The organism is Blastococcus sp. MG754426 (genome assembly GCF_021699055.1).
GTDB lineage: Bacteria > Actinomycetota > Actinomycetes > Mycobacteriales > Geodermatophilaceae > Blastococcus.
The window spans coordinates 1-57,671 of record NZ_SSXC01000040.1; the positions used below are offsets into that span (position 1 = coordinate 1).

Consider the following 57,671-nt stretch of genomic DNA (forward strand, 5'->3'; position numbering starts at 1 on the left):
TTCCTGCTTGGCTACACGCCTACAACCACCACCGGCCCCACACCGGCATCGGCGGCCACCCACCCATCAGCCGCTTGACCAACCTCCCCGGTCAGTACACCTAGCTCGAGGGCAGGTGGCGCGCCGCGCCCGCGAGCGCGCGCAGGGTGAGCCGGCCGTCGGCCAGCCCGAGCCGCACCACGTCGTCGAACACCTGCTGCCGCGCGCCCGCCGAGCGCAGCACCGCCTCCATGAGCGCCGGCCGGCGGCTGAGCCGGGACGCCGCCGCGGTGTGCCGCAGGTGCCCGCCCAGCCGGCGCCCCAGCGCCCGCCGGTAGGCCGCCCCGGCTCCCGCGCCCGCACCGGCGGCCGCGCCGGCCAGCGCGCCGGACAGCACCGCGTAGAAGATGCCCTCCCCGGTGAGCGGGTTGACCAGCGCCGCCGCGTCCCCGGCCAGCAGCACCCGGCCGTCGGGCTGCCGCGGCCGCCCGGTGCTCAGCGGCAGCCGGTGCGCGCGCAGGCCGTCGGGCGCGACGCCGGGCAGCAGCCGGCGCAGCCCCTCCTCCAGGCCCGCCCGGCTGGCCCCGCCGGACACCAGCTCGCCGTAGCCCACGTTCGCCCGCCCGTCGCCGAGCGGGAAGGACCACGCGTAGGCCGGCCAGCGCTGCTCGGTCGTGACGAGGACCTGCACCCCGGCCTGGCCCGGCAGCTCGGGGGCGTAACCGCGCAGTGCCACGGCCAGCTCCGTCGGCGCGTTGCGCCGCACCTCCAGGGCCCGGCGGACCACCGACTCCGCGCCGTCGGCCCCGATCAGCACCCCGGCGGTGACGGACCCGTCCACCTCCACGCCGTCCGGGTGCACCCGCACCTGCCGCACCTGGTGCCGGCGCAGCACCGCCCCGGCGTCCCGGGCGGCCGTGACGAGCCGGACGTCGAGGACCACCCGCGGGACGACGTGCGAGGGGCGTTCGGTGTCCCGCTCGACGGTGGTCCCGCGCGGCGAGGTCAGCCGCAGCCGGGGGACGGCGGGGAAGCCGGCGGTGAGGGCGGCCGCGTCCACCCCCAGCGCGGCGAGCACGTCCAGCGCCTCGGCGGCGATGCCGTCCCCGCACACCTTGTCGCGGGGGAAGTCCGCGCGGTCGAGCACCAGGACGCGGGCGGCGGGATCGGCCCGCCGGGCGGCCAGGGCGGCAGCGGCGCCGGCCGGCCCCCCGCCGACGACGACGACGTCCCAGTGCTCCACCCGGCCGACGCTAGGGGAGGCCCCGGGGTCAGCGCGCGACCGGGCGGGGGACGCCGTCCCAGTTCTGCGCGAGCAGCCGCCGCCAGCTGTCCAGGTCGTGGTCGGCGGGCTCGGTGGTGGCGACGAAGTCCAGCAGCACGTCGCAGAAGCGGTCGGGCTCGTCGAGGTGCGGCCAGTGGCCGGCGTCCTCGAAGACCTCGACCCGGGCCGAGGGCACCGCGGTGCGCACCGTCTCGGCGTGCTGGGCCGGGACGATCGGGTCGCGGCCGCCCCAGATGACCAGCATGGGCACCGAGTCGGCCAGGTACAGCCGGTCCAGCGCGGTCACCGCCTGCCCCCGGACGTCCACCACCCCGCGCAGGGTGCGCAGGAACGCCCGCCGCGCCTCGGCGTCCTGGAGGGCCAGCAGGGCGTCGACGGCCTCGGCGAGGTCGCCGACCCGGCGCCACCCCGCCGCGCGGCCCAGCGCCTCGACCACCCGCAGGCCGCCGCGCAGCGGGCCCGAGACCTCGGCGAGCGCGCCGACCACGAGCTCGGCCCCGGGCAGGGTGGCCGCCCGCAGGCCCGCCGAGAGCTCCGGCCCCAGCCCGCCGCTGCCCACGAGCGCCAGGCGCTGGCAGCGCTCGGGGAACTGGTAGGCGAACTGCAGGGCGATGCCGCCGCCGAGCGAGTGCCCGACCACGGTGGCGCGCTCGACGTCGAGCACCGAGAGCAGGTCGCGCATGCCGTTGGCGTAGGCCGCGATGGAGTAGTCGCCCCGCGGCTTGTCCGAGTCGCCGTGCCCGAGCAGGTCGGGCGCGATGACGGTGTGCTCCTCGGCGAGGCGGTCGATCACCCCGGCCCAGGTCTGGCAGTTGTTCCCGATGCCGTGGAGCAGCAGCAGCGGCGGGCCCTCGCCGGCGAGGAGGAAGGCCCGCTTGTGCCCGTGGACGATCCGGGACCGGCGGACCAGGCGGGGTGCCACGGGCCCAGTGCACCACGGGCGGTGTTGCCTGCGGGTTACGGCTGCCGCGGTCAGGCCGACGAGGGCGCCGTCCACTTCCGCGGCGGGTGCACGTAGCCCTCGACGAACCGCAGCAGGCCGGCGGCGTCGTCCACCACGCCGAGCGCGTCCAGCCGGGCCGCGTCGAGGTAGCCGTCGTCGACCATGCGGCGGAGCTGGGCCAGCAGCGGCTGCCAGAACCCGTCGACGTCGAGCAGCGCCGCGGGCTTGGCGTGCAGCCCGAGCATCCCCCACGTCCAGGCCTCGAAGAGCTCCTCGAGGGTGCCCGCGGCGCCGGGGAGTGCGACGAAGGCGTCGGCGAGGTCGGCCATCAGCGCCTTGCGCTCGTGCATGGAGGCGACGACCTCGAGGCGGGGCAGCCCGGGGTGCGCGAGCTCGTCGTCGACGAGGTGCTGCGGGATGACCCCGACCACCTCGCCGCCGGCGGCGAGGGCGGCGTCGGCGACGACGCCCATCATCCCGACGCGGCCGCCGCCGTAGACGATGCCCACGCCGGCCCGCGCGAGCCCGGTGGCGAAGGCCGCGACGGCCTCCGCGTGGGCCGGCGGGCCGGCGTGCGACCCGGTGAAGACGGCGATGCGCACCGGCTACTTGCCGCCGTAGTAGCGGAAGACGGGCTCGGCGATGCAGACCGGCTTGTCCCCGCCCTCCCGCTCGATCACGGCGCCGAGCGTGACCTGCAGGCCGCCGGCGACCTCCTCCACCGACCTCAGGGTCGCGGTCAGCCGCACCCGCGAGCCCACGGGCACCGGGGAGGGGAAGCGCACCTTGTTCAGGCCGTAGTTGACGCCCATCACCGTGTCGGTCACGGCGAGGACCTGCGAGGAGAGCGAGGCCAGCAGCGAGAGCGTGAGGTAGCCGTGCGCGATCGGGCCGCCGAAGGGGCTCTCCGCCTTGGCGCGCTCCACGTCGACGTGGATCCACTGGTGGTCGCCGGTCGCGTCGGCGAAGAGGTTCACGTGCTCCTGGGTGACCTCGTACCAGTCGCTGCTGCCGAGCTCGGTGCCGGTCAGCCCCGGCAGCTCGGCCATGGTCGTCGTGGTGCTCATCGGTGTGCGCTCCTCCGTCGGACGTGGGTGCCTCCAGGCAACGTAGTCCTGGCGGACGTAGCGCTCTGCCCACCCCGGGTGGGCAGAGCGCGAGCTCCGCCGGGCACCCGGTCCCGCGCCGGTCCGACCGGCCTCGCGTCACCCGGGCGCGGGCGCGCGGAACCGGGTTCACTGGCCGTCGTGCTCACCTCGACCGACGGCTGGACCGCCTGCGACCAGGGGCACCGCCACTGGGGGCGGGCCGGTGCCGCCGGCCTGCTGATCCACCGCGACGGCCCCGACGGCGTCGAGCTGCTCCTGCAGCACCGGGCCTGGTGGTCCCACCACGGGGGCACGTGGGGCACCCCGGGGGGTGCGCTGCACGCGGGGGAGGCCCCGGCCGCCGGCGCCCTGCGGGAGGTGGGCGAGGAGCTGGGGCTCACCGCGGCCGACGTCGTCCTGGGCGCGCAGTCGGTGGACGACCACGGGGGCTGGGCCTACACGACGGTGCTGGCCCGGCCGGTGCGCCCGTTCGAGGCGGTCGACCTCCGGCTGGACGGCGAGAGCGACGGCGTGGCGTGGGTGCCGCTGGCCGGGCTGTCCGCGGTGGCGCTGCACCCGGGGCTGGCCGCCTCGCTGGACCGGCTGCGGCCGCTGCTCGAGGACGGCGCTGCTCCGCCTCCGGCCGCGGGTTAGGTTCGGCGCATGAGCGCCCGCGACGACGTCTCCGAGATCTTCGACAGCTCCGCGTGGGCGCCGGTCGAGGGCTTCGACTTCTCCGACATCACCTACCACCGCGCCGTGGACGCCGGCGTCGTCCGCATCGCCTTCGACCGCCCCGAGGTGCGCAACGCCTTCCGGCCGCAGACCGTCGACGAGCTGATCACCGCCCTGGAGCACGCCCGGCTGTCCACCGACGTCGGCTGCGTGATCCTCACCGGCAACGGCCCGAGCCCGAAGGACGGCGGCTGGGCGTTCTGCTCCGGCGGTGACCAGCGGGTGCGCGGGAGGTACGGCTACGAGCACGACAAGGGGCGCTCGAGCGGCCGGCTGCACGTGCTGGAGGCGCAGCGGCTGATCCGCTTCATGCCGAAGGTGGTCATCTGCGTCGTCCCCGGCTGGGCGGCCGGGGGCGGGCACAGCCTGCACGTGGTCAGCGACCTCACGCTGGCCAGCGCCGAGCACGCCCGGTTCAAGCAGACCGACGCCGACGTCGGCAGCTTCGACGGCGGTTTCGGCTCGGCGTACCTGGCGCGGCAGGTCGGCCAGAAGTTCGCGCGCGAGATCTTCTTCCTCGGCGAGGAGTACACCGCCGCCGACGCCCACGCCATGGGCATGGTCAACCGCGTCGTCCCCCACGCCGAGCTGGAGGCGACCGCCCTGGACTGGGGCCGCAGGATCGTGGCCAAGTCGCCGACCGCCCAGCGGATGCTCAAGTACTCGTTCAACCTGATCGACGACGGCCTGGTCGGCCAGCAGCTCTTCGCCGGGGAGACCACCCGGCTGGCCTACATGGCCGAGGAGGCCGTCGAGGGCCGGGACGCCTTCCTCGAGAAGCGCGACCCCGACTTCACCCGATTCCCCTGGCACGTCTGAACGAGGAGGACCGCATGATCGTCGAGATCGTCACGGGCGCCGACGAGCGCCCCGAGGCCCGGGTGGTCGACGTCGAGGACCTGGGCCGCCTGCACCTGGCCCTGGGCGTCGTCACCGACGAGGAGGCGGGCGAGGCGCTGGAGCGGTCCGGCCTCGGGCGGCTGAGGGACGCGGAGACCGCGTTCCTGGACGTGGCCGCGCTGCGGGCCGCCGCGGAGCCCCGCGCGACGGCCGGGGACTGGAACACGCGGTGGGACGGGATGATCGCCGGCGCCCGCGCGCACGGCTGGCTGTCCGAGGACGGCGCGCAGCTGCAGGTGCACGTCGAGAGCGCCGCGGGCGCCTGACCAGGACCGGAAGGGGTGGCAAGGCCCGTTGCGCAGCAAGTTATCCGCACCTCGGATGATCGAGATCGTTGTGGTGACCCCGTCGGAGGCGCAGGATGTGCCGGTGCGCAAGACTCGTCGCCCCGAGGTCCGGTCGTGAGCGGGACGCCCGGCCGTCCGCTGAGCGCGGAGCTGTCCGAGCAACTGCTCGCCGTGGCCGTGGACATCCTGGCCGACGAGGGCTGGGGCCGGCTCAACAGCGACCGCATCGCCGCGCGCGCCCGCGCGGGCAAGGCCGGCATCTACCGCCGGTGGCCGTCGATGTCCGCCCTGGCCCGCGCCGCGGTGAGCCGGTTCGACCTCGTGGTGGTGCCCGAGGACGCCGGATCGCTGCGCGCCGACCTGCTGGGCCTGATCAGCGACCGCTGGACCCGGCCGCTGGACCGGGAGGAGCGCGCCGTCGCCAGCCTCGTCGGGGCGGCCCGGCACGACGAGGAGCTGCGGGCCGGGCTCGACGAGGCGCTCGTCCAGCCGCTGGCCGCCGCCGTCCAGACCCTGGGCGAGCGCGCCCAGCAGCGCGGCGAGCCGGTGCGGCTGGAGCGGCTGCGGCTGCTCGCCTCGGTGCTCGAGGCCTTCTGGTGGCAGCGCTACCGGATGGCCGAGCCGCTGACCGCCACCCAGGTCGAGTTCGTCGCCGACGAGGTGCTGCTGCCGCTGCTGCGGCCGGTCGGCGAGACCGTCGGGGTCTGAGGCGGTCCCGGCTCAGCAGGCCAGCCGCGCGGGCGGCTGACCGGCGGCAGCGCGGAGCCGGCGCAGCAGGTGCTCGGCGCTCTCCGCGAGCCCGTCGAGCACCTGCTCGGTCTGGCGTGCCAGCTCGTCGCCGATCACTGCGGGGTCCACGCCGGAGGTGACCGCCGGGCGCTGCCGCAGCAGCAGCGCCCGGATCGCCGAGAGCCAGGTGGCGGCGGTGAGCGCCGCCGTCGTGCCCGGGTCCTCCAGCACCAGGCCGTCGTGCGCCGGCTGGGCCCAGGCCTCGGCCAGGGCCTCGGCGAGCAGCCGCTCGCACTCGCCCACCAGGTGGCGCTCGTGCGCGCGCAGGGACTCCGACCCGGCGACGAGCCGCACGTGGTGCCGGTGGTCCGGGTCCTGCAGCGCCTCGATGCGGTCGCGGACGAAGGCGCCCAGGTAGCCGATCAGCGCCGACAGGGGGCACTGCGCCGGGGTCCGGTGGCGCACCGCGTCGGCGGGGCCGTGCACCCAGGGGGTGCGGCCGTCGAAGAAGAGCTCCTCCTTGGTGGAGAAGTGGTTGAACACCGTCTGGACGGCGACGTCGGCCGTGCGGGCGACGTCGGCGATGGTGACCGCGTCGTACCCGCGCTCGGCGAACAGCCCGTGGGCCACCGCCCGCACGTGGGCCCGCGTCTGCGCCTTCTTCCGCGCGCGGCGGTCGGTCTGCTCACTCACGGTGCCAGCTTAGGTACGGAACGTTCTCCTTGCTCGGACGAGCGACCGGGATGTCCGCGGGGGTGCGCGCGGCGCGCCCGGGCCCACCAGGCACGATGGCCGCGCGGGTGGACCCGGCCGGAGGCCCGGGCGCCCGGGACGACGACTGCGAGGAGGAACCGCCCGGTGCGGACGAGAGCTGCGGTGCTGCGCGAGGCCGGGACGGAGTACGAGGTCGTCGACCTGGAGGTGCTCGACCCCGGGCCCGGCGAGGTGCTGGTCGAGATGGCCTACGCCGGCCTGTGCCACTCCGACGAGCACCTGCGGCACGCCAACCCCGGCGGGCGCTACCCGATCGTCGGCGGCCACGAGGGCTCCGGTGTGGTGCAGGCCGTGGGCGCCGGCGTCACCGGTGTCGCGCCTGGCGACCACGTCGTCACCAGCTTCCTGCCGGCCTGCGGGCACTGCCGGTTCTGCGCGTCCGGCCGCTCCAACCTGTGCGACAAGGGCGCGACGATCGCCACCGGCCAGCTGCCCACCGGCACCTTCCCCTACCGCCTCGACGGCGAGCCGCTGGGCGGGTTCTGCATGATCGGCGCCTTCGCGCGGCACACGCTGCTCAGCGAGTTCTCCTGCGTGAGGATCGACCCTTGGCTGCCGCTGGACACCGCCGCGCTGGTCGCCTGCAGCGTGCCCACGGGGTGGGGGTCGGCGGTCTACTCCGGTGGTGTCCGGCCCGGGGACACGGTGGTCGTCGTCGGCCTCGGCGGGGTGGGCGTGAACGCGGTGCAGGGCGCGGTGCACGCCGGCGCCATGCACGTCATCGGCGTCGACCCGGTGGCGATGAAGCGGGAGTTCGCCGAGTCGCTGGGGGCCACCCGCACGGTCGCCGACGCGGGTGAGGCGGTGGCGCTGGCCCGCGAGCTCTCCCGCGGCACCGGCGCCGACGTCGTCGTCGTGACGGTGGGGAAGATGACCGGTGAGGTCTTCAAGGCGGCCTCGGCCTGCCTGGGCAAGGGCGGCACCCTGGTGCTGACCGCGCTCGCCGACCGGCCCGAGGAGGGGCGGGCGACGCTGAACGGGCAGATCACCACGGTGTTCGAGCACCGCGTGCAGGGCTCGATGTTCGGCTCGTGCAACCCGTTCACCGACATCCCGCGGCTGCTCCGGCTGCACGAGGAGGGGCGGCTGGAGCTCGACCGGCTGATCACCCGTCGCTACGCGCTCGACGAGGTGAACCAGGGGTACCGCGACCAGGCCGCCGGCGAGACCGTGCGGGGGCTCCTGGAGCACGCCCCCGGCGATTAGTGCACTAACCGCCGGGTCGGCTGGGCACTCGTCGGCGCATGAGTGAGCCCCGCATCGCCGTCCTCGACGTCGACGGCACCCTCGTCGACACCAACTACCAGCACGCCCTCGCCTGGTACCGGGCCTTCCGGTCGCTGGGCGAGACGTTCCCGGTCTGGCGGATCCACCGGCTGATCGGCATGGGCGGTGACCGGTTGCCGGCCGCGCTCGGCGGGGACGACGTCGAGGCGCGCATCGGTGAGCAGGCGCGCGACCGCTGGGTGGAGGAGTTCGACCGGGTCATCGACGAGGTGGCGCCGCTGCCCGGGGCGCGGGACCTGCTCAGCGCCTTCGGTGAGCGCGGGCACCGGGTGGTGCTGGCCAGCTCGGGCAAGGCCAAGCACGTGGACCACTTCCTCGACCTGCTGGACGCCCGGGACCTCGCGGAGGCGTGGACGACCAGCGAGGACGTCGAGTCCAGCAAGCCGGCGCCCGACCTGCTGCAGGTGGCGCTGCGGAAGCTGGGGGAGCCGGTGGACGCGGCCAGCGTCGTCGTGGGCGACTCGGTGTTCGACGTCGAGGCGGCGGCGAACGCCGGGATGCCCGCGCTGGTGGTGCGCTCCGGCGGGTTCGGCGATGACGAACTGCGCGGGACAGGCGCCGTCGACGTCTTCGACACCCCGGGCGACCTCGCCGCGGCGCTGGACCGGCTGGACCTCTCCGCCGAACGCGCCTGACCCCCGCCGACCCGGCCTGACCTCGCCGACCTGGCCTGACCACTCGGCGGGACCGACGCCCAGCGCTCGTCGCCGAGGGCAGGAGGGTTCCGGCGGGAGTAGCGCTCTGCCCCGCGGGTGTGGGCAGAGCGCTACTGGGTCGGGGTGGGGTCTCGGAGCCGGAGCCGGACCCGGGCTCGAACGGGCGGGCTAGGCCGCGGGGGTCGTGCCCCGCCCGAGCCGGCGCAGCGCCGCGTGGCCCGACCGCCCGAGCCCGCCGCCGTCCCGCGCCTCCGCACCTCCCGTCGGCGAGGTGGGGCGGGGGACGCCGCCGAGGGCAGGTGGGTGTTCGGCGGGAGTAGCCCTCTGCCCCGCGGGTGTGGGCAGAGCGCTACTGGGCCGGGGCGGGCAGGAGCAGGAGCAGGAGCAGGAGCAGGAGCCGCAGCCGGAGCCGGACCCGGGCTCGAACGGGCGGGCTACGCCGCGGGGGTCGTGCCCCGCCCGAGCCGGCGCAGCGCCTCGTCGGGCCGGTCGGTGATGATCGCGTCGACCCGCAGCCCGATCAGGAGGTCGATGTCGGCGGGCTTGTTCGCCGTCCACACGTGCACCTCCTTGCCCGCGGCGTGCGCCTCCGCCACGAACCCCGGATCCGCCCGCACGAGCCCCACCCCGGGCCCGACCGCGCTCATCGAGCTCGCCAGCAGCTCGGTCCGCACCGCACGCAGCCGCTTCCCGATGAGCTGCACGGTCGGGACACCCGGGGCCAGCGCCTGGACGCGGCGCACCGCGAGCTGGGAGAAGCTCATCACCCGGAACGCCGGCTTCCCGCCCCACTGCGCCGGCCGGTCACCCTGCAGCAACCCGTAGCGCCGCAGCGAGCGCACCAGCTCCTGCTCCACCCGGCTCGCGTGGCGCGTGGGGTGCTTGGTCTCGATGGCCAGCCGGACGCTCCCGGGGGTGGCGGTCACGTACTCGAGCAACCGGTCGAGGGTGAGGACCCGCCCGTTCTCGACGTCGGGCTCGTCCGAGACGGCGGTGATCGTGTCGTCCGCCCATCGATCCAGGCGGCCGCGCCGGGCGCCGAACCGGAACTGCTCCAGCTCGGCCAGGTGCAGGGCGGAGACGACGCCGCGGCCGTTCGAGGTGCTCCGGACGCGGCGGTCGTGGACGCAGACCAGCACGCCGTCGCGCGTCATCCGGACGTCGCACTCCACGGCGTCGGCGCCCACGAGGGCCGCGTTCCGGTACGCGGCCAGCGTGTGCTCGGGCGCCTCCGCGGTCGCCCCGCGGTGGGCGACGACCTCGGGGCCGGTCACCGGCGCGGACGGGGGGAGCGGTCGTGCGGCACGGGGCGATCTTCCTCGCCTCGGGCAGGGCAGGCGACCGAACGCGCCGCGCGCGGCCGGCGGCGGCGGGGGAGGGCCGACGAGCGCGGCGGGTCAGACGGCGAGGCGGGCGCGGTACTCGGCGACGGTGATCATCGGCGGCCGCTCGTCGACGCCGACGGCGCTGCTGCGCGGCACGAACCCCTGCCCGTCGTGCCGGAACTGGGTGAGCAACCCGCTGACCCCGCGCCCACCCGCCGCCCGGGACAGCACCGTGGCGACGACCTGCCCGGCCATCTCCCCGAGCGCCTCGACGTCCTGCGAGGTGTGCCGGCGGGTGCCGAGGTCGACCTGGGCCAGCGAGGAGAGCCCGCCCAGCCGCAGCAGGTCGACGAGCAGGCCGACCTCCACCCCGTAGGCCGAGACGAACGGCACCTGCTCCAGCACCGAACGACGACCGGCGTACTCCCCGCCGAGCGGCTGCACGATGCCGGCCAGCTCCGGCCACAGCGCGTTGAGCAGCGGCCGTGCCGTCAGCTCGGTCACCCGCCCCCCGCCCGCGGGCACCACCGTGTCCCCGACCTCCAGCGGCCGGGTGTAGCAGCCCTTGACGTAGGCCACCTGCGGATCGGTCAGCAGCGGCGTGAGCAGCCCGGGCACGTAGTGGGCGACGTCGCCGAGCAGGTCGGCGTCGAGGAAGACCACGAGGTCACCGGTGGTGGCCGCCAGCGACTTCCACAGCGCCTCGCCCTTGCCCCGGCGGGTGCCCGCGCCGGGCAGCACGTCGGTGGTGGCCACGACCGAGGCGCCGGCGGCCCGGGCGACGGCGGCGGTGGCGTCGGTGCTGTCGGAGTCGACGACGACGAGCTCGTCGACCAGCGGCACGCCGCGCACCCAGTGCGCGTGCAGGTCGGCAACCAGCCCGCCGACCGTCGCCTCCTCGTCGCGGGCGGGGAGGACGACGCTGACCCGGTGCCCGCCGCGGCGCTTCGCGCGGAGCAGCGCGTCGACGTCGACCTCGTCGAGGGACCGGGCGGTCGACGTGCGATCGGCGAACCAGGCGCGGGCGTCGGGTCTCACGCACCCCACTGTCCGGCAGGCCGGGACCGCGCACCAGACGAGCGCCCTGCTGTTCACCGGCCCGTCACGGGATCGTTCCCGGCGCCCTCGCCCCCGACGTGCGACGACGTCAGACGGTGACGGCGCGGGACCCGTCGAGAAACGGCCCCGGGGCGTCCGCGATCACGGCGTCCCGGCGGCCGGGGCGGCGAGCCCGACGGCGACGGCGGTGCGCCAGCCACCGTCGGCGAGCCGCCCGGCCTCCAGCGGGCGGGCGAGGGCGTACCCCTGCAGGTAGCGGTGGCCCATCTCGCGCAGCAGCGCGAGCTGCCCGGGGGTGGTCACGCCCTCGACGACGACGGGCAGGCCGAGGCTGGTGCCCAGCTGGAGCACCCCGCGGCACAGCGCCCGCCGCTGCGGGTCGTGCTCGACGTCGGCCAGGAAGTGCTGGTCCATCTTCAGCAGGTCGACCGGCATCCCGGCGAGGTAGGCCAGCGACGACCAGCCGGTGCCGAAGTCGTCCACGGCGATGCGGACGCCCAGCCCGCGCAGGGTCTCCAGCTCCCCGGTGACGTGGCTGTCCAGCAGCATCGACTCGGTCAGCTCGACGACGAGCCGCGCGGCGGGCAGGCCGCTGGCAGCGAGCGCGGCGACGACGTCGGCCACCAGCTCACCGCTGTGCACGTGGCGGGCCGAGACGTTGACGGCGACGGCGAGCTCCTCACCGGGCAGCCCGGCGACGGTGGCGCACGCCTCGCGCAGCACCCAGCGGCCCAGCTCGGTGATCAGCGGGGACTCCTCGGCCAGCGGCACGAACTCCTGCGGGGAGACGTCGCCGAGCTCGGGGTGCCGCCAGCGCAGCAGCGCCTCGACGGAGACGGCGCGGTCCAGGACGACGTCGACCACGGGCTGGAAGACCAGCCGCAGCTCGCCGCGGGCCAGGGCGCCGGCGAGGTCGGTGCTCAGCGCGCTGCGCCGCCCCTCGGCGGAGCGCAGGGCGTCGTCGGCGCGGTGCACCGAGCCCGGACCGGCTCCGCGGGCGCTGCGCAGGGCCAGGTCGGCGCGGTGCAGGGCCTCGCCGGGATCGACGTCGGCGCCCAGGCCGGTGACGCCGGCGACGGCGGTGAGCCGGCCGGCCGGGGTGGCCAGCCGGCCGAGGGTGGCGACGAGCCGGGCCGCGACCACCTCGGCGTCCGCGACGGAGCCGTCGACGAGCACGACGAAGTCGCCGTCGGTCCCGCGGGCGAGCCAGTCCTCGCCGCGCAGCTCGCGGGCCAGCCGGGAGGTGATCGCCCGCAGAACGGTGGTCCCGGCGGGGGTCGCGCCGTCGACCGAGAGCAGCACCAGCGCGGTGGCGCGCGCCGGGCCCTGCCGCTGGACGGCGGCCAGCCGGTGCACCAGGGCGCTGCGGTTGGGCAGCCCGGTGACCGGGTCGGTGAGCGCGAGCTCGAGCAGCTCGGCGTCGGGGCCGGCGCGGTCGGCGGTGAGGTCGGCGCAGAACAGCACGAGCGCACCGACCTCGGGGTCGGCGCGCAGGTCGCGCACGGTGGCCTGGACCAGCCGCCACCCGCCGTCGCCGGTGCGGACACGGGCGGTGCGGACGGCGAGCTCGCCCTGGTCGCCGGCCCGGGACCGCAGCGCGGGGAACAGCACCCGGCGGTCCTCCGGGTGGACGGCGTGGGCCAGCCGCAGGCCGGTGAGCTCGGCCGGCTCGCGGCCCAGGAGGGCGGCGATCGCGGGGGAGGCGTAGGTGACGCGCAGCGAGTCGTCGAGCAGCACCACGGGGTCGGTGCTGCTCCGCACCAGGGCGGTGAACTGCGCGCGGCCGGTGCGCAGCGCCGCCGCGAGCCGGGCCTGGCGGCGCCACAGGACCCACAGCGCCGGGCCGAGGACGGCGGCGCCGCCCAGGCACAGGAGCCGGGCGGGCGCGGGCGCGGACCAGGCGCCGAGGACGACGGCGACCAGCGCGAGGACGGCAGCCCAGCCCGCGCGCCCGTGCGCCGGCGCGGCAGGCCCGGGGGCGACGGCGGTGGTCACGCCGTCGTCATCGGGACCCGGCGCCCCGCGCTGCAGCCGCGGTGCCCGCGCGGTCACCCCATCGAGGTGCGCCGGCGCCGGGTCGCGGGCGGCCGGGCCCTGCCCCACGATTCCGTGCATGACCCCCGGTCACCCGCCCGGCCCGCACGTGGGGACCGCGGACCGGCGGCGGGTGGCGCTGCTGCTCGAGACCGCCGACGTCCTGGCCGAGCGCGCCGCCCGCACCGCCGACACCGCCCAGGCCCAGGTCCTGCTGCGCCGGTCGGCCCAGCGCCGGGCGCAGGCCGAGCGGCTGGCCTCGGACGGCTCGCCGCGGGGCCGCCCGGGGGCCGCGGGAACCGGCGCGTCGAACTGACCCCCGCGGCGCGGCGGCGCGGCGTACGGTCCGCGCCGTGGTGGGCGGACTTCCTCCGGCGCCGCGCTGGGCGTGGGCGGTCATGGTGCTCGGGGTGGCCGCGGTCGCCCTCCTGGCCTACCTGCTGGCCAACCGCCCGCCCCCGCCGGGGTTCACCGCGCCGGCGGCGGCCGGGCTGGACGCCCTGGAGACCACCCCGGCGGCCGCCCCGCTGCGGGTGCTCGTCGTCGGGGACGGCGCCACCGTGGCGCCCGAGGGCGTCGTCGCGTGGCCGCAGCTGGTCGCCGACGGCATCTCCGGCGAGGGGGCCCGCCCGGTCGAGCTGACCGTCGCCGCGGCCGACGGCAGCGGCTACCTCGTGACCCCGCCCGACGGCCAGACCTTCCGCCAGCTCGCCGAGGGCGCCGGCGGGGACTGGGACGTCGTCGTCCTCTCCGGCTCCCACGACGACAACGCCGCCTTCGACGACCTCCAGGCGGCCGCCCAGGAGACGATCGAGGCGGTGCGGGCCGCGTCTCCGGAGGCCGCGGTGCTGGCGGTCGGGCCGGCGTGGCCGGAGACCCCGGCGCCGGGCTACGTGCAGACCGACCGGGACGCCGTCGCCGCGGCCGCGGAGGCGACCGGGACCACCTTCGCCGACCCGCTGGCGGAGGAGTGGCTGACCGCGCCCGGTCTGGTCGGGGACGACGGCGAGACCCCCACGGCGGAGGGGCACCAGGCGCTGGCCGAGCGGATCCGGCCGCTGGTCGAGCCGCTGGTGACCGCGGGTGGCTGAGCCGCGGGCGGGCGCCGTCCGCGGGAGCGACCACCCGGCGCCCGGACCGGTCTACCGTGGCCGGGTGCTCCGCTGGTCCTGCGCCCTCGCCGCCGGGGCGGTCGTCTCCGGGTTCGCCGCCCTCCTGGTCACCGGGGAGTACCGCAACGAGGGGCCGGTGCTGCTCACGCTCGTCGGCAACCACGGGGTGCACGCCGGCGACCTGTTCGTCCTCGCGGGGTGGGCGGTCGCCGTGCTCGCGCTGGTGGTCCTGGCTGCGGCCCCCGGCCGGACGACGGAGGACCGCTCCGGCGGCTGACGCGGTCCTGCGCATTTCTTGCGGATCGCTGCGCACGACCCTGCGGTTGCCCGCGCAGGGTGGCTCCTGCCGCGGGATGGAACCGCCACCCCGGTACGAGCAGGGGAGGCAGGCACGTGCCCAGCGCGAGCAGCACCACCACCGTGGCCCGGCAGGGCGTCGCCGCGAAGGTCGTGGGCACGGTCGCCGTGCTGGCCGCGGCCGGCGCGGTCGCGGGTCTGGGGACCCTCGGCGGGTTCACCGCCAGCGACAGCGTGGACACCGAGGTGCGGACGGGGGCGCTCTCGATCCGCCTGGACGCCGCCGCGGGCACCACCAGCGTCCCGTTCTCCGGCGGGGCCATGATGCCCGGCGACGTCGAGCAGGTCGCCTTCGACCTGCGCAACGACGGTGACGTGCCGCTGGCCTCGGTCGGCTTCGCCTCGGTGGCGCGGGTCTCCAGCCTGCTGGACACCGACCGGGTCGACGGGCTGCAGATGGACGTCGAGTCCTGCTCACGGCCGTGGACGAAGGCGGGCGCGTCGTGGACCTGCGGCGGCACGGTGACCGGCTTCTACGCCGGGCCGATCGTCATGGACGAGGCGCTGGAGGGCGCCGCGAGCCTGCGCCCGGGCGGGGTGGACCACCTGCTGGCCACCGTCTCCTTCCCGTCGACGGCCGGCGACGCGCTCCGGCAGCAGACCAGCACGTTCACGTTCACCTTCTCCGCCGTGCAGCGGGACGGCGCCGCCCGCTGACCTGCGACCGCGCGGGCGGGTACCGGGCCCACGGGGGGCCCGGTCCCCGCCCGCGCCGTCGTGCCGGGCACCGCGGGGTTGCGGACGGCGCCGATCCGGCGAGCGGGCCTGTCGGCGCGCCGCCCGGCGTGCCGGATGGCAGAGTGACGCGTGTGAAGACCTGGCTCGACAGCTGGCCGGTGTACCGCCAGCTCACCGGCTCCGACCCGCTGGGCCGTGGCAAGGCCGCGCGCAGCAAGGCCACCGAGGCCACCGTGTCGCGCACCGCCACCGCCGACCGGGTCGTGAAGAGCGTCTGCCCGTACTGCGCCGTCGGCTGCGCGCAGAACGTCTACGTCAAGGACGAGAAGGTCGTCCAGATCGAGGGCGACCCCGACTCGCCGATCAACCGCGGCCGGCTGTGCCCCAAGGGCTCGGCGAGCAAGCAGCTGGTGACGAGCCCCACGCGGGTGACCACGGTCAAGTACCGCCGTCCGTTCGGGACGGAGTGGGAGGACCTCGACCTGGACACGGCGATGGAGATGATCGCCGACCGCGTCCTGGAAGCCCGGCGCAAGGGCTGGCAGGACGAGAACGAGGGCAAGCGGGTCAACCGCACCATGGGAGTAGCGAGCCTCGGAGGGGCGACCCTCGACAACGAGGAGAACTACCTCATGAAGAAGCTCTACAGCGCGATGGGCGCCATCCAGATCGAGAACCAGGCCCGCATATAGCACTCCGCGACGGTGCCCGGTCTGGGTGCCTCGTTCGGTCGTGGCGGCGCCACGAACTTCCTGGAAGACCTCGCGAACTCCGACTGCATCGTCATCGAGGGTTCCAACATGGCCGAGTGCCACCCGGTGGGCTTCCAGTGGGTGGGTGAGGCCAAGGCCCGCGGCGCGAAGATCATCCACATCGACCCGCGGTTCACCCGCACCAGCGCGATCGCCGACCTGCACGTGCCGCTGCGCATCGGCACCGACATCGCGTTCCTGGGCGGGCTGATCAACCACGTCCTCAGCAACGAGCTGTACTTCAAGGAGTACGTCGTCGCCTACACCAACGCCGCGGCGCTGGTGGGCGAGGAGTTCGTCGACTCCGAGGACCTCGACGGCCTGTTCTCCGGCTTCGACGCCGAGAACCGGGTGTACGACGAGGACACCTGGCAGTACGAGTTCGAGGAGCCGCCGCACTCGGGCTCCGACGACCCGGCCGAGGCCGCCGAGCAGGACCGGCTGGAGGACGACCCCGCCGTCAAGAAGTCCGACCGCGCGCAGGCGGCCGGCAGCGGCGGCCCGCCGATCCCGGCCAAGCCCAAGCGCGACGAGACGCTGCAGCACCCGCGCACGGTGTTCCAGGTGCTCAAGCGGCACTTCGCCCGCTACACCCCCGAGATGGTGTCGGAGGTCTGCGGCATCGAGCCGGCGGTGTTCCACCAGGTCGCCGAGTGGGTCACCAGCAACAGCAACCGTGACCGGACCACGGCGTGGGTGTACTCGGTGGGCTGGACGCAGCACAGCGTCGGTGCGCAGTACATCCGCACCTGCTCGATCCTGCAGACGCTGCTCGGCAACATCGGCCGCCCCGGCGGCGGGATCATGGCGCTGCGCGGGCACGCCAGCATCCAGGGCTCCACCGACGTCCCGACGCTGTTCAACCTGCTGCCCGGCTACCTGCCGATGCCGCACGCCCACCAGCACCACACGCTGGAGGAGTACGTCGCCGACGCCGCCGGCAAGGGCGGGTTCTGGGGCAACAAGCCCGCGTACATGACCAGCCTGCTCAAGGCGTGGTGGGGCGACGCCGCGACGCCGGAGAACGACTTCGCGTTCGACTACCTGCCGAAGATCGACGGCGACCACAGCTCGTACCGGACGATCGCCGACATGATCAAGGGGAAGGTCTCCGGGTACTTCCTCGTCGGCGAGAACCCCGGCGTCGGGCACCCGAACAGCCGGATGAACCGGTTCGGGCTGGCCAACCTGGACTGGCTGGTCGTCCGCGACCTGCAGATGATCGAGTCGGCGACCTTCTGGAAGGAGGGCCCGGAGCACGAGACCGGCGAGCTGTCGCCGGACACCATCGGCACCGAGGTCTTCTTCATGCCGGCCGCCACGCACGTGGAGAAGGAAGGCACCTTCACCCAGACGCAGCGGCTGCTGCAGTGGCGGCACAAGGCGGTCGAGCCGCCGAACGACGCCCGCAGCGACCTGTGGTTCTACTTCCACCTCGGCCGGATCCTGCGCGAGCGGCTGAAGGACTCCACCGACCCGCGGGACCGCCCGCTGCTCGACCTCACCTGGGACTACCTGCCCGAGGGCGAGCACGACGAGCCGAGCGCGGACCTGGTGCTGCGCGAGATCAACGGCTACGGCCCCGGCGGTCGGCTGCTGAACTCCTACCTCGAGATGGAGGACGACGGCTCGACGTCCGGGGGCTGCTGGATCTACAGCGGCGTCTACGCCGACGGGGTCAACCAGTCCGCGCGGCGGAAGCCGGCCAGGGAGCAGGGCGTCGTCGCCTCGGAGTGGGGCTGGGCGTGGCCGCTGAACCGGCGGATGCTCTACAACCGCGCCTCGGCCGACCCGGACGGCAAGCCGTGGAGCGAGCGCAAGAAGTACGTCTGGTGGGACGAGTCCGCCGGGGAGTGGACCGGCGTCGACGTGCCCGACTTCGAGAAGAAGAAGCGGCCGGACTACGTGCCCCCGGACGGTGCCCACGCGCAGGACGCGCTGGCCGGCACCGACCCGTTCGTCATGCAGGGCGACGGCAAGGCCTGGCTGTTCGCGCCGGCGGGCGTGGTCGACGGCCCGCTGCCGACGCACTACGAGCCGGCCGAGTCGGTGGTGGAGAACGCCTTCTACAAGCAGCAGGCCAACCCGACGCTGGAGATGATCGAGGGCCCGTGGAACCGGGCCAACCCGACGCGCAGCGACGTCTACCCGTTCGCCGTCACCACCTACCGGCTGACCGAGCACCACACCGCGGGCGGGATGAGCCGCACGCTGCCCTACCTGTCGGAGCTCCAGCCGGAGTTCTTCGTCGAGGTGAGCCCCGAGCTCGCCCGGCTGCGGGGGCTGACCAACGGCGGGTTCGCCACGCTGGTCAGCGCGCGCACGGCGGTGGAGGCGAAGGTGCTGGTCACCGAGCGGGTGCGGCCGATCAAGCTGCGCGACGGCACGGTGGTGCACCAGATCGGCATGCCCTACCACTGGTCCTACGCCGGCATCTCCACCGGTGACGCGGCCAACGACCTGCTGGGCATCGTCATGGACCCGAACACCCACATCCAGGAGTCCAAGGTCAGCACCTGCGACATCGTCGCCGGGCGGCGGCCGCGGGGGCCCGAGCTGCTGGAGTTCGTCGAGGCCTACCGCCGCCGGGCCGGGGTCGAGTCGGGGAAGGTCGGCGTGAACGGCCGCGACCCGGTGGCCGCCCAGGCCGGCGAAGGGTCCACCGCGTGACCCCAGCGATGATCAGGTCCGACGCCGACCGGCGGGACGACGACGAGAGGAGGGGAGCGAGATGACGATCAGCTCGGCGAGCCCGGCCTTCACCGGCCGCGACCCGGAGAACCGGCTGTTCGGCCCGCTGCCCGACGTCACGGCCGAGGCCGGCTACGAGGAGGAGCACCCCAAGCGGGTCGGCTTCTTCACCGACACCTCGGTCTGCATCGGCTGCAAGGCCTGCGAGGTGGCGTGCAAGGAGTGGAACACGCTGCCGATGGACGACTCCCACGGCGTCCGCGACGCCCTGGGCCTGTCCGGCATGTCCTACGACAACACCGGCCAGCTGGGGGCCAACTCCTGGCGGCACGTGGCCTTCATCGAGCAGAGCCGCGCCGTCGACCTGCCGATGCCCACCTTCGGCCGCCCCGGGGACGACCGCGCCGGCAGCGGCCCCTCGCCCGCGGTGGCCGGGGACGACGTCAGCCTGGCCGACGCCCAGCAGAGCGTGCTCAACGCCGAGGCGCTGAGCGAGTACGACCCGCAGACCGGGCAGAGCGGCGCGGACAAGCAGATCCGCTGGCTGATGAGCTCCGACGTCTGCAAGCACTGCACGCACGCCGGCTGCCTCGACGTCTGCCCCACCGGGGCGCTGTTCCGCACCGAGTACGGCACCGTGGTCGTGCAGGGCGACATCTGCAACGGCTGCGGCTACTGCGTGGCGGCCTGCCCCTACGGCGTCATCGACCAGCGCAAGGACGACGGCCGGGTCTTCAAGTGCACGATGTGCTACGACCGGCTGACCGACGGGCTGCAGCCGGCGTGCGCGACCGCGTGCCCGACGCAGTCGATCCAGTTCGGCGACCTCGACGAGCTCCAGGAGCGCGCCGACGCCCGGCTGGCGACGCTGAAGGCGCAGGGCGTGGAGACGGCGCGCCTGTACGGGCGGGACGAGAACGACGGCGTCGGTGGCGACGGCGCGTTCTTCCTGCTGCTCGACGAGCCGGAGGTCTACGGGCTGCCGCCGGACCCGATCGTGACCACGCGGGACCTGCCGGCGATGTGGAAGGCGGCCGGCAAGGCCGCGGCGATGATGATCGGGGTCGCGGTCACCGCCGTCCTCGGCTCGCGGAGGCGCTGACATGACCGGCGGTATCACCAGCCCCGGCGCCGGGTGGCGCCAGGCCGACCAGGGCCCGGCCGTGCAGCAGCGCACGGGCCGGAAGCGGCGCCACCGCGGCCGCGGGCGCCACCGCGGCGAGGTCCCGATGGTGGAGGACGTCGAGTTCACCTCGTACTACGGCCGGCAGATCGTGAAGACGCCGGTGTGGAAGTCGCCGGACGTGCCGCTGTACCTGTTCCTGGGCGGTGCCGCCGGCTCCTCGGCGATCCTCGGCGCGCTGGCCGACCTCACCGACCGGCCGACGCTGACCCGGGTGTCGCGGCTGACCGCGGGGGCGGGCTCGCTGGCGTCGGTGGTGTTCCTCATCCACGACCTCGGCCGGCCCGAGCGGTTCCTGCACATGCTGCGGGTGATCAAGCCGACCTCCCCGCTGTCGATCGGGTCCTACATCCTGGCGCCGTTCAGCGCGGCGGCCGGGGCGACGGCGGCCGTGGAGCTGCTGGGCTGGTTCCCCCGGCTCAAGCGCTTCGGCGGGGCGGTGGCCGCGGCGTTCGGCGGTCCGCTGGCCACCTACACCGGGGTGCTGCTGGCCAACACCGCGGTGCCGTCGTGGCACGCGCCGCACACCCAGCTGCCCTACGTCTTCGGCGGCTCGGCGATGGCGGCCGGCGGCGGCATCACGATGGCGTTCACGCCGGTCGAGGAGGCCGGGCCGGCACGGAAGATGGCGATCACCGGCGCCGTCGTCGAACTGGCCGCGATGCACAAGGTCGAGACCGACCACGGCATCCTCAGCGAGCCGTACCACGAGGGCCGTCCGGGCGCGCTGATGCGCGCGGCGCAGGTGTGCACCGCGGCAGGGGCCACGCTGACGGCGGTGGCGGGGCGGCGACGGTGGGGCGCGGTCGCCTCGGGCACGCTGCTGGCGGCCGGGTCGCTGCTCACCCGCTTCGGCGTCTTCGAGGCCGGCATCGCCAGCACCAAGGACCCGAAGTACGTGGTGGTCCCGCAGAAGGAGCGGCTGGCCGCCCGGCAGCAGGAGCACGCCGACACGACCACCCGCTGACCCGGGGAACGGCCGGGTCAGCGCTTATCGTGACCGGGCGCCCGGAGGACGCGGCGCTGATCGATGCGCTGCGCGCCCGCGACCGGCGGGCGCCCCTGGGGGTGGCGGGACCTGCTTCACGACGACGGCTCGGCCACGGCGGCCCCGGTACCCGCTGACCCGCCGCCACCCTCGGGTACCGCTCCGGTGACCCCGCTGCCCAGCGTCGGGCCCCAGGCGTGGCTCGCGGAGGCGGTCGGCAACCTGCCGGCCGCGCGGGAGACCGCCCCGCCGCCGCCCGCACCGCCCGCGCCGGCCGCACCGCTCGCGCCGCCGCCCACGATGCCGACGCGCGAGCTCCCGCTCCCCGGCCGGCCCGCGGCCCAGGCCCCGGCGCCGGTCCAGGCTCCGCCGCCGGTGCCGCCGGTGCCGCCGGTGCCGCTGGTCACCGCCCGCCGGCGGCCGGCGCGCACGTACCTCGTCGCCGGCGGGCTGGCCCTGGCCCTCGGGTTCGTGGGCGCCCTCGCGGCGGCCGGCGTCTCCGGCCCGCCGGCCGAGCCCGGCGCGGGTGCCCCGCAGGAGGCCGGGAACGGCGGCGGCGCGGCGGTCGCGGGCACCGGATCGGCCGCCCCGCTGCAGCCGGTGTCGGTGCGGGCGACCTGCCAGGCGCCCTCCAGCGCCGACTCGCTCGGCAACCAGATCACCTACGAACCGCAGCTCACGCTGGACGCCCTGGGCGCCACGGCCTGGCGCTGCGCGGGCGCCGCCGTGGGGCAGCGGCTCGTCTACGACTTCGGGGCGCCGGTCACGGTGACCTCGGTGGGGCTGGTGCCGGGCTACGCGAAGGTGGACCCCGCCGACGGGACGGACCGCTTCCTGGAGAACCGGACCGTCACCGAGGTGGCCTGGCGGTTCGACGACGGCACCGTGCAGCGGCAGTCGATCGCGTCGCCGACCCCCGCCGCGGTCGACCTCGGTCTCCCCGGCGGCGTGCGCACCCGCCAGGTGGTGCTGGAGATCGCGGGCACCGGCAACGACAGCGCGATCCGGGACTTCACCGCGATCAGCGACGTCCGCTTCGCCGGGCACTGACCCGGGCGCCCCGGGGCGCTGCCGCGCTGGTCACCCGGGCGGACGCACCGGCCGCGACCGGCGCCGGGCACCGCCGGGATGCACCCGGCCTGGGGAACCGGGCCGGAACACGCTCCCGGTGGCCCGTCCGCGCCAGTACGTTCGTGCGCATGTCCGCTACCGACCAGGCGACGACCCGGACGACGCCGCGGCCCCCCGGCGGCCCGCTGCGCTTCCGCGCCGACGTCCAGGGCCTGCGCGCCGTCGCGGTGGCGCTGGTCGTCGCCGACCACGTGCTCGGCTGGCCGCACGGCGGGTTCGTCGGCGTCGACGTCTTCTTCGTGATCTCGGGCTACCTGATCACCGCGCTGCTGCTGCGCGAGCTGGCGAAGTCCGGCCGGGTCTCCTTCCGCGACTTCTACATCCGGCGGGCCAAGCGCATCCTGCCCGCGGCGATGGTCGTGCTGGCGGTGACCGTGGCCGCCGGGTACGCCGTCTTCTTCCTCCCCCGGGCGAACCAGACCGCGCTGGACGCGCTGGCCGCGGCGCTGTTCGTCGAGAACTGGCACCTGGTCGCCGCCGGGGCGGACTACCTGCAGGCGCAGGGCCCGGTGTCGCCGGTGCAGCACTACTGGTCGCTGTCGATCGAGGAGCAGTTCTACGCGCTCTGGCCGCTGCTGCTCTTCGCCGGCTACCGGGCGCTCGACCTCCGCCACCGGCCGGGGCGGCTGGTGTGGTTCATCGGCGCGGGGATCGCCCTCTCGCTGGCGTGGGCGGCCTACCGCACGAGCACCGCCCCGACGGCGGCCTACTTCGACACCCTGGCGCGGGCCGGCGAGCTGCTGTCCGGTGCGCTGATCGCCGTCCTCGCCGGGCGGGTGGTCATCGCCGACCGGCTCCGCCCGCTGCTGACCCTCGGCGGGCTGGCGGTCATCCTCGGCTCCGCCGTGGTCATCTCGCCGTCGTCGGCGTTCCCCTTCCCGTGGGTGCTGCTGCCGGTCATCGGGACGGCGGTGGTGCTGCTGGCCGACCCGCCGGCCTCCCCGGCCACCGTGGTGCTGACCAACCCGGTGTCGCAGGCGATCGGCCGGTGGTCGTACTCCATCTACCTGTGGCACTTCCCGGTGGTGGTGTTCGGGTTCGCCACCTTCGGCGACGAGCTCCCGGTGCAGCTGGCGCTGCTGGCCCTCACGCTGGTGCTCTCCGCCGCCTTCTACCGCTGGGTCGAGCGCCCCGTCCTGAACCTGCGGCCCCGCCCTCGCTACGTGTCGGGGTGGGAACGGCCGCCGGGGACCGGGGTGCTGCTGCCCGTCACCGTGGCCACGGTCCTGCTCGCGGTGGGCCTGGCGCAGTTCTGGGGCCCGTCGTGGCTGCGCGGCACCGGTACCGCCGGCGAGGATGCCGCGGTCGTCGCGGGGGAACGGCCCAGCGCCGCCGAGCTCGCCGAGCAGGTGGAGGCGGCGCTGGCCGCCGACTCCTGGCCGGCCGACCTCACCCCCTCGCTCGACGGGCTGGGTCCCGAGCAGCAGGCCGAGGAGATGGGCACCCAGGCACCCGGCTGCCGCAACACGGTGACCGCCGGGGGCGAGCCGCTGGTCTGCCAGGACGGGCCGGAGGACGCGCCGCGGACGGCGCTCCTGGTCGGTGACTCGGTGGCGATGAGCTGGGGGCCGACGGTCGACGCGCTGTTCGAGGGCGACGACTGGCAGGTGCTCGGGCTGGGTTACGCCTCCTGCCCGTTCGTCGACGTCGCCGTCGCCCCGCCGGCCGAGCCGCCGGGCTTCCCGGAGGACTGCGCGGCCGCGCGGGAGACCACGCTGCAGTTCATCCAGGAGACCGAGCCCGACGTGCTGGTGCTGTCGGCCGGGCAGGGGTACTTCGGCAACTTCGTCAGCGGCGCGGTCGACGAGGACGCCGTCGAGGAGTGGCAGAGCGGCCTGGAGTCCACCCTCGAGACGGTGGCGCCGTCCGTCGGCTCGGTGGTGGTGCTGGGCAACCCGCCGCTCGGCGAGGACCCGCGGGAGTGCGGTGGGCGGCTCGGTGGGCCGGACGACTGCGTGCGGACGATCAGCCGCGGCTTCCAGGACAAGGCCGCGGCCGAGCGGGCCGCGGTCGAGGCGGCGCAGGCCGACGGTGCGGACGTCACCTACGTGGGCACCGAGGAGATGTTCTGCGCCGACGGCCGCTGCCCCGCGTTCGCCGGCTCGGTGCTGCTGCGCACCGACGAGACGCACCTGACCGCGGCCGCCGCGGACCTGGTGGCGGGCGCCGTGCGGGAGATGGTGCCGGACGGCGTGCGGTCGTGACCCCGGTGCCGCCCCGGGCGCTGGTGCGGGTGGGCCCGCCGGTCCGGCCGCCCGCCGCACACCGGGGGGCGGGGCAGCAGGTCTCTGCCCACCGGGGCGGGGCAGAGCGCGACTGCTCGAGGAGCACGTGCTGACCTCCGGGAGCCCCGCCGGCGTCGGCACTTTGTGCACGAAGTGCCAGCTGCCCCGCGTCTCCCGAGTCTCTCGGGAGGCGCGGGGCAGCGGCGTTCCGGCGGGCGCCGGCTACGCGAGCGGTACCTCGGAGCGGCGGGCCGTCGGCGGCCGCCAGCCGGTGGTGTCGCGGCGGGGGGCCTCCTCGAGCGCCGGCTCCGCCGCGTCGGCGAAGGTGCCGCGGGCCGCCGCCAGGTCGGCCGGGTCGACGGTGATCGAGCGGAAGATCCCGTGGTCCAGCGCCGGGGCCAGGTCCGGGCGGGAGCCGTACACCTCGGCCTCCGCCGTCGCCACGGCGAAGACGCACGGGGTGCTGGCCGGCGAGCCGAGGTAGGGCTGGGAGGTCGCGCCGGCCATGGCGTGCCAGGGCAGGCCCATCGCGCGCACCAGCCGGTGCACCCGGTCGTCGAGGATGGTGACCATGCCGGGGACGCCGCAGTTGCGGGCGTACCGCCAGATGCCGTGGCACAGCGCGACGCTCACCTCGGCCCCGGCCGCGCCGGCGCGGTAGCGGGGGTCGACGGCGAGGCTGGCGACGTCCCACACCGTCCCGGGCTCCAGGTCGACGGTGGCCAGGCTCTCGGCGACCGGCAGGTGCCAGGGGGCGCCGGCGATGTCGAGCAGGGTCTTCACCGGGGTCGCGCCGTCGGTGATCAGCCGCGCGGTGCCCAGGGCGACGCCGCTCTCGTCGTCGATGACGGTGACGAACCGGGAGCGCTGCTCGAACGGGCCGTACTCCTGCGCCAGGAGCTCGGGGGTGTTGCCGAACGCCTGGAGGAAGACGTCGGCCTCGACCTGCCGCGCGGCCTCCCGCTCGGCCGGCGTGTGCGCGACCAGCAGCCGGAACGCCATCTCAGAAGCCCTTCGCCACGACGGTGCGGGCGTCGAAGAAGTCGGCGGTGAACGCCACCGCGACGTCCGGGTCGAACGCCTTGCAGGTGTAGATGTCCACGGAGAAGAACAGCCGCGGCTGCTCCCAGGCGTAGAAGTGCGCGCCCGAGGTCTCCCAGTGGATCCAGCCCGCCCAGCCGTACAGGTCGGAGCGGTGCGTCACCGGCTCGAGCAGCTGCACCATGTCCACCTCGCGGGAGAGCGCCGAGAGGTAGGTGCGGATCTGGGCGTCGTCCACGGGAGCGGCCGGGTAGCCCTCGATCACCAGGCGCTGGCGGAGGATCTCCGGGGCGAGGTCGCGCCAGGCGAGGGGGAGGGCGACCAGGTCAGAGGCAGGGGAGGGCGGCGTCACCCGCTCATAGTCCACATCCGGTAGCGGACAGTGTTCACCCAGGTCGGCGTGTCGCCCGGTCGTGCGTCACCCCGAGGGCGTCGTCCTGACCCGGAGGGGTCAGCCCGCGCTACCGCCCGTGTGCAGCTGCGGGATCAGCGCGCAGTCGAGGAGCCCGGAGTCCGAGGCGTCGAGCCAGTCGAGGAAGTCGTCGACCGGCATGGGCCGGGCGATCGCGTACCCCTGCGCGACGTCGCAGCCGAGGCGGGCGAGCGTGGCGCTGGTCGCCAGCGTCTCCACGCCCTCGGCGACCAGGCTCAGCCCGAGGGCGTGCGCGAGCGCGACGGTGCTCTGCACGATCGCGGCGGCCCGGGGGTCGCGGTCGACGTCGGCGGTGAGCGTGCGGTCCAGCTTCAGCTCGTCGGCGGGCAGGTGGCGCAGGTAGGCCAGCGAGCTGTAGCCGGTGCCGTAGTCGTCGATCGAGGTGCGGACGCCGGTGGCCCGCAGGTCGGCCAGCACCGTGCGGCCGCGCTCGGGGTCGGCCATGAGGGTGTCCTCGACCAGCTCCAGCGTGAGCGCCCGCGGGGGCAGGCCGTGCCGGTGCAGCGCCGCGGCCACCTTGCCGGCGAGGTCGAGGTCGGTGACGTTGGCCGCCGACAGGTTGACCGACACCGGGATCTCGCGCCCGGGCCACCAGCGGGCGGTCGCCTCCAGGGCGAGCTCGAGCACGCGGTCGGTGAGCGGGCGCAGCAGTCCGGCCTGCTCGGCGGCGGGCAGCAGGGCGGCGGGGGAGAGCAGCCCGCGGGTGGGGTGCTCCCAGCGGACCAGCGCCTCCGCACCCACGATGCGGCCGTCGCGCATGTCCATCTGCGGCTGCAGGAAGACCCGCAGCTCGTCGCCGGCCAGCGCCGTCCGCAGCTCCTCCATGGTGCGCAGCCGGTCGCTGCCGGCGGTGCCGGTGACCGGGTCGGGCACGTAGACGTGCACGCCCTCGCGGGCGCGCTTGGCGCTGTACATGGCGACGTCGGAGCAGTGCAGCAGCTCCTGCACGGTGCGCGCGGGCGCCGGGGTGGTGGTGACGCCGATGCTCACGCCCACGTGCAGCCGGACGTCGGCCACGGTGAAGGGGGCCAGCAGCAGGTCGCGCAGCCGGTCGGCCAGGGCGCGGGCCTCGGCGGTCGACGCGGCGGGCATGAGGACGGCGAACTCGTCGCCGCCGAGCCGGGCCAGCAGGTCGCCGGCCCGCAGCGAGCCGCGCAGCCGCGGCCCGATCTGCCGGAGCAGGTCGTCGCCGGCGGTGTGGCCGAGGCTGTCGTTGATCTCCTTGAACCCGTCGAGGTCGAGCAGCAGCAGGGCGGCGGGCCGCTCGGGGGTGGCCGCGGTGACGACGCGCTGCGCCCGCTCCAGCAGGGCGCGGCGGTTGGCGAGGCCGGTCAGCTCGTCGGTGCGCGACTCGAGCACCACCTGGTTGTAGCCGCGCACCTCGCGGAAGGTGACCGCGATGCGGACGACGCCGGCCAGCACGCAGGCGATGGCCAGCCAGCCGGCGAGCTCGGGGACGGGCTGCGACCACGGGCTGAGCACGACGAGGCTGGCGCCCAGGCAGGCGAGCGGGACGGCGATCAGCCGCCAGCCGATGCGCGAGCCGCTGCTGCCCAGCCGGCGGGGCGGCTCGACGGCGCCGTCGGCGGCCCAGGCGGCCAGGATCACCGAGAGCAGCCAGCCGAGCTCCAGCGGCCCGCCGTCGACGTAGGTGCCCCGCACCTTGAGGGCGAACAGGATCAGGTCGGAGACGGCGATCATGCCCAGCGCCGCACCGAGCAGCACGAAGGTGCGGTCCAGGCGCACGCCGAGGATGCCGCCGACGGCCATGACGACGGCGATGAGCAGCACCGTGGTGATCGGGGCCATGAGGTCGACGGCCGCGATCGGCTTCTCGCCGGGGTCGGTGAGCAGGTAGGGGCCCAGCAGGAAGGCGACGCCGGCGGAGAGGCTGCCGAGGGCGGCGACGACGCCGTCGAGCCACATGCTGGGGTGGAAGCGCGGCACCCGGGCGCGGATGAGCACGACGACCGGCACGTACATGGCCAGGTAGGCCGCGAACATGACGCCGTGGCTGAGCGTGGAGGCCGGTTCGTTGCCCTGCAGGCCCGAGGAGAGCACCCGCAGCGCGTTGCCGAGGGCGCCGAGGACGAGCGCGCCGCCCAGCGCGGCCCAGGCGAGCCGCTCGGTGCGCACCCGGCGCGCGGTCAGCAGGCAGGCCGCGGCGGCGGCGAGGTAGGGCAGGTTGTAGAGGACGACGTCGTACGCGCGGTCCCAGGCCGCGCCGGCGGGCCGCGGCCCGATGCCGGTGGCGTAGAGCGCGGTGAGGCCGATCGCCAGCAGCAGCGCACGCCCGGGACGGCGACGCGTGGTCGCCGTCTGCTGCTGGTCCATGGAAGAGGGCATCGGCCGCGGGGCGGCTGTTCTTCAGTGCCGCGTGGGCGGGCTCACCCCGTGGGGGGAGCCGTCCCGTCACGGGCGGGCCCGCGGCTGCCGATGAGTGCGGTGTGGAGCGAACGCGCGAGCAGGACTCGGCGACGGTGGAGCGGATGAGCGCCACGACCCCCTTCCGCACCGGGTCGGCGGAGAGCTACGGCCGGCACGCTGCCCCGCCGTCGGCGTACGGGCCGGCCGATGTGCACCGCCTGCCGCCGGTGTCGCTCAGCCGCCTGCAGGTGGCCGAGGAGGCCGGGGACGACGCCGAGGACGCCGCCCCCGCGCGTGCGGAGGGCGAGACGCCGGAGAGCAGCAGCGGCTTCTGGGCCCGGCTGCGCCTGCTGCCCAAGGCGGCGTAGCGGCCCGTCACCGGCAGACGGGGACGGCGAGGTCGGTGTTGTGCAGGTACGGCCCACCCGGCGGGTCGCCGTTCATGTAGGAGTTCGCCGGCGTCCAGAGGCCGTTCCAGGGCTCGGTCTCGATGAGGTACCAGAAGCCGTCGGGGCTGACGCTGGGCACGCTCGGCGCGTAGTAGCGGCAGCGCACGTGGATCGTGGTGTGCGGCGGGACCGGTGCGCCCCGCCCGGAGAGCGTGCGCGGGTCGGCGAAGGTGTTGGCGCCGATGCTGCCGGCCTCCTCCTCGACGAGGGTGCCGTCGCCGGTGCTGGGCAGCGGGAGGTCGACCAGGTCGGTGGCGCCGATCGTCGGGTCCGCTGCCGTCGGCGCCGCCGTGCCGCGCTCGCCGATCAGGACGGCGGTCAGCGCGGAGGAGAGGACGGCGGTGAGCACCAGGGCGGCCGCCACCAGCGCCCAGGGCGGCAGCCGGCGGCGGGTCGGCGCAGGCTCCGCGGCCGGGTCCACCTCCAGCACGAGGCCGGCCGCGGTGGCGCCGCGGTAGGGGCCGCAGGAGTCGACGAGCGCCGGCACACCGGCGGCCTGGGGGTAGCCGGGCAGTTCGGCGCGCGCCCAGGCGTCCAGGTCGCGGACGGCGCCGGTGACCTTGGTGCGGGGGTAGCTGCCGGCCATCCAGTTGTCGAGGGTGCGGGCGCTGACCAGGCCGCCGCTGCGCGTGACGAGCTGGTCCTTCCCGCCCGCCGAGGCGATCAGCCAGCCCACCTGGGTGACGAAGGGGTCGGTGGCCGCCTCGTCGCTCGTCTCGCTCATCGGCACCCCCGTGCTCCGGAACTGGTCCGGGCAACCTAGCGCAGCGGGCGAACCCGCAGGTGGAGGCGGCGCAGATCGGCCTGCGCCCAATCTGCGCCCCTCCTTCGTTGCCCGTGGGCGGCGGCGCCGGGTTCAGTGGCGGAGGCGCGCGACCCCGATCCGGACGGGGGCAGCGCGCACCCCACCGCCCGCACGTGGGCCGACCGCGCACGGGGGTGGTCGGCCCGTGACGGCGGTGCGGGCGCAGCGGCCGTGACCCCGCCGCTGCGCCCACCGGTCCGGGTGGGGAGCTCCGCTCGCCCGTCCCCGGTGGTGGGCGTCCCCCAGCACGCTGACGCCGGGGGCACCTGCCGCCGAAACAGTGATGTCGGTCACCATCTGCTGCGCGCGATCGGTACCGGTTGCCGGGTCGGACACCTGGCGCAGGCCGGGGGGCAGGCCCTCGGTACGCCTGCTGGTCGCCGGCCGGACCGGCCGGCGGGGTCCGGGTCCACCTCCCGGACGGCGCCGCGCAGGATCCCGCCCACCCGTGCCGGCGGCGCTGCGGGGTCGACCTGCCGGTGGCGATGCGGTGCGCGCCACCGTCCGCGCACCCGTCCGGCCGCAGGCCAGGCTCGCGCGGCCCTCACCAGCGGTTTCCCGGTCCGGGGTGGCGTGGGGCCCCGCACACCCCGGCCCTCGGAATGGCCTGCGCGAGCCATTCGATGAGCAGTGCGAGGAATGGTCCACCTGCGCCGCATGAATGGCTCCACCCGGCCCCGAACGTGCTGACGGACAGTGACCACGCCTGGTGTCGAGATGTGGACTGCCGGGCGAAAACGCACGTCACCGCCTCGTGACGGTCCGTCATGCTGACTCAGAGTGACCGATTGCATTCGGAAAGATGTGGGGCCTGAACCCTTCTCCCGCCACCGCGACCGCCTTATGTTCGTCTCGTCCGCTCGCCGTCCGCACGGCGACAAGGGCGGCAGGAATTCGCATCACCGTGGGGTCGCGGCGCACGAGCCGGGCCGGCACGGCCTCCGGGGGGATCCGTTGGGCACAGAAGCAATCGGGCGCGTCGACGCGCGCCCCGTGGACGCGCGCACCCGTCCCGCGGAGCCGGTGGCGACGCGCGCGCCGGAGATCCCCCGGCAGTACCGCTTCGAGGCGAACGCCGCGGTGCTGGACCGCCCGGGAACGGCAGCGGAGCCCCGCGTCCTCCCGGCGGAGCGCCGGCCCCGGGTCACGGTGGTCATCCCGGCGCACGACGAGGAGGTCGGCTTCGCGCAGACGATCGCCAGCCTGCGCCGGCAGACCATGCCGCCCCAGCGCATCCTCGTCGCGGCCGACAACTGCACCGACGGCACGGTGGAGATCGCCCGGGCGCTGGGCGTCGACGTGCTGGAGACCCAGGGCAACACCGCCAAGAAGGCGGGGGCGCTGAACCAGGGGCTGGCGCGGGTGCTCGCGGCGCTGGAGCCGGACGACGTCGTCCTGTCGATGGACGCCGACAGCCGGCTGAGCCCGGACTTCATCGAGCGCGGGATGCGCTACTTCGAGGCCTACCGGCGGCGGGGCGGCATCAGCGGCTCCTACGAGGCCGCCGACCACCCCTCGCGGATCGGCCTGCTGCAGAAGATCGAGTACGCCCAGGGCCTGCGCACGGTGCACCGGCGCGGCGGGCGGATCCACGTGCTGTCCGGCGCCGCCACCATGTTCACAGCCGAGGCGCTGCGGGCCGTGGCCCGCGCCCGTGGCACGGCGCTGCTGCCCGGCGTGCCGGGGCAGATCTACCACGAGGCCTCGCTCACCGAGGACTACGAGCTCACCGTCGCCCTGCAGCGGCTCGGCTACGACCCCCGGTGCGCGGCGGACTGCCGGGTGGTCACCGACATCATGCCGACCTGGTCGGACTGGCGGACCCAGCGGCTGCGCTGGCAGCGGGGGACGCTCGAGACGCTGATGACGTACGGCTTCGTCGAGCACACCCGCAAGGCGTGGCTGGTGCAGGCGTGGACGTACTTCCGCAGCCTCGTGCCGCTGCTCATGGTCGCGGCCTGGTCGTACGCGCTGGCCCTCGAGGAGCCCTCGCTGCACCTGATCTGGCTGGCGATCATCCCCGTCTTCGTCCTCGACCAGGTGCTCGCGTCGTGGAAGGCGGGCCGCCGGGGCCGCGTCTACGCGGCGTTCCTGCTGCCGATGGTCGTCTACGACATGGCGCAGGCGGTCGTGAACTGGCAGGCCCTGTCCCGCGCGCTGCACGGCGCCGAGCCCGAGTGGATCACCTGATGGACGCCGGTTTCCCCGCCCTGCTCGAGCAGGTCAGCCACGACGGGTTCATGGGCGCCACCGCCGTGCTGACGGCGGTGACGGTGCTGATGCTCGGCCTGGCGGTGCGGCGCATCCTGCCGAAGGACGACCGGGACGACACCCTGCCGTCGCGGGAGCAGGGGCGCCGGTGACCGTCACCTCCCCCGCGCCGACCGGTGCCTACCGGGCGCCGCACTGGCACGACGCGCTGCTGCTGAGCCTGCCCCCGCGCCTCGTCCGCCCGGCCACCCGGCGGTGGATCACCCGGCTGCCGCTGGTGCTGACCGGTGTCGTGCTCGCGGCGCTGGCGCTGCGGCTGCGCAACGGCGCCTCGGCCGAGGAGGCGCTCGCGGTCAACACCGGCCGCGACCTGATCGCGCAGTGGGTCACCGGGGCCCCGGCGGCGGTGCCCCGGGACGCGCTGCCCGGCGCCCCGTTCCTCCACCCGGTGCTGGCCGCCGCGCTCGACAGCGTCGGCGGGCTGTTCCTGGTCCGTGCGTTCGGGCTGGCCTGCGTGCTGGCGGCGATGGTGCTGCTGGCCGGCGCGGTGGCGGCGCGGTTCCCGCACCGGGCGGGTGTGCTCGCGGCGCTCGCCTTCGCGCTCAGCGCGCCGGTGGTCGTCGTCGCCGGGCTCGGGACGGCGGACGCGGTGGCGCTGGCCGGCCTGGCCGCGGCGCTCTGGGCGCTGGCGGCGCGCAGCGGTACCGCCTCGGCGGTGGGCGCGGGCGCCCTGCTCGCGCTGGTGCCGGTGCTCCACTACTCCACCGCGCTCCTGGTCCCGCTCGTGCTGGCCGCCGGGGCGGCGATGACCGGTGCCGGTGCGCTCCGGCGGACGGCGCTCGCCGGCGGCACGGCGGCGCTCCTGACCGGCGCGGTGCACCTGGCCGGGCTGGGCCCGGGTGCCCGCGCCTGGACCGACCTGGTGGGCGTCGTGCCGCTCAGCCCGCACCCGTGGACGGGGCTGGCCGGCTGGCTGGTGCTCGACCTCGGCATCCTCGCCGTGCTCGCCGTCGTCGGGGCGCTGGGGCTGCTCGGGGCGGGGCGCTCGCAGGCGATGCTGGCCGTGGCGCTGCTCGGCGGGGGTGCCCTGTTCCCGGCCGCGCAGCTGTGGACGGGCTCGGCGGTGGCGTTCGACCGCCACCTGGCGTACTCGGCGTTCTTCCTGGCGCCGCTCGCCGGGCTCGCCCTGACCCGGATGTCGCGGGGGACGTGGCGGCTCGGGCCGGTGCTGCTGCTCCTGCCGGTGCTGGTGCTGTTCGGCGTCTCCCGGTCGGGGACGGCGTACGCGGCGTGGCCGGACGTCCGGCCGGTCGTCACCCAGCTGCTGGCCGACCCGGTGCCGGGCACCTACCTGGCCAGCGGCACCGCCGCGGAGGCGCTCGCCTACCACCTGGGCGACCAGCCCGGCGTGCGGTGGGAGGACACCTACGGCCTCTACGCCCGTGGTGAGGACGCCGTCCGGGTGGCGGTCGAGGACCTGCGCTACTCGACGATCGTCCTGCACTCCGCGAGCACCGGCTCGCCGGCGGAGGACGCGCTGGAGGACGTCGTGCTGACCGCGCTGCACGACAACTACACCGACTACGAGCTGGTGGCGGCGATCCCCGCCTCGGGGGTGGCCGACGCCGACGTGTGGCTGGTCTACCAGCAGGTGGGCCGGTGAGCCGCTGGCGGCGGCCGCTGCTCGTCGCGCTCGCGGTCCTGCTCGGGCTCACCGTCGCCGGCCACCGGGTGGTCTCCGACGTGCGCAGCAGCGCGGCGACCTCGGCCGACCGGCTGCCCTCGGGTGGGCCGGTGGAGCTCCGGCCGCTGACCAGCGACTGCTCCGGCGGGCACGTCGTGCTCAGCTTCGACGACGGGCCGCGGCAGCACACCGGCGAGCTGCTCGACCGGCTGCGCGACCTCGGGCTGACCGCCGTCTTCTTCTGGAGCGGGCACAACATCGAGGGGCGGGGCGAGCTCGTCCGGCGGGCCGTCGCCGAGGGGCACCTGCTGGGCAACCACACCCAGTCGCACGCGGACCTGACCACCGGGGAGCTGCCCTCGGGCGAGCGGGTGACGCCGTGGGGGGACGCGCAGATCCGCGAGGAGCTGCGGCGGGCCAGCGAGCTGCTGGTGGCCAAGGGCGCCCCCGAGCCGGAGCTCTACCGGCCGCCGTACGGGGCGGTGAACCAGCAGGTGGACTACGTGGCGCGGGAGCTCGGGCTGCGGCTGGTCATGTCCTTCGGCCGGGACGCGAGCGACGGCCTGGTCGACTCCCACGACACCGAGGGCATCTCCGCCGAGGAGATCGCGGCCAACGTGATCGGGCCGATGCGGGACGGCTCGATCATCACGATGCACGACGGTCTGGGGCAGGCGACGCTGAACTCGATCGCGGCCCTGCAGCCGATCGTCGACGCGATGAACGAGCGGGGGCTCTGCGCCACCACCGAGGTGCGGCCCGACGCGACCGGCCGGATGCTCGAGCCCGGGGCGTCGGGGGCTCAGGTGCCGAGTTCGGCGCCGAAGGCCTCGGCGAACGGGTAGCCCCGGGCGGCCTCGATCGTCATGTCCCAGACGTAGGCGCCGCGGACGCGGATGCCGGCGTCGGCCAGGGTGCGGTAGGCGGCGAGGTACTCCTCGACCGGCATCTGCCCGGGGTCGCCGAGCGCGGAGCCGGCGTAGGTGGTGCCGATGGCGAAGCGGGACGGCTCCAGGCCGCCGTCGACCAGCCGCCGCGCCGTCGCGACGATGTCGGCCCGGCGCTCGGCCGCGGTCTGGGCGAAGTCGTAGAACTGGGGCCCGTAGAGGTCGCAGACCCGGCCGCGCCAGGTGCGGCCGTCGACGGTGGCCTCGCCCTCGGCCAGGGCGAACTCCTCGTACAGGCGCAGCCCGGGCTCAGCGGAGACGGTGACGGCGAAGTCGGCTCCCCGGCTCGCCTTCAGCCGGGCACTGGCGCTGACGAGGGCCGCCAGGTCGGTGCCCGCCCCGCCCTGCTCGAGGTCCCAGTCGACGCCGTCGCAGCCGTAGTCGTCGCAGATCCGCTCGACGCTGCCGACGACCTCGTCGACCTGCTCGTCGGTGCGGACGACGATCCCGCCGTCGACCGCGCCGCCGACGGAGAGCAGCACGGCGGCGCCCCGGGCCTGCACGGCGGCGATGTCGGCCCGGAGCTGCTCGGGGGAGACGCCGCTGCCCTGGTCGGGGTCGAACTGCAGCCGGCCGGTGCCGGGCTGCGCGCTGGTGGCGAAGGCGAGGAAGAAGACGGTGACCCGGTCGCTGGCGGTGGTCAGCCGGGGTGATCCGTCGGCCCGCCAGTACTCGGCGACGACGGCGCGGGGGAGCGGGTCGACCGTGCCCGGCTCACCTGAGGAACGCACGGCGACGACGACTCCGATCGTGACGGCCAGCGCCAGCACCCCGACGAGGGCCGGCACCGCGGCGCGGCGCAGGCTGGAGGGCACTGGCACGGCTCGAGCCCTCCCGACGTCGCTGCGGCAGGGTTGGTGCCGCTGCCGGAGTCTGCCTCAGACGAGGCCGCTGTCGATCGACTGCTGCCAGGCCATCTCGTCGATGACGGCGCGCTTCTCGACGTCGTCGAAGCGGACGTCCTTCCACCGCCGGCGCTCCTCGCCGAGGGGGCCGCCGCGGTGCCACTCGCCCTTGCGGGTCAGGAACCAGGAGCGGCCGTGGTAGCCGGTGCCCTCGAAGGCCCAGCCGGTGAGCCGGGTGAGGCCGGTGCGCCGGGTCTCGGGCTCGCGGGCGTAGGGGAGGAGGTAGAGGCAGACGTCGGTGAACTCCGCCGCGGTGAGCCGGCGCAGCACGTGCACCGCGGAGCGGACCTGCTGCTCGGTGCGGCGGTCGTCGCGGGCGTGGAGCAGCCAGAGGGCGTCCTCGTCGGCGAGGTCGAGCAGGGTGGTGCGCTGCCGGAGGCGCTCGGCCTCGGCGGCGGCGGCCTCCTCGGCGCGGCGCTGCTCCTCGGCGGCGGCGGCCGCGCGGGCGCGCAGCCGGGCGTTGGCCAGGTCGCGGTCGCAGACGCGCCAGCCCTGCCACAGGTCGGAGTGGTCGGCGCAGACGGCCTTCGTGCACTCGGTGCACTCACCGATGGCCGGATCGCCGCAGCGGCAGGTGGCGCCGTCGTCGTCGCGGGTCTGGATGTAGACCGTGCCGCAGCGGCGGGTTTCGCCGGGTGACGGAACTACCGCGGACTCCCCGCCGGCGGGCACGAGATGCTCGATGCGGACGTCGGCGTCGCACCGCCAGTAGCCGGTCAGGATCTGCGTGCGCGTGGCCGTCGCCCCACAGGAGGGACAAGGCATGCTCGCGAGGGTAGAAGGCGCGACAGCCTGCGTGCATGACGCGCAACACGTGTCGCCCATCGACGCGCACATGAATCACGGAAGGCCCAAGTGCAGCGTCACCCAGGCCCGCCCTTGGGTTGGAGCGACGTGGTCAGGGGTCTGCGTGGTCGCTCGGCCGGCGCGTCAGACGGCCAAGAAGGAGCCGCGTACGACGCCAACGCCCGCGAGGCGGCGGTGCCCGCCGCTGGTGGATTGGATGCCGGCCTCTGACTTCACCCGGCTATGCGGTACCCGGCTTCCAGGTCTGAGGCGAAGTTGGAGTAGCTGGAATGTGATCCCGAAGGTGACGTCCCGCCGGGTGGTGTAAGTCCGGGCCACTGACCGCGTGGGTGATCACGTGCGAGGGGCCATCGTGTGATGGTCAGCGAGACCACGCCAATGCACCGCGGTGATCGGCGCCGCCCCGCACGAGCGGACCGAGACCCGCACCGCGCAGCGCAACGGCTTTCGCGCCCGCACGTTGACCACCACGGCCGGGGATCTGGAGCTGCGGATCCCGAAGCTGCGCGCCGGGTCGTTCTTCCCCTCGCTGCTGGAACGGCGCCGGCGGATCGATCAGGCGCTGTTCGCGGTGGTGATGGAGGCCTATCTGCACGGCGTCTCAACCCGCAAGGTCGATGACCTGGTCAAGGCCCTCGGCGCGGACACCGGCATCTCCAAGTCCGAGGTCTCCCGGATCTGCGCCGATCTGGACGCCGAAGTGGGTGCTTTCCGGGATCGGTCGCTGGCCGAGCAGGCCTTCCCGTACGTGTTCCTCGACGCCACCTACTGCAAGGCGCGGGTCAACCGGCGGGTGGTCTCCCAGGCGGTGGTGATCGCCACCGGCGTCACGGCCGACGGGCACCGCGAGGTGCTCGGCTTCGCCGTCGGCGACAGCGAGGACGGGGCGTTCTGGACGGCGTTCCTGCGCTCGTTGAAGGCCCGCGGGCTGGCCGGCACCCAGCTGGTCATCTCCGACGCGCACACCGGGCTGAAGGCCGCGATCGCCGCGGTCATGATCGGCGCCGCCTGGCAGCGATGCCGGGTGCACTTCATGCGCAACGTGCTCGCCCGCGTCCCGAAGGGCAACAGCGAGATGGTCGCCGCCGCGATCCGCACCATCTTCGCCCAGCCCGACGCCGAACACGTGCACTCCCAACTCGACGTGATCGCCGGCATGCTCGGCCGACAACTCCCGCAGGTCGAGGCCATGCTGCGGGAGGCCAAGGACGATCTGCTCGCCTTCACCGCGTTCCCGGTCGCGCACTGGAAGAAGATCTGGTCGACCAATCCGCTGGAACGCGTCAACAAGGAGATCAAGCGCCGCACCGACGTCGTCGGCGTCTTCCCCAACCCCGAGGCCCTGCTCCGCCTGGCCGGCGCGGTGCTGGTCGAGGCGCACGACGAATGGCAGGTCACCGACCGCCGCTACCTCTCCGAAGGCTCCATGGCCCTGCTCAACCAGCCCACCCCACCGGCGAAGGAGGTGGCGCAACCGGCACTGATCGCGTCATAGTCACCACACCGCTGACCATTCCACCAGTTGCGGTGATCCGCACCCCTGCTGCCGGCAACTAATGTCTCGTCGTGACCTTCGTGCCCAAGCGAGTACTGGCGACCGCCTCGGGGCTGTTCCTTCTCGGCCCCGTCCTGCCACCACTCCTGGCGCTCGTGGACGGCGCCATCCGAGCTCGCGAAGGTAGGGCGATCCGACCCGTCCCGCTTCCGCCGGATCCGCTCGTCGAGGTTGTCGTACCGGCGTACCTAGAGGCGGGCATCATAGAAACCACGATCCTGCAACTACGCACATCGCTGCGACGAGTCGGAGTGCGGCACCGTCTTCACGTCGTGGCTAGTGACCTTGATACGGCGACTGCCGCCCGTCGGGTGGCCGATGCCGTGACCGTCACCGGGCGGGTCGGTAAGGCCGCTGCAGTGAATGCAGCCGTCCAAGCTTCGGGGGCTGATGTCATCGTCTTGACCGACGCAAACTGCGAAATCCATCCCACCAATTGGCCCGAACACGTGCTGACGGAACTTCGCGAGTCGGCGCTAGTGAGCGCGAACAAGCGCGAGCGAGGCGCGCGGGACTCCCTCTACTGGATGTACGAGGCCCTCATCAAGAAGCAAAGCGCCCATGAGTCACTCAGTGTGGTCGGCGAATTCTTAGCCTTTCGCCGCCAGGATTTCAGGCCGATCCCCAACGTGATCCTTGATGATGCCTGGCTGGCAGCGGACTTTCACTCTCGAGGCTTGAAAGTTGTGGTCTCGCAAACGCTGTCAACAATCGAGGATGAGGCGGATGGTCCAGCACAGTGGGATCGCCGGGTTCGTATGGTCGAGGGGCAATTCGCCGAGGGGCTAGCGCGGGTGCCGACGCTACTCAAGTCCAGAACTGGTCGCTACTACGTTGCGCACAAGCTGTATCGACTAACACTGGGCGCTGCCGCCTTCTGGGTGGCGGCCGGCAGCCTCGCTCGCCTATTGCCATGGTCGCTCAAACCGATCGTCCCGCTAGCCCTTACTGCTGCCGTGACCAGCTATCGCGGTGATCGGATTCCACCTGAACCACTAAGAACTGCCTGTGCCGCGATTGCGCTGCAGGCTGTTCCCGTTGCGGCCAGCGTTCGACTTATCCGCCGCCGACTGCGTGGCGATACGGAAGGCAACCTCTGGGCGAAGGTCGCACGATGACGCCGCTTGAAGCGGACGGCGGGGCCCGGGACCAGCGGCCGTCACGGGTCGCGTGCAGACGAGTCCTGTACTTCAACGTCCACGACTCGGAATACCCTAGGAATAGACTGGTCCGCAACTATCTGATTCGCCATGGCTACTCCGTCACCTACACCCCGAAATCGACACGAGGTGGCATTACAAAACGGACGTGGCTAGACCTTTCGCAGCTATGGGTGGGATCTAGGGGAGTTCGAGTGATCGTTGTCTCGGAGTTCTCGCTTCGTTATGCCCTCCCTGCATGGGTCGTGAGTAAGTGGCGCGGTGCAACCCTTGCGGTCGACGGGTTTGTTGGGCTTTACGAGACTTGGATCTCCGACGTGGGGGCCTACAGCCGATTCGGGCTCCGAGCTTTGGCATACCGTCTCATAGATAGTCTGGCGCGCCTCGTGCCCGACTACTTCCTTGTCGATACCGAAGTCCGCGCGTCTGATGCCGCCCGAAGAACGTCATCACGAACAAGCGTTGTTTCCCTACCTGTTGGCTCTCCCCGAGAGTGGCCGACGCCGACCGCCTTGAGGGAGTCTACTAATGTCCTCACCGTTCTTTACTATGGAAACTACATCCACTTGCATGGGGTTGATACGCTCGTCGAGGCTGTAGCTCGCGCCGCGCCACACATCCCCATTCGCCTAACGTTGTTGGGCAACGGGAGCCTGCGTCCCGAGATCGAGCACCTTGTTCGATCTCATGCCCTGCACCCGTTGACGACATTCCTGGATCCCGTGCCGGAAGCGGAGCTGCCTTCAATAATTGCAGAACATCAACTCGTCGCCGGCATATTCGGCTCTTCACCGAAAGCATCCACTGTCATAGCGAATAAGGTTTGGCAGGGGCTGGCGTGTGGGCGGCGCGTAATCACGCGTTCAAGTGCAGCCCTCGACGAGATCGCACCTCTAGTAGGGAACCAGTTGGTGCAGGTACCGCCCGCGGACGCCGGCGCCCTAGCCTCCGCATTGATTCTCGCTGCCCAGGACGCGGGTAATACATATCCGGAGGCCCGCAGACGGCTCGATGAGTACGTCGATGAGCGCTTCGCTGACTTCCTTCGAAAGCTGTCGGTCCATACCGCGAGGTCGTCTAATGTTTCCTGAGTCACGCGACATCAGGGCGCTGGTCATCGCTGCGACTGGGCGGACCGGCGGAGCCGAGCGCTACATCGCCCGCCTTTATGGCGGCCTGGCGACGCGGGGTATTCATGGAAGCCTGTTAGGCGAACTTCCAGAGTGGCAGCAGACGGGGCTGATGTCCTTATCGCCAGCACTTGGGCCGAAGTGGGAACCTTCAACACTGCCAACGGGGCTTGTGCGTCTACCGCTAGAGCGCCGCCGTGTTGCACGAGCCATCGGACGACTGGACTTCGATCTCACGCACATGCACTTCAAGCGGGAACAGGTAGGCCTAACGGACATAGCGAGCAGGCGTGGTCCCGTCATATGGACCGAGCACGGAAGATTGTCGCAGTCGCTTTACGGCCGCGCGATGGGGAAAGCGTACCGACGCGCCGCCGAACGCGTGGCCGCGATTACCTGCGTCAGCGCCTTAGTGGCTGACAGCGTCCGAGATGTGGTGCACTCCAACGTACGCGTGGAAGTGATCGAGAACTCAGTCGACACGCAGCAGTTCACTTTCGTAACGGAGGCTGAGCGTCATAGCGCGCGTGAATCTCTCGCGATTCAATCATCAAAAACGATCGCATCGTTCGTAGGACGACTAGTGTCGAGCAAGCGTCCGCTGCTAGCTCGGCGTCTTATCGAGGACGTGGCTGGCACCTTGTTGGTTGCAGGAGATGGTCCGGAGTCTCGAAGCCTGAACTCAGGTAGTAGCGAGGGCTCAATCCGGCTGCTCGGTGACGTGCCGGATCCGCGAATCGTCTACCAGGCGTCGGACGTCCTCCTGTTTCTCTCGGATGGATCTGGAGAGGGGTTCCCGACAGTCCTACTTGAGGCGGCCGCCTGCGGCGTGCCAGTCGTCGGAACCGAGGATTGCGGTTTCGCCAGTGAGATTGAGGCAGCCGGAGGTGTGGTTGCTGCGCCCACCGTACGGGCGTTGAAGGAGGGTATGCAGGTAGTGCTAGACGACCGCGACCGGCGGGCTAGCGTTGCCCGCGAGTGGGCCTTGGACCATGATTCTAGGGGCTGGCTTGATGAGCACGTCCGCCTCTTTGTCGAGTTGGTTGGTCGGTAGTGAGCGAGAGTGTTGCACAGATTGCGTGGGCTACAGGGGGTATTGAGTGACCGTCGTGCCAGCCGCACGCTTGGGTCTGGACGAGAATTGCGTCCGTTACACGCCGGAAGTGCGAAGTGCCTATGTCGAACGCTTCGAGCGAGGGCCAAAGGTGCTCACGGTCTTCGGCAAGCGATTATACTTGGATGAGGCGGTCCTAGCTGCTGCTGAGCAGCCCTATGCGCAGGCCAGCGCGATTCGAACCGCTTGGTTACTGCTCAGTCGAGGGGTCGACCGGCTGGAGGTTCCCGAGCCTCTCTGGACACGCAAGATGGCGATGACGGCCATGCTCGCCGTGTGTGGCCGGCTGGGGGCGGCCTGGCGGAGGCGCAAAATCGTCGTGAGCACTTACTGTATTGAAAACGAAGATGCGTCGAGGCTCGCAAGACTTCCAACCTGGCTGCCCAGCCCGGTACGACGCTTTGCGCTTTGTCCTCCGTTGGCGCTGTTTCTCCTGCTGATTGACCGGTGGGCGTTCGGTACTTGCGCTGCGCGTCGGACATACGAGGGCGTCTTGGGGCCTCTGGCATCGGTGCTGCGGAAAAGGAGCACGACAGTGCTTCCGCTTCCCGAGTCGTGCGCATGTGCGCCAGATTCGGGCATGACCCGAGCGGGAAAAGTCATCTTCCTAGGGGCGCTGGAGGAAAGGAAGGGAGTCCCACTTCTACTGGCAAGCTGGCCCCATGTTAGAGTCAACTGCCCCGACGCTACCCTCACCGTTATAGGATCCGGTCCCCTCGAGCCCGCGGTTCGCGAATGGGCTTCCGGTCGGGACGAAGTCTCACTGCGGTCGAACGCATCGCGAAAAGACATACACCGGGACTTGCTCGAGTCGAGCGTCCTCGTACTTCTCTCTCAACCTGAAAGGTACTGGCGAGAGCAGATCGGGTTGCCGATCCTGGAAGGCATCTCTCACGGATGCCGCATAGTCACGACCGACCAGACTGGTATCGCCGACTGGCTTCAGGAAACTGGCCATGAGGTTGTTCCTCACACGGCGGATCCCAGCCAGGCCGCCGGAGCGATTGAGGCGGCGCTTCACGCGGGACCGTGGAATGGGCGGGGGACGTTGCCAAGTACGAATGGCCGTGCATCGGCAGCGGCGTGGATGTTCGCCTAATGCGAGTCGTGTACGCATACCCTGCCTCCCAGACGCGATCCCGACGCCATGGTTGGTGAGGCGCTCCGGCGTCGCATAGTCAGTACGAGCGGCTTCGCACTGGCCCCGACGCTAGGGGTGATCAGCCCCCTGATCGCTATCCCCGCCATCACCGCAACGTCTGGGGCGTCCGGTTGGGCTGCTATAGCCATCGGTCAGTCCATCGGGGCCGCTGTGAGCGTGGCAGTGGAGATGGGTTGGGGACTTACGGGTCCGCAACACGTCGCCCGCAGTGCATTGGTCGAGCGCGGGCCCCTCTACCGCTTGAGCGTGCTGACCAAGGCTGCAGTCTTTCTGGGAGCTGTGCCGTTGATGTTGCTTGTGGTTGTCACGGTGGGGTCGCCAGATTTGGCGGCGACCATGACCGCGGCCGCCAGCGCGGCGGCGGCGGGTTTGTCGCCAGCATGGTTCTTCACAGGCACCGCACAGCCGGCGCGGATTATCTACACCGAGTCTATCCCGCGAATGGTGGCCGCGGTCGCCGCCTCAATCGTGCTACTTCTCGGCGCGCCGTTATGGTCGTACGGTGCCCTCATGCTGGTCGGTACTACTGCCGCGCCAATCGCTGGATGGTGGATCGCCGGTCGTTCCAATGTAGATGTGCGCCTTGGTTTGGGACTTGTCTGGGTAAGCATGAAGAGACAGGCGTTGGCGCTCTCCGGTCGGGTAGCTAGCACCTTTTATCTGTCCCTGCCAACTGTGGTGCTAGCAGCGGTGGTGCCAAGCGTAGTCCCCGCTTTCGCAGCTGCTGACAGGCTCCAGCGGATGGGACTCACCGTGCTGGCGAGCGTTCCAGCCAGTCTTCAAAATTGGGTCGGAACGAGCGCCAACGAGCGGGTCCGCGCCGGTCGGCTACGCAAAGCCGTCTTGGCCAACGCCGCCATGGGACTCGTGGCAGGGGGAGCGTTCGCCATACTCGCGCCCACGGTGTCGTCACTCCTCTTCTCGAATCAGGTGGCGATCGAGTACTCCACGTCTTCTCTTTGTGCGGGAGTTATCGCCCTGACCTGTGTCTCACGTGTCACGGGAGGATTGGGACTTGTCAGTGTCGGCCGTATCGGGTGGCTGTCCGCGAGCGCCTTCGTGGGGGCAGTTGTCGGACCGGCTCTCGTTGCGTTCTTCGGCGTGTCGTACGGCGTCGACGGTGCCATCCTAGGGCTGATCCTCGCGGAGACATCGGTGCTTGCTGTCCAAGTAGCGGCTCTCCGCAATGGTTTGCGGGCAGCAACGTCCTAAGGATGCGTTACCGATCGCATCCCGATTGGAACTGGCGTCGTGTTGTCATGCGAGGCTTGAACGTAGAACGCCCAAAGTAGGCATGCGGTATGCACCTGCAGCAACGCCCCGGAAAGCAACAGCATAATGGCTAGTATGCCGACGCGGGCGGAGCCCTCAAGTCGGAGCCGCCAGGAAATGGCGGTCACAACCGTTGTCATTGCAATGGCCACGAGAATGCCGTACTCAATCGCAGCCTTCGCTGGCAACGGAAAGTTGCTTAGGATGCCTTGGGTGAGGGCAACGAACTCGGCGGAGCCTGGTCCTGCTCCAACGAGCGCCGTTAGTGGGGCATCTTCGATGAGGAGGTCTAATGATTCGTAGGGAGCGACGAAGCGAATGGCGCCGGACGTCTCGGCACTCCCAATCTCCCCAACGCGGCTCAGGACCAACTCGTTAAGGCCCAGATAGAACAATGCAAAGCTGCCTACCGCTAGAGCTGCGGTGGACATGGCGCGCGTCGTGAGAGTACCTCTCAAGAGCTCGTAGATGCACCCAGCAAGAAGCACTACTATGCCTGTTCCGCCTCCCGTCGACACGAGGGCCACTACGAACAGTGGCAGAAGAGGCGGCCAGCGGCGAAGTGTCATCACAGCTGCTAATGCGAAGTACTGGGATGCGAAACTGGGTTCGAGGAAAAAGATCCCGTCGCTCTTCGTCACGCCAGCGCCATAGGCAAACTCATAAGCCTCCTGAAATCCCGTGAGTAGCCATCCATCAGGCAGCAACGAGATGGGGTCGAGGTCGTCCGGACTAGATGGCTGCGACCAGAATTGCCAAATGGCGAGTATGGCTGGCGGGACCATCGCGACCACGAAGAGGCGTGGCAAGTCAAACCGCGGCTCTCTGGTGGACTCCAGCGCGTATGACGGTGCGAACGGCGCCCATAGTGCAAATAACAGAAGCAGTGAAGCCATGGAGAAGCCCGCGTCGAGACTCGTCGCACTTGACAGTGATGCCACCAGTAGGACAAGCGCGGTCAGTGCCAGTACACATACGAGTCTACGGAATGGCATTCGAGCTGCGCCCGTGGCAACTAGTGTCGCTGCGCCTGCGAGGAGAGCGACGATGCCGAGTCCCACGTCTAAGCCGGGAACGGATATCCGCTGCAGGTAGATTGACGAGATCAATGCAATGACTGCAACAGTGTGCCGTCGCTTTGCGCCTACGTCTCCTGCGTCTCGGGACGCCAATACTATCGTCACGACCGGCGCCTTGGCCTCAGCTCGGAACCCGAGACGGGTCTCATTCAATGCCAGATCGTTTAGTGCTGGCATCCGCAACCGCCGCGACCAGTGGGCGAAGGGCGTTCGTCCACATGTAGGGCTCGGCCAGCGCCCGCGGTCCGGCACGAGGGCAATCCTTCCTGGCGAGGTCGAGGATGGCGTCCGCGAACGCCTCCGGCGAGTCGGAAAGGCGGAGGTGTTCGCCAGCGAGGTGCTCCAAGCCGAGAGCGCCCAAGGATGTAGCGACCACAGGTGTTCCGCAGCCGAGGGCCTCAAGGATCTTCAGGCGTGTGCCGCCGGCGGCAAGTAGTGGCGCAGTCGCGACACGCGCAGCCGCGACATAGGGGATTACGTCTGGAACATCCCGGATGACGTCGACGCGCTCGCTTGCGAGGCGTAGGACCTGAGGAGCTGGGGAGCGACCGATCAAGCGAAGTCGGAGCGCGGATCGTCGTTCAACTAAAGGCCATACCTCTTTGACGAGCCACTGAGCGGCGTCAATGTTCGGCTGCCATCCAAGATGTGCCACGAAGACGATCGAGTTGTCCCGACTGCCCTCGATGTGGAATGCGTCGCTCGACACCCCGTTAGGCGCCACGGTTATGAAGGGTGCCGGCGACCGCTCGCCCAGGCCCGCGTCGAGCAGTTCGCGATCTCTAGAACTCACGGTGGTGATGTGTGTGGTACCTCGTGGTAGGAATCGTTCCATGTGGCGTAGCCGGCGAGCCTCGTAGGATGCGATCGTTCGTCTCAGCATGTTGGGTGCGGACGAGGCGTAGTTCGCCATCAGCTCCGACTCGATGTTGTGCATATCCACAATAACCGGCGACGGAAGTATGTAGGCGTAGGGAAGTAGCTGAGTGAATTCCACCAGGGTTGCTACGTAGCGCCGTGTCGATCCTGCGGCGCTAAGCGCGGAAACTAGGCGGTGATCGAACCACCGCGCTGAGGACATACTGCCGGAGCGCGCATAGCGAATGGCGACGCGGCCCGCTGCAACCCAATCCCCCGCACTCGGCTTGCGCGCGGCCAGGCCTGTCGTATCTGCCGGAGGTGCCGACCGAGGGGCGAACGCGTCGACCGCGTACCCCGCGTGTCGCAACTCGTTGATGATGTTGTGAACTCGGAGGCTCCCACCATCTCGAGGATGCTCGAATCCTGGCTTCGAGAGAAGGAGTACGCGTGGCCGCCGGCCCGACTCGGGTGTCACGAACGTGCAGCTTAGTCGGTTGGCGAGTCGGCGGACGGGTGGTTAACGGGTGATATGGAAGGCTGTGCCATGACAGGTCACTCCTCGGAGGTGTGTCCGTGGGTGGCGCCCTGGCCTATTCTTCCGAGTGGGCCACTGGCGCGGGCGGCCTAGACGTCTTGTTCGGATTCATGGAGCGATCGGGGATGTAGTTGCAGTTCGGGACCGTGATCGCTGTCCTGCGCAGGGGTTGGCTGTTGGTAGCCCTGGGCGCCATCCTTGGCGGGGCCGTCGGTTGGACGACGAGCGCGCTCGCGACCCCAATGTATGCAGCGCGCACTCAGCTGTTTGTTTCGACTACCGACTCCACGACTAGCTCTGCGTTTCTGCAGGGCAGCCAGTTCTCGAGGGAGCGAGTGGCCTCCTATGCCGAACTGCTAGCTGGAGAGGACCTAGCGGCGCGCGTAGTAGAGCGTCTCAACTTGGACGTATCCCCCCGCGATCTGGCGGATCGGATCTTGGCCTCGTCAGAGGCAGGTACGGTGATTCTGGAGGTCACCGTCCTGGACTCGTCGGCAGACCGTGCGGCGGATATCGCGGCCGCCTTGGGAGCGGAGTTCCTCGACTTGGTGAGGGAACTTGAGACGCCTGACGGGAGCGAATCGTCGCCGGTGAAGGTGACAGTCACAGATCGGCCAGAAGTCCCGACAGCTCCCAGTACCCCACGGACAGCGCGCGCGATCGGCCTGGGCCTAGTGGGCGGCGCATTCCTCGGTGCGGCTGCCGCTCTGCTACGCACCCGCCTAGATCGCACAGTGCGCAATGCCGAGGAGCTCTCGTCGCAGGCCGGTTACCCCATGATCGGGACGATCGTTCGTGACGAGAGTCTGGGGCGGCAGCATGTCCTCGACCGCAGTGCTTCGACCCGGGTGGCGGAGGACTACCGACAACTTCGGACAAGCCTGCAATTCCTGAACGTAGATAGCCCTCCCAGAGTCATCATGATCTCGAGTGCAATGCCTGCGGAGGGTAAGACGACTCTCGCCATACATCTTGCACTTGCGCTCGCGGAAGCCGGAAAGGAAGTGGTTCTGGTCGATGCGGATCTGCGTCGCCCCCGAATTGCCAGCTACTTAGGTCTAGTCAATGGCGTGGGTCTAACGAACATCCTCGCCGGCTCGGCGGAGGTTGCGGACGTGGCTCAAGCGTATAGCGCAAGCAGCATTACGGTGATTGGGGCTGGCCCCAACCCGCCGAACCCAAGCGAGCTTCTGGCGTCTAAGCATATGTTGGAATTACTTGGGCAGTTGCGAGACAAGTACGACTTCGTAATTGTTGACTCGCCGCCAGTCCTGCCGTTGGCGGATGCTTCTGGTCTCGCCGCGATCGTGGATGGCGTGCTGCTCTCTGTTCGATACGGCCAGAGTCGGAAGGATCAGGTCGCGCAGGCGAGCACCAATCTTGCACGTGTCGGAGCCAAGCCTCTTGGCTTCGTTCTGAGCATGGTTCCCCCCAAGGCGACAAGTTCCGTGGCGTACGGGTACGGCACCGAATATGGCGAGAGCGGAAAGCACCGCGGTTAGTCGACGGGCTCCTGCTAGTCGCCTGTGTCAGTCATCGATCGGCTCGTTGGTCGCCCGCGTCGAGAAACGTTCGGGCGATGATCGGGCTGAAGAGTGCTTCTTCTTCTCTAGTTGTAGACAGCGTGACGTCACAGTGCCGCGCGGGGGTACTCCCTGTCGTCGGCAGGCTCAGAGCGGCCGCCATCGGTGTCGAGTGCGGCGGGCTTGCGGCGTCTGCTGCGTAGCGTGGACGTGGCGAGGCTCGGCGCTACGAATGGCTGAAAGTCGGGGCGACCGCCTACTGAGAGTAGTCAGAGTCCTTCGCCACGTGACGAAGTGCATCGAATCACCCGAAAGAGGTTTGTGTATTTGTCATGACGCCTTCCGCAGACTCGTCGGTCTCGGTACGGTCGGTGCGCCGGTTGAACACTGAAGTTCCTGGCTGTACGCACAGTCGCGCCGGGGCTTCGGTCCTGGCATCCGCACGGGGGTACGGGGCTTGTCTTTGCTTGAGGTCAGTGACGGCGCTGTCCGTCACATCCCGCGACAGCGTGATCGCCGGCCGTTGTGGCCCGCCGCTCGCCTGCGAGGCGAGGGGACGGCCGCGCGCCGTGCCTGGCGGTCACGGTATGTCCGCCGGCTGGTCGCGCTCGACGTCGCCAGCGCTATCGCGGCCGGCGTCCTAGGACAGATCGCCGAGACGCAGCCGGTCAGCGGGTCGATGGACCTGGTTGGCAGCCTGGTGACGGTGCTCGTCATCTTCCCGCTGCTCTGGGCCGGAGCCATGCTTGTCGCTCGTGCCTACGAGGAGCGGTTCCTCTGGATCGGGGCCGAAGAGTTCCGCCGGGTCTTCTTCGCCGCGGCGATGTTGCTGGCCACCATCGGCACCGTCTCCTGGGCCTTCCGGCTCGAGCTCGCCCGCGGTTTCGCCATCGTCGCCCTTCCGGTCGCTCTACTGCTGACCATGGGTCACCGCATGGCGCAGCGCTCCTGGCTGCACGGTGAACGCAGGCACGGCAAGTTCCAGCAGACCGCCATCATCGTCGGGCACCGGGGCGGTGTCGCCGCGCTTCACGCCCAGCTCGACCGGGCGAAGGAGCACGGCTACCAGGTCATCGGGTGCTGTGTCCCCGCCGGTGGAAGCAGTGACACCTTCGACGGCCTGCCCGTTCTCGGATCGCTCGACTCGGTGGTGGACGTCGTGCGCGCCTACGAGGTCGACACCGTCGCGGTCCTCCCGTGCCCGGAGCTCGACGGATCCGCGCTGCGGCAGCTCGGCTGGGACCTGGAGGACACGCAGGCCGAGCTTCTGCTCGCACCGGCGGTCACGGAGGTCGCCGGCCCGCGGGTGCGCATCCGTCCTGTCGCGGGTCTGCCTCTCATGCACGTCGAGCGACCGGAGTTCACGGGGCACCGCCGCATCGTCAAGAACGTCTTCGACCGTTCGGCGGCGCTCTTCGGCATCCTGCTCATCTCCCCGGTCCTCGTGGTGCTCGCGCTCGCGGTCAAGCTCACCAGCCGCGGCCCGGTCTTCTACAAGCACGAGCGGATCGGCCAGGGGGGCCAGCCCTTCGAGGTCTACAAGTTCCGCAGCATGGTGCCGGACGCCGACAAGCTGGTGGACACGCTCTTCGAGGAGAGCAACGAGGGCAATGACGTCCAGTTCAAGATGAAGCGCGACCCGCGCGTCACCCGCGTCGGTGCCGTCATGCGCCGGTACTCCCTCGACGAGCTGCCTCAGCTGTTCAACGTGCTGAACGGGAGCATGAGCCTCGTCGGGCCGCGCCCGCACGTGACCCGCGAGGTCGAGCAGTACGGCTTCGACATGCGCCGCCGGCTGCTGGTGAAGCCCGGCATCACGGGCCTGTGGCAGGTCAGTGGTCGCTCGGACCTCTCGTGGGATGACTCGGTGCGCATCGACGTGCGGTACGTCGAGAATTGGACCCTGTCCTTCGACCTGATGATCCTGTGGAAGACCGTGGGCGCCGTCCTCCGCGGCTCGGGCGCTTACTGACGCACGCCTCACGCACACCGCTCCGCCCGGCAACCTTCGGGCGGAGCGGTGTGCTTTCCGGCCCTCGGCGAGCGCCAGGGTCGGATAGCCGTATGGGCATCAGCAACCGGCCCCAGTGTGTCGGTGTCGGGGTATGGGGCATCGGTGGCCGGCAGGTTGCGCCCGCTCTCCCGCCGCAGGTGCCGCCTAGCCAGTGGGCCTGGCGCAATGTGAGCCGCCCACTTCTGCAGCGCAGGCGGCCGACCGAACTGAGCTGATCGGCCCCGTTTGATTGAGAAGCGGCGCAGGGGAGGCGGGGTGTGAGCGCCCGTTGCGTGCAGGCCAGGCTCCGTCAGGCGCCCGGATCAGACGGCGAGGTCGAGGTGCCGGACGTGTCAGCGCGGAACGTCGGGGAGCGCCTCGTCGGCGAACTCGGCGGCGTTCTGGCCGAGCGAGTCGCTGCGCAGGTACCCCCACATCCGCTCGGCGGCGTTGTCGTCGAGGTAGACGACGCTGGCCGGCCCCTCCATGCCGATGCCGAGCACCGGGGCGGTGAAGTACTCGATGTCGCCCGGCGTCACCCCGCGCATCGAGTAGGCCAGGCTCACCAGGTCACCGTTGCTGAGCGTGTCGTCGACGCTGACCGCGCTCGTGATCGCCAGCATGGCCGAGTCGAGCTTCGGCGGGCTGGTGAAGGTCTCCGAGCTGAACAGCTTGTCGAACATGGCCCGCAGGTACTGCTGCTGCCGCTTCACCCGGTCGAAGTCGCCGCCCGGCAGGCCGTAGCGCTGCCCGAGGTACCAGCGGGCCTCGTCCCCGTTCAGGTGGTTCATCCCGGCCTCGAAGGTGTACGGGCCGTTCTGCGTCGTCTCGGCGACCACCACGTCCACGCCGCCGAGGTCGTCGGTCACCTGGATCAGGCCGTCGAAGTCGATGGCGACGTAGTGGTCGATGCGCACCTGGGTGAGCTGCTCGACGGTCTGCACCAGCAGCGACGGCCCGCCGAAGGCGTAGCTGGCGTTGATCTTGTCCATGCCGTGGCCGGGGATCTCCACCCACGAGTCGCGGGGGATGGAGATCAGCTGGGCGTGCTGCCGGTCGGCCGAGAGCCGGGCGAGCATGATCGCGTCGGAGCGGCCGCCGGGGGCGACGCCCTCCGCGCTCTCGGTGCGGGTGTCGGAGCCGACCAGCAGGAAGGTCACCGGCTCCTCGCCGGCGGCCTGCTGCGGGGTGGCGGGCGCGGGGCGCGCCTCCTCGGGCAGTTCGGCGAAGACGTCGGAGACGCGGTCGATGTTGCCGGCCCACCGGTCGGCGAGGAACCAGAAGCCGCCGCCGGCCACCAGGCCGAGCACGAGCGCGAGGACGCCCAGGCCGATGAGCACCCGCCGCAGCCCGCGGCGGGGCCGGCCGGTCTCCGCGTCCTCGTGGTCGTCGCCGTCGTCGATCAGGGGGAGGGGAGAGGTGTCGCGTGTGCCGTGCTCCGGCGCGCCGTTCGCGTCGCTGCGCATTCCTCGGACCCCCGTCGTCGTCGAACCCGGTCGAGGGTACGGCGGCGCAGGTCAGGGCAGGGCCTGCCCTGCCCCACGCGGGTGAGGTCAGGCCCGGCGTCGCTCCCCGTCCCGGGTGGCCCGCTTCGCGGTGGGACCGTGGCCGCCGACGGCCGAGCGGCCGCGGCGCGGCGCCGTGCGCGGAGCCTCCCCGGCCGCCACGTCCCGCCAGATCACGTCCCGGCCGTCGTCCGCGGAGTCCGCGAAACGGGGTGACTCCGACCCCTCACGGGCGAGATCCGGTCCGCCGAACGTCAGATGCCGGTCCAGGGCCGCCTGCCGCTTGAGGTCGGCCAGGTGGATGCTGCGGCCGATCACGAGAGCCACAGCCAGGGCGACGACCACCCACACCGCGATGAGGACCAGCACCCAGCTCATGGGCTCTTCCTAGGTGTCGCCGGCTCGCCGCCGGATCCGACAGGGATGGGCCGTTCCCGTGCGAAGGACTTACTGCCCTGACGGTACGCCCGCATGCCTGGTCAGGGGCGTGGTTCCGCGATTCGCACGGCCCCCCAAACCTGGTGAGCACGTGCGGTGACTCTGCGGCGGGATCGACGCGTTGGCTACCGGCGCGGGGTGTGGCCGGCGCCGCCGGTGCTGACCGGCAGCGAGCCGCCGCGCAGCCGCCGCTCGAGCGGCTTCTCCACCACCGTGAACAGCACGTAGGCGCTGGCGATCGATCCGGCCAGGGCCAGCACCGTCGCCCCCAGGGCCACGGCCAGGTTGGTGGGCATCAGCACGTAGTCCACCGCCCGGATCACCAGCTGGTGGGTGAGGTAGAAGGCGAACGACCACTCGCCGAGCTTCACCAGCACCGGGTGGCGGAACACCGACGGCCGCCCGTCCAGGTCGGCCTGCGCCGCCGTCGCGATGGTGAGCGCGAACGGGATGAACGGGATCGCCACCCAGATCAGGTACGCCGGGGCGTACGCGGCGATGACGTAGGCGACGGCGACCAGCGCCAGCGAGCCGCCCAGCCCGATCCGCCGGATCCGGCGCCCCTCCTTGATCCACAGCGCGATCAGGATGCCGAGGCAGAACTCCCACAGCCGCTGCACCGGGAAGATGAAGATCGCCCAGTCGGCCACCGTCTCGCCGTGCGTGAGCGGCGCCAGCACCATCGGCGGCACGATCACCAGCAGGCAGAGCACCCCGGCCGCGATCCAGCGCGCCCGCTCCGAGAGCCGCAGCGCCTGCACGATGAGCAGCGGGAACATCGCGTAGAAGAACATCTCGCACGAGATCGACCACGTGACGCCGTTGCCGGCCCAGTAGTACTCGTTGTCCGGGATCCACGCGTGCAGCCCGACGAACGACGGGGCCATGTGCCACAGGAGCTCGCCGGTCTGCTCCGGCCGGGCCAGCGCGTTCAGCGGGATGAACGCGATCACCGCCACCCAGTACGCGGGCGCGATGCGGGCGAACCGCCGCCGGTAGAACGGCCCCGCCTTGTCACCGGGCCGGTGGGTCCAGGTGAGCACGAACCCGCTGAGGATGAAGAAGAAGCTCACCCCGGCCGCACCCGGCTCCAGGAACGGGTAGACCGCGTCGCCGACCGGCGTCGTCTCGAACGTCGCGATCGTGTGCGAGCCGAACACCAGCAGCGCGGCGATGAACCGCAGGCCGGTCAGCGAGTCCAGCCGCGCCGTCGGCCGGGCCGGGGTGGGTCCGGACGACGACGCCCGCGGGCGCGCCGGGAACGCCGCCGGGCGGGCGGACGGCCGCTCGCCCGCGCGCTGACCGGCCGATCGAGCGGGGGTGCCGTGGGAGGTCGTGCCGGGTCGAGGTGCCGACACCACTAACCCTTCCGAGGTGCACGGGGCACCTCGGGCTTCTCGACGAGGACACACCCGGGGAAGATCATCGGATTCCACAGTAGAGGCTGCGCGCCGTCGCCGCTCTCCGCCGGGGAACACAGCACGTGAACACCTCGTTCCATACGCGTGGCGGTGACTCTGCGGTCACGAGCTCGCGATGGGTAACCTCGGGCCTCCCGCCCGTGGTCACCCGGCGCGGGTTCGCGCCGCGCGAGCCGGCCGCCGTCCGGGGCGCTGCGCCGCCCACCGCGCCGATACCAGGACCAAGAGGGAACCGTGACGACTCGAGGACGCCGCCGGTTCCCGCTCGCCCTGGTGGTGACGGCGTCGCTCGTGCTCACCGCCTGCGGCTCCGGCGAGCCCGACAGCGGCGAGGGCGAGACGCCGCACGCCACGGCCGAGCCGACGTCGACCCCCATCGAGTCCACCGCGGTCCCGCGCGCCGACCTGGAGCCCGTGCCGACGACCGGCGACCGGTTCGACATCACCCGGCCGACGGACGCCTCCCCCTCTGGCTCGGCGTCGGCCGAGGAGGTCGTGGAGCCCGAGCAGGTGTGGAGCTACGCCGACGGCGACCTCTCCGACTGGAGCGAGGTCCAGGCCGCCCGCCCCGAGCAGGTCCGCGTCGTCGACGAGCCGGTCCGCCCCGGCTACGACTACTCCGCCGCCTTCTCCGCGCGCCCGGGCGACTTCACCTTCGGCGTCGACACGACCATCCGCGGCGAGGTGCGCTCCACCATCCAGGAGGCCGGCGTGCCCCGCGAGGGCGACGTCCAGTGGTACTCGTGGTCGACCTACTTCCCCGATGACTTCTTCTGGGACGGTGGCGACGAGTTCCTGATTTACACCCAGTGGCACCAGACGGCGAACGAGGGCTCGCCCAACGTCGACCTCTGGGTCACCGCCGGCCCCGACCCGGAGATCCGGCTCTCGCTGCGCGGCGGGCTGCAGGGCCGCGAGTCCGCCCAGTACGTCGCCACCTACGACCTCGGCCCGCTGGAGCGGGGGGTGTGGCTCGACCACGTCGTCCGGATCGAGTGGTCCACCCAGCCCGACGAGGGCAACGTGCAGGTGTGGATCAACGGCGAGCGGGTGGTCAACGCCGTCGGGGCCACCCTGTTCGAGGGCCAGAGCATCTACTTCAAGCAGGGCATCTACGCCGCGAGCAACACCCGGCGCCAGCACACCGTCTACTTCTCCGACGCCCGCTGGGGCGAGTCGCGGGAGAGCGTCGCCATCGAGCCGCCGGCCGAGTGACGCTACTGCGCCGCTGACGCCGGCGAGCCCAGCGGGTTCTTGCCGGTCGGGGCGGCCTCCGGGCCCGGCACGGGCTCGTCGCCGTCCGGCCCCTCCGCGTCGGGCGGCGTCTGCGGCACCACCCGGACGGCGACCAGCCAGCTCGCCAGCGACATGATCGCCGCGGCGACCACCAGCCCCACCATCAGCCCGGTGCGGCCCCACACCGCGGTGAGCGCCACGGGCAGGAACACCGCGATCGGCGCCACGCCGATGCGCACCCGCAGCGCCGCCTTGGTGTTGCGCGAACCGCGCATCGCCAGCAGCGCGCCGTGGGTGATGCCGAACAGCACCATCTGCAGGCTCACCGCGGCGACCAGCCAGCCCGAGCCCCACGACTCGCCGAACAGCGCCCGGCCCACGTCCTCCGGCAGCAGCACCAGCACCGTGCCGTAGACGACCGCCACCCCGGCCAGCGCCAGCGACGCCATCCGGCCGATGCGCAGCGCCCGGCCGGCGTCGGACTCCACCGCGCGCGCCACCATCGGCAGGCAGATGACGCTCGCCGCGGCGACGGTGATGTTGAGCGGGCCGTTGGCCACCTGCGCGGCCTTCAACTGGCCCAGCAGCGCCGTGCCGGCCACCAGTGGCAGCACGAAGATCGTCAGCTGCCCCGAGCCCGACGAGAGCGCGAAGTCGCCCAGCAGCGGGCCGGACACCGGCCACATCGCCTTCAGCCGCTGCCGCAGCCGCACCGGCTCCCGCCGGAAGCCGAACGCGGCCAGCCCGATGACGTCGGCCAGCAGCGCGCCGAGGATCCACAGCCCCAGCACCGCCGCCGTCCCGGCGATCGCCCCGGTCAGCGCCAGCACGGTGGCGACGACCATGACGACCAGCCAGACGCCGTCCAGCAGCACCGCCCGGCCCGGCCGCTGCTCGAGGAACCCGACGTAGCGCAGCGCGTCCTGGAGCAGCAGCACCGGCAGGCCGAGGAAGAACACCGCCCAGGCCACGTCCAGCGGCGTGGCCAGCAGCAGCAGCCCGACCGGGATGCCGAGCGCGCCGACCGCCGTCGCCGACGCCGCGGCGACCAGGTGCACCGGCGCGCCCTTGAGCACGTTCCGCTGCGTGATGAGCAGCGGGTCCAGGACGGCGGCGCGCGTCCCGCCCAGCAGCAGCCAGTAGATGCTGTAGATCAGCGCGAACTCACCGAAGACGGCGGCGCTCACGCCGGTGGCGATCGCCACCGACAGCAGCATGTTGCTGGCGCTGGAGATCGCCTGGTCGGCGACGGTGAGCCCCCGGCTGACCAGCTTGCCGCCGCGCACGGCCCGGCCGACGCGTCGGATCACCACGGGCGTTCGCAGGGGGTCAGCGGCACGGCAGGGAGTTCGGTGGGGGCTGGATCAGCCGGCGCGGCGGCCGAGGGCGCGGTACGTCCAGCCGGCGGCGGTCCAGGCCTCGCGGTCCAGGGCGTTGCGCCCGTCCAGCACGCGCTTCTGCTTGACCACCCGGCCGAACGCCTCCGGGTCGAGTTCGCGGTACTGCTTCCACTCGGTCAGCACCAGCACGGCGTCGGCGCGCTCGGCGGCCTCCTCCGGCGTCGCCGCGTAGTCCAGCTGCGGCCACTGCCGGCGGCTGTTCTCGATCGCGGCCGGGTCGGTCACCCGGACGACGGCGCCCTGCAGCTGCAGCTGCGCGGCGACGTTGAGCGCCGGGGAGTCGCGGATGTCGTCGCTGTCGGGCTTGAACGCCGCGCCCAGGACGGCGACCCGCTTGCCCAGCAGCGAGCCGTCGCAGACCTCGCGGGCCAGCTCCACCATGCGGATGCGGCGGCGCATGTTGATGTTGTCGACCTCGCGCAGGAACGTCAGCGCCTGGTCGGCGCCGAGCTCACCGGCGCGGGCCATGAAGGCGCGGATGTCCTTGGGCAGGCAGCCGCCGCCGAAGCCGAGGCCGGCGTTGAGGAACTTGCGGCCGATCCGGTCGTCGAAGCCGATCGCGTCGGCCAGCAGCTTCACGTCCGCACCGGTCGCCTCGCACAGCTCGGCCATCGCGTTGATGAAGGAGATCTTCGTGGCGAGGAACGAGTTGGCCGCCGTCTTCACCATCTCGGCGGTGGCGTAGTCGCTCTCCACCTTCGGGGTGCCGCGCTCGACGATCGGCGCGTACACCTCGTCGAGCAGCGCCCGGGCGGTGTCGCCGTCGGCGCCGGCGGGCAGGCCGTAGACCAGCCGGTCGGGGTGCAGCGTGTCCTGCACCGCGAAGCCCTCGCGCAGGAACTCCGGGTTCCAGGCCAGCAGCGCACCGGGCGCCTTGTCGGCGATCAGGTCGGCGAGCTGCGCCGCCGTCCCCACCGGGACGGTCGACTTGCCGACGACGAGCTCGCCGGGGGAGAGCACGTCGAGCAGCGACTCGACCGCGCCCTGCACGTAGCGCATGTCGGCGGCGTACTCGCCGCGCTTCTGCGGGGTGCCCACGCAGACGAAGTGGACGGCGGAGCCCGCGGCGTCGGCGAAGTCGGTGGAGAAGCGCAGCCGCCCGGTGGCCAGGGTGCGCTCCAGCAGCTCCTCGAAGCCCGGCTCGAAGAACGGCGCCTCGGCCTTGGCCAGCGAGGCGATCTTCGCGTCGTCGACGTCGATGCCCACGACCTCGTGGCCGATCTCGGCCATCGATGCGGCGTGGACGGCGCCCAGGTATCCGCAGCCGATGACCGAGATCTTCACGCAGTGCTCCAGTGGTTCGGGGTGGGTGCTCCGCCGCGCCGGCCGGGGGTCGCTCCCCGGCCCGTCCGCCACGGACCCCCGCCATGGTCGACCACGCACCGGCCCCGACGCCAGCGGGGCGGCCACGGGGAGGGCCAGAATCGACCGTGCAGGTGCATGCGGACCCGAACGGGTGTAGCGCCGGGTGCTGCCGGCCCGGAGGGTTGCCGCGGCGTGGCATTGTCGAGGGTCGGCCCGCGTGGAACGCTCCGCGTCGGACCGGTGGGAACGGTACCGCCCGGGCGAGGGCGGCCGGCTGGCGGGAAGGGGTCGAGGTGGGCGACGCGCTGACCAGGACCGTGCCGCGCACGCTGGCCGTCTGCGTGCTCGCCGTCGCCGGGCTGACCGCCGCCGCGGCCTACGAGCCCGTCCTCGTGCTCCTCGTCGTCCTCGCCGTGCCGGTGGTCGTCTGGGGCGTCACCCACCCCAAGCGCTTCATCGCGGCCGCCGTCCTGGTCAGCATCTTCGGCAAGACGGCCGCCCAGGTCACCGGCAGCAGCGCGGTGGACCTGCTCGACGAGCTCGCGATCGCGTCGTCGCTGCTGATCTGCGTCGGGCCCCGGCTCCTCCGCGGCCAGCCGCTGCGCAGCTTCCCGGGGCTGCCCTGGTGGGCGCTCTACGGCGTGCTCGGGGTGGTGAGCGGGCTCGCCGCGGGCGTGCCGCTCGTCGTCCTGGGGTCGGGCGCCGCCCTCGCCGGCAAGGGGATGCTGCTCGCCCTGGCGGTGGCCCAGCTGGAGTGGACCGGGGACGACGTCCGCCGCCTGGCCAAGGGCGGGGTCGGCGTCCTCCTCTTCATCATCGTCTGCTGCCTGGTGAACCTGGCCATCCCGCAGACCTGGCAGAGCACGGTCGGCAACATCGACCAGCTCAGCTTCCGCTCGGCCATCCCGTCGCTGATCGGCCCGTTCGTCGAGCCCGGCACGCTCGGGATCATGGCGGCGCTGGGCTTCCTCGCCGTCGTCGCGTGGAACACCACGATGGGCTCGACCCGCTTCACCTGGCTGCTCTCCGCCGGCATGGCACTGGTCGCGATCCTGTCCTTCCGGCGCAAGACCTGGCTGGGGATGATGGGCAGCTTCCTGTGGCTGACCTCCCGCGCCGGCCGGTCGGGCGTCTT

49 protein-coding genes and 4 pseudogenes (1 of these 53 running past the window's edge) are annotated in these 57,671 nt (G+C 72.3%); 32 read left to right on the forward strand and 21 right to left on the reverse strand.

The annotated features are described in order from the left end of the window. Window positions 1-104: pseudogene (locus tag E9549_RS13635) on the forward strand (IS481 family transposase); the annotation flags it as partial. On the opposite strand, the gene E9549_RS13640 reads toward E9549_RS13635, so the two are convergent. Genes E9549_RS13640 through E9549_RS13655 form a run of 4 tightly spaced genes read right to left on the reverse strand, consistent with a single transcriptional unit; the run spans window position 101 to window position 3,274 of the window. Beyond that, entirely contained in the window at window positions 101-1,222 is a 1,122-nt protein-coding gene (locus E9549_RS13640) for a geranylgeranyl reductase family protein (protein ID WP_236827087.1), read from the reverse strand. The pseudogene E9549_RS13635 and the gene E9549_RS13640 sit on opposite strands and share 4 nt — an antisense overlap. Window positions 1,223-1,250: 28 nt before the next feature. After that, window positions 1,251-2,186 carry an alpha/beta fold hydrolase gene (locus E9549_RS13645; RefSeq protein WP_236827088.1) on the reverse strand — a complete coding sequence of 312 codons (936 nt, stop codon included), beginning with the start codon at window positions 2,184-2,186 and terminating at the stop codon, window positions 1,251-1,253. 50 nt (window positions 2,187-2,236) lie between these two features. Continuing rightward, window positions 2,237-2,809 (reverse strand): TIGR00730 family Rossman fold protein, encoded by a 573-nt coding sequence (locus tag E9549_RS13650; RefSeq protein ID WP_236827089.1) that lies wholly within the window; start codon window positions 2,807-2,809, stop codon window positions 2,237-2,239. A 3-nt stretch (window positions 2,810-2,812) separates the two neighbouring features. Further along, entirely contained in the window at window positions 2,813-3,274 is a 462-nt protein-coding gene (locus E9549_RS13655; protein WP_236827090.1) for a MaoC family dehydratase, read from the reverse strand. A gap of 180 nt (window positions 3,275-3,454) precedes the next feature. Here E9549_RS13655 and E9549_RS13660 point away from each other — a divergent pair, with 180 nt between their 5' ends. From E9549_RS13660 to E9549_RS13675, 4 genes are all read left to right on the forward strand, one after another. Continuing rightward, window positions 3,455-3,949, forward strand: a complete 495-nt coding sequence (locus E9549_RS13660; protein WP_236827091.1) for an NUDIX domain-containing protein — start codon at window positions 3,455-3,457, stop codon at window positions 3,947-3,949. A gap of 9 nt (window positions 3,950-3,958) precedes the next feature. Beyond that, window positions 3,959-4,849 (forward strand): 1,4-dihydroxy-2-naphthoyl-CoA synthase, encoded by an 891-nt coding sequence (locus tag E9549_RS13665; protein ID WP_236827092.1) that lies wholly within the window; start codon window positions 3,959-3,961, stop codon window positions 4,847-4,849. 14 nt (window positions 4,850-4,863) lie between these two features. Next, window positions 4,864-5,196, forward strand: a complete 333-nt coding sequence (locus E9549_RS13670) for a hypothetical protein (RefSeq protein WP_236827093.1) — start codon at window positions 4,864-4,866, stop codon at window positions 5,194-5,196. 135 nt (window positions 5,197-5,331) lie between these two features. Beyond that, the gene (locus E9549_RS13675; RefSeq protein WP_236827094.1) at window positions 5,332-5,925 is read left to right on the forward strand and encodes a TetR-like C-terminal domain-containing protein; all 594 of its coding nucleotides are present in this window, start codon (window positions 5,332-5,334) and stop codon (window positions 5,923-5,925) included. Between the two features lie 12 nt (window positions 5,926-5,937). On the opposite strand, the gene E9549_RS13680 is transcribed toward E9549_RS13675, so the two are convergent. After that, a complete protein-coding gene (locus E9549_RS13680) occupies window positions 5,938-6,639 on the reverse strand; it encodes a TetR/AcrR family transcriptional regulator (RefSeq protein ID WP_236827095.1) in 702 nt (233 codons plus the stop codon). A 165-nt stretch (window positions 6,640-6,804) separates the two neighbouring features. Between E9549_RS13680 and E9549_RS13685 the strand changes: the two genes are divergently transcribed. Together E9549_RS13685 and E9549_RS13690 are read left to right on the forward strand one after the other, a co-directional pair. Continuing rightward, the gene (locus E9549_RS13685) at window positions 6,805-7,926 is read left to right on the forward strand and encodes an NDMA-dependent alcohol dehydrogenase (protein WP_236827096.1); all 1,122 of its coding nucleotides are present in this window, start codon (window positions 6,805-6,807) and stop codon (window positions 7,924-7,926) included. 38 nt (window positions 7,927-7,964) lie between these two features. After that, window positions 7,965-8,642: an HAD family hydrolase gene (locus E9549_RS13690; protein WP_236827097.1), complete on the forward strand. Its 678-nt coding sequence runs from the start codon at window positions 7,965-7,967 to the stop codon at window positions 8,640-8,642. Window positions 8,643-9,097: 455 nt separating this feature from the next. On the opposite strand, the gene E9549_RS13695 is transcribed toward E9549_RS13690, so the two are convergent. The 3 genes from E9549_RS13695 to E9549_RS13705 form a co-directional block, all read right to left on the reverse strand. Then, the gene (locus tag E9549_RS13695; protein ID WP_236827098.1) at window positions 9,098-9,937 is read right to left on the reverse strand and encodes a glycerophosphodiester phosphodiesterase family protein; all 840 of its coding nucleotides are present in this window, start codon (window positions 9,935-9,937) and stop codon (window positions 9,098-9,100) included. 123 nt (window positions 9,938-10,060) lie between these two features. Beyond that, on the reverse strand, window positions 10,061-11,026 hold the full coding sequence (locus E9549_RS13700; RefSeq protein ID WP_236827099.1) for a glucosyl-3-phosphoglycerate synthase: 966 nt from the start codon (window positions 11,024-11,026) through the stop codon (window positions 10,061-10,063). A 162-nt stretch (window positions 11,027-11,188) separates the two neighbouring features. Then, window positions 11,189-13,162, reverse strand: coding sequence for a bifunctional diguanylate cyclase/phosphodiesterase (locus E9549_RS13705; protein ID WP_236827100.1), 1,974 nt, complete (start codon window positions 13,160-13,162; stop codon window positions 11,189-11,191). Here E9549_RS13705 and E9549_RS13710 point away from each other — a divergent pair. The 9 genes and pseudogenes from E9549_RS13710 to E9549_RS13755 all read left to right on the forward strand — a co-directional run bounded on the left by E9549_RS13710 (window position 13,161) and on the right by E9549_RS13755 (window position 24,177). Beyond that, on the forward strand, window positions 13,161-13,397 hold the full coding sequence (locus E9549_RS13710; protein WP_236827101.1) for a hypothetical protein: 237 nt from the start codon (window positions 13,161-13,163) through the stop codon (window positions 13,395-13,397). The two genes, E9549_RS13705 and E9549_RS13710, sit on opposite strands and share 2 nt — an antisense overlap. A 40-nt stretch (window positions 13,398-13,437) precedes the next feature. After that, entirely contained in the window at window positions 13,438-14,172 is a 735-nt protein-coding gene (locus E9549_RS13715) for an SGNH/GDSL hydrolase family protein (protein ID WP_236827102.1), read from the forward strand. 64 nt (window positions 14,173-14,236) lie between these two features. After that, window positions 14,237-14,470 carry a hypothetical protein gene (locus E9549_RS13720; RefSeq protein ID WP_236827103.1) on the forward strand — a complete coding sequence of 78 codons (234 nt, stop codon included), beginning with the start codon at window positions 14,237-14,239 and terminating at the stop codon, window positions 14,468-14,470. A gap of 116 nt (window positions 14,471-14,586) precedes the next feature. Further along, the gene (locus E9549_RS13725; RefSeq protein WP_236827104.1) at window positions 14,587-15,207 is read left to right on the forward strand and encodes a hypothetical protein; all 621 of its coding nucleotides are present in this window, start codon (window positions 14,587-14,589) and stop codon (window positions 15,205-15,207) included. Window positions 15,208-15,359: 152 nt separating this feature from the next. Then, window positions 15,360-18,650 (forward strand): annotated as a pseudogene (fdh, locus tag E9549_RS13735) (formate dehydrogenase). Window positions 18,651-18,711: 61 nt separating this feature from the next. Continuing rightward, window positions 18,712-19,773: a 4Fe-4S dicluster domain-containing protein gene (locus tag E9549_RS13740; RefSeq protein WP_236827107.1), complete on the forward strand. Its 1,062-nt coding sequence runs from the start codon at window positions 18,712-18,714 to the stop codon at window positions 19,771-19,773. 1 nt (window position 19,774) lies between these two features. Beyond that, the gene (gene nrfD, locus E9549_RS13745) at window positions 19,775-20,821 is read left to right on the forward strand and encodes an NrfD/PsrC family molybdoenzyme membrane anchor subunit (RefSeq protein ID WP_236827108.1); all 1,047 of its coding nucleotides are present in this window, start codon (window positions 19,775-19,777) and stop codon (window positions 20,819-20,821) included. Between the two features lie 186 nt (window positions 20,822-21,007). Next, window positions 21,008-21,892: a discoidin domain-containing protein gene (locus E9549_RS13750; RefSeq protein ID WP_236827109.1), complete on the forward strand. Its 885-nt coding sequence runs from the start codon at window positions 21,008-21,010 to the stop codon at window positions 21,890-21,892. Between the two features lie 149 nt (window positions 21,893-22,041). Continuing rightward, on the forward strand, window positions 22,042-24,177 hold the full coding sequence (locus E9549_RS13755; protein WP_236827110.1) for an acyltransferase family protein: 2,136 nt from the start codon (window positions 22,042-22,044) through the stop codon (window positions 24,175-24,177). Between the two features lie 243 nt (window positions 24,178-24,420). On the opposite strand, the gene E9549_RS13760 is transcribed toward E9549_RS13755, so the two are convergent. The 3 genes from E9549_RS13760 to E9549_RS13770 form a co-directional block, all read right to left on the reverse strand. Next, window positions 24,421-25,200 (reverse strand): hypothetical protein, encoded by a 780-nt coding sequence (locus E9549_RS13760; RefSeq protein WP_236827111.1) that lies wholly within the window; start codon window positions 25,198-25,200, stop codon window positions 24,421-24,423. A gap of 1 nt (window position 25,201) precedes the next feature. Continuing rightward, entirely contained in the window at window positions 25,202-25,591 is a 390-nt protein-coding gene (locus tag E9549_RS13765) for an S-adenosylmethionine decarboxylase (RefSeq protein WP_236827112.1), read from the reverse strand. Between the two features lie 99 nt (window positions 25,592-25,690). Then, the gene (locus tag E9549_RS13770) at window positions 25,691-28,006 is read right to left on the reverse strand and encodes a bifunctional diguanylate cyclase/phosphodiesterase (protein ID WP_236827113.1); all 2,316 of its coding nucleotides are present in this window, start codon (window positions 28,004-28,006) and stop codon (window positions 25,691-25,693) included. Between the two features lie 155 nt (window positions 28,007-28,161). Here E9549_RS13770 and E9549_RS13775 point away from each other — a divergent pair, with 155 nt between their 5' ends. Next, a complete protein-coding gene (locus tag E9549_RS13775) occupies window positions 28,162-28,407 on the forward strand; it encodes a hypothetical protein (RefSeq protein WP_236827114.1) in 246 nt (81 codons plus the stop codon). A 7-nt stretch (window positions 28,408-28,414) separates the two neighbouring features. Here E9549_RS13775 and E9549_RS13780 read toward each other — a convergent pair whose 3' ends face one another. Next, complete coding sequence (locus tag E9549_RS13780) at window positions 28,415-29,212, reverse strand: hypothetical protein (protein ID WP_236827115.1); 798 nt, start codon at window positions 29,210-29,212, stop codon at window positions 28,415-28,417. A 1,074-nt stretch (window positions 29,213-30,286) separates the two neighbouring features. On the opposite strand from E9549_RS13780, the gene E9549_RS13785 reads away from it, so the two are divergent. The 4 genes from E9549_RS13785 to E9549_RS13800 are packed head-to-tail and all read left to right on the forward strand — an operon-like array spanning window position 30,287 to window position 34,033. Continuing rightward, window positions 30,287-31,483: a glycosyltransferase family 2 protein gene (locus tag E9549_RS13785; protein ID WP_308113148.1), complete on the forward strand. Its 1,197-nt coding sequence runs from the start codon at window positions 30,287-30,289 to the stop codon at window positions 31,481-31,483. Continuing rightward, entirely contained in the window at window positions 31,483-31,656 is a 174-nt protein-coding gene (locus E9549_RS13790; RefSeq protein WP_236827116.1) for a hypothetical protein, read from the forward strand. The genes E9549_RS13785 and E9549_RS13790 overlap by 1 nt, the downstream gene beginning before the upstream one ends. Next, window positions 31,653-33,167 (forward strand): hypothetical protein, encoded by a 1,515-nt coding sequence (locus E9549_RS13795; protein ID WP_236827117.1) that lies wholly within the window; start codon window positions 31,653-31,655, stop codon window positions 33,165-33,167. The genes E9549_RS13790 and E9549_RS13795 overlap by 4 nt, the downstream gene beginning before the upstream one ends. After that, a complete protein-coding gene (locus E9549_RS13800) occupies window positions 33,164-34,033 on the forward strand; it encodes a polysaccharide deacetylase family protein (RefSeq protein WP_236827118.1) in 870 nt (289 codons plus the stop codon). The genes E9549_RS13795 and E9549_RS13800 overlap by 4 nt, the downstream gene beginning before the upstream one ends. Here the strand turns inward: E9549_RS13800 and E9549_RS13805 are convergent. Both E9549_RS13805 and E9549_RS13810 read right to left on the reverse strand, forming a co-directional pair. Continuing rightward, the gene (locus tag E9549_RS13805) at window positions 33,991-34,956 is read right to left on the reverse strand and encodes a glycosyl hydrolase family 18 protein (RefSeq protein ID WP_236827119.1); all 966 of its coding nucleotides are present in this window, start codon (window positions 34,954-34,956) and stop codon (window positions 33,991-33,993) included. The genes E9549_RS13800 and E9549_RS13805 overlap by 43 nt on opposite strands. Window positions 34,957-35,013: 57 nt before the next feature. Continuing rightward, window positions 35,014-35,805: a hypothetical protein gene (locus tag E9549_RS13810; RefSeq protein WP_236827120.1), complete on the reverse strand. Its 792-nt coding sequence runs from the start codon at window positions 35,803-35,805 to the stop codon at window positions 35,014-35,016. A 418-nt stretch (window positions 35,806-36,223) separates the two neighbouring features. Between E9549_RS13810 and E9549_RS13815 the strand changes: the two are divergent. The 6 genes and pseudogenes from E9549_RS13815 to E9549_RS13835 all read left to right on the forward strand — a co-directional run. Then, a pseudogene (locus E9549_RS13815) lies at window positions 36,224-37,342 on the forward strand (IS256 family transposase); the annotation flags it as partial. 71 nt (window positions 37,343-37,413) lie between these two features. Continuing rightward, entirely contained in the window at window positions 37,414-38,520 is a 1,107-nt protein-coding gene (locus tag E9549_RS13820; protein WP_236827121.1) for a glycosyltransferase, read from the forward strand. Next, entirely contained in the window at window positions 38,517-39,653 is a 1,137-nt protein-coding gene (locus E9549_RS13825; protein WP_236827122.1) for a glycosyltransferase, read from the forward strand. Before E9549_RS13820 ends, E9549_RS13825 begins: the two co-directional genes overlap by 4 nt. Continuing rightward, a complete protein-coding gene (locus E9549_RS13830; protein ID WP_236827123.1) occupies window positions 39,643-40,746 on the forward strand; it encodes a glycosyltransferase family 4 protein in 1,104 nt (367 codons plus the stop codon). Before E9549_RS13825 ends, E9549_RS13830 begins: the two co-directional genes overlap by 11 nt. A 640-nt stretch (window positions 40,747-41,386) precedes the next feature. After that, window positions 41,387-41,905 (forward strand): glycosyltransferase, encoded by a 519-nt coding sequence (locus E9549_RS24495; protein ID WP_374201448.1) that lies wholly within the window; start codon window positions 41,387-41,389, stop codon window positions 41,903-41,905. A gap of 309 nt (window positions 41,906-42,214) precedes the next feature. Further along, complete coding sequence (locus tag E9549_RS13835; RefSeq protein ID WP_236827124.1) at window positions 42,215-43,180, forward strand: hypothetical protein; 966 nt, start codon at window positions 42,215-42,217, stop codon at window positions 43,178-43,180. On the opposite strand, the gene E9549_RS13840 is transcribed toward E9549_RS13835, so the two are convergent. Then, window positions 43,177-43,881 (reverse strand): hypothetical protein, encoded by a 705-nt coding sequence (locus E9549_RS13840; protein ID WP_236827125.1) that lies wholly within the window; start codon window positions 43,879-43,881, stop codon window positions 43,177-43,179. The two genes, E9549_RS13835 and E9549_RS13840, sit on opposite strands and share 4 nt — an antisense overlap. A gap of 583 nt (window positions 43,882-44,464) precedes the next feature. Then, a complete protein-coding gene (locus tag E9549_RS13845) occupies window positions 44,465-45,316 on the reverse strand; it encodes a glycosyltransferase family 4 protein (protein WP_374201449.1) in 852 nt (283 codons plus the stop codon). 545 nt (window positions 45,317-45,861) lie between these two features. Between E9549_RS13845 and E9549_RS24500 the strand changes: the two are divergent. The 3 genes and pseudogenes from E9549_RS24500 to E9549_RS13855 all read left to right on the forward strand — a co-directional run. After that, window positions 45,862-46,095: pseudogene (locus E9549_RS24500) on the forward strand (Wzz/FepE/Etk N-terminal domain-containing protein); the annotation flags it as partial. Between the two features lie 81 nt (window positions 46,096-46,176). Continuing rightward, entirely contained in the window at window positions 46,177-47,217 is a 1,041-nt protein-coding gene (locus E9549_RS13850) for a CpsD/CapB family tyrosine-protein kinase (RefSeq protein ID WP_236827127.1), read from the forward strand. A 544-nt stretch (window positions 47,218-47,761) separates the two neighbouring features. Continuing rightward, a complete protein-coding gene (locus E9549_RS13855) occupies window positions 47,762-49,210 on the forward strand; it encodes a sugar transferase (RefSeq protein ID WP_374201450.1) in 1,449 nt (482 codons plus the stop codon). A 374-nt stretch (window positions 49,211-49,584) separates the two neighbouring features. Here E9549_RS13855 and E9549_RS13860 read toward each other — a convergent pair whose 3' ends face one another. From E9549_RS13860 to E9549_RS13870, 3 genes are all read right to left on the reverse strand, one after another. After that, window positions 49,585-50,697 (reverse strand): LCP family protein, encoded by a 1,113-nt coding sequence (locus E9549_RS13860; RefSeq protein ID WP_236827128.1) that lies wholly within the window; start codon window positions 50,695-50,697, stop codon window positions 49,585-49,587. 87 nt (window positions 50,698-50,784) lie between these two features. Next, entirely contained in the window at window positions 50,785-51,114 is a 330-nt protein-coding gene (locus tag E9549_RS13865; RefSeq protein ID WP_236827129.1) for a hypothetical protein, read from the reverse strand. A gap of 185 nt (window positions 51,115-51,299) precedes the next feature. Continuing rightward, a complete protein-coding gene (locus E9549_RS13870; protein ID WP_236827130.1) occupies window positions 51,300-52,532 on the reverse strand; it encodes an acyltransferase in 1,233 nt (410 codons plus the stop codon). Window positions 52,533-52,829: 297 nt separating this feature from the next. On the opposite strand from E9549_RS13870, the gene E9549_RS13875 reads away from it, so the two are divergent. Next, window positions 52,830-53,810 carry a polysaccharide lyase gene (locus E9549_RS13875; RefSeq protein WP_236827131.1) on the forward strand — a complete coding sequence of 327 codons (981 nt, stop codon included), beginning with the start codon at window positions 52,830-52,832 and terminating at the stop codon, window positions 53,808-53,810. Between the two features lie 2 nt (window positions 53,811-53,812). Here the strand turns inward: E9549_RS13875 and E9549_RS13880 are convergent, their stop codons facing one another. Then, on the reverse strand, window positions 53,813-55,144 hold the full coding sequence (locus tag E9549_RS13880; protein WP_236827132.1) for a hypothetical protein: 1,332 nt from the start codon (window positions 55,142-55,144) through the stop codon (window positions 53,813-53,815). 51 nt (window positions 55,145-55,195) lie between these two features. Then, a complete protein-coding gene (locus E9549_RS13885) occupies window positions 55,196-56,515 on the reverse strand; it encodes a UDP-glucose/GDP-mannose dehydrogenase family protein (protein ID WP_236827133.1) in 1,320 nt (439 codons plus the stop codon). Window positions 56,516-56,829: 314 nt separating this feature from the next. On the opposite strand from E9549_RS13885, the gene E9549_RS13890 reads away from it, so the two are divergent. Beyond that, window positions 56,830-57,671, forward strand: the 5' portion of a protein-coding gene (locus E9549_RS13890; protein WP_236827134.1) for an O-antigen ligase. Its footprint extends 643 nt past the window's final position; 842 of the gene's 1,485 nt are visible here — the first part of the coding sequence; it begins with the start codon at window positions 56,830-56,832; its stop codon lies off the right edge, out of view.

Excerpts from the sequence above, each read along its gene's own strand:
- E9549_RS13670 (WP_236827093.1), top strand. The coding sequence starts at position 4,864 with ATGATCGTCGAGATCGTCACGGGCGCCGACGAGCGCCCCGAGGCCCGG.
- E9549_RS13740 (WP_236827107.1), top strand. The coding sequence starts at position 18,712 with ATGACGATCAGCTCGGCGAGCCCGGCCTTCACCGGCCGCGACCCGGAG.
- E9549_RS13810 (WP_236827120.1), bottom strand. The coding sequence starts at position 35,805 with ATGCCTTGTCCCTCCTGTGGGGCGACGGCCACGCGCACGCAGATCCTG.
- E9549_RS13755 (WP_236827110.1), top strand. The coding sequence starts at position 22,042 with ATGTCCGCTACCGACCAGGCGACGACCCGGACGACGCCGCGGCCCCCC.
- E9549_RS13780 (WP_236827115.1), bottom strand. The coding sequence starts at position 29,212 with ATGAGCGAGACGAGCGACGAGGCGGCCACCGACCCCTTCGTCACCCAG.
- E9549_RS13865 (WP_236827129.1), bottom strand. The coding sequence starts at position 51,114 with ATGAGCTGGGTGCTGGTCCTCATCGCGGTGTGGGTGGTCGTCGCCCTG.
- E9549_RS13705 (WP_236827100.1), bottom strand. The coding sequence starts at position 13,162 with ATGCACGGAATCGTGGGGCAGGGCCCGGCCGCCCGCGACCCGGCGCCG.
- E9549_RS13775 (WP_236827114.1), top strand. The coding sequence starts at position 28,162 with ATGAGCGCCACGACCCCCTTCCGCACCGGGTCGGCGGAGAGCTACGGC.
- E9549_RS13860 (WP_236827128.1), bottom strand. The coding sequence starts at position 50,697 with ATGCGCAGCGACGCGAACGGCGCGCCGGAGCACGGCACACGCGACACC.
- E9549_RS13655 (WP_236827090.1), bottom strand. The coding sequence starts at position 3,274 with ATGAGCACCACGACGACCATGGCCGAGCTGCCGGGGCTGACCGGCACC.
- E9549_RS13825 (WP_236827122.1), top strand. The coding sequence starts at position 38,517 with ATGACGCCGCTTGAAGCGGACGGCGGGGCCCGGGACCAGCGGCCGTCA.
- E9549_RS13710 (WP_236827101.1), top strand. The coding sequence starts at position 13,161 with ATGACCCCCGGTCACCCGCCCGGCCCGCACGTGGGGACCGCGGACCGG.
- E9549_RS13790 (WP_236827116.1), top strand. The coding sequence starts at position 31,483 with ATGGACGCCGGTTTCCCCGCCCTGCTCGAGCAGGTCAGCCACGACGGG.
- E9549_RS24495 (WP_374201448.1), top strand. The coding sequence starts at position 41,387 with ATGACCCGAGCGGGAAAAGTCATCTTCCTAGGGGCGCTGGAGGAAAGG.
- nrfD (WP_236827108.1), top strand. The coding sequence starts at position 19,775 with ATGACCGGCGGTATCACCAGCCCCGGCGCCGGGTGGCGCCAGGCCGAC.
- E9549_RS13690 (WP_236827097.1), top strand. The coding sequence starts at position 7,965 with ATGAGTGAGCCCCGCATCGCCGTCCTCGACGTCGACGGCACCCTCGTC.
- E9549_RS13830 (WP_236827123.1), top strand. The coding sequence starts at position 39,643 with ATGTTTCCTGAGTCACGCGACATCAGGGCGCTGGTCATCGCTGCGACT.
- E9549_RS13770 (WP_236827113.1), bottom strand. The coding sequence starts at position 28,006 with ATGGACCAGCAGCAGACGGCGACCACGCGTCGCCGTCCCGGGCGTGCG.
- E9549_RS13665 (WP_236827092.1), top strand. The coding sequence starts at position 3,959 with ATGAGCGCCCGCGACGACGTCTCCGAGATCTTCGACAGCTCCGCGTGG.
- E9549_RS13760 (WP_236827111.1), bottom strand. The coding sequence starts at position 25,200 with ATGGCGTTCCGGCTGCTGGTCGCGCACACGCCGGCCGAGCGGGAGGCC.